Annotated in this window: 50 protein-coding genes and 2 pseudogenes; 25 read left to right on the forward strand and 27 right to left on the reverse strand. The window is 59.5% G+C overall.

The features are described from left to right. Window positions 1–85: 85 nt before the first annotated feature. From JQ845_RS10165 to rpmE, 3 genes are all read right to left on the reverse strand, one after another. Window positions 86–1,354, reverse strand: a complete 1,269-nt coding sequence (locus JQ845_RS10165) for a malic enzyme-like NAD(P)-binding protein (protein ID WP_003438767.1) — start codon at window positions 1,352–1,354, stop codon at window positions 86–88. A 181-nt stretch (window positions 1,355–1,535) separates the two neighbouring features. Then, the gene (locus tag JQ845_RS10170) at window positions 1,536–2,363 is read right to left on the reverse strand and encodes a thermonuclease family protein (protein WP_010656289.1); all 828 of its coding nucleotides are present in this window, start codon (window positions 2,361–2,363) and stop codon (window positions 1,536–1,538) included. 5 nt (window positions 2,364–2,368) lie between these two features. Next, window positions 2,369–2,617 carry a 50S ribosomal protein L31 gene (rpmE, locus tag JQ845_RS10175; RefSeq protein WP_003438761.1) on the reverse strand — a complete coding sequence of 83 codons (249 nt, stop codon included), beginning with the start codon at window positions 2,615–2,617 and terminating at the stop codon, window positions 2,369–2,371. A gap of 219 nt (window positions 2,618–2,836) precedes the next feature. Here rpmE and JQ845_RS10180 point away from each other — a divergent pair, with 219 nt between their 5' ends. The 6 genes from JQ845_RS10180 (at window position 2,837) to JQ845_RS10205 (ending at window position 10,275) form a co-directional block, all read left to right on the forward strand. After that, window positions 2,837–5,056, forward strand: a complete 2,220-nt coding sequence (locus JQ845_RS10180; protein ID WP_203008951.1) for a primosomal protein N' — start codon at window positions 2,837–2,839, stop codon at window positions 5,054–5,056. Between the two features lie 134 nt (window positions 5,057–5,190). Further along, a complete protein-coding gene (gene argS / locus JQ845_RS10185; RefSeq protein WP_203008952.1) occupies window positions 5,191–6,927 on the forward strand; it encodes an arginine--tRNA ligase in 1,737 nt (578 codons plus the stop codon). A gap of 1 nt (window position 6,928) precedes the next feature. Next, the gene (locus JQ845_RS10190; RefSeq protein WP_010656292.1) at window positions 6,929–7,621 is read left to right on the forward strand and encodes an SPOR domain-containing protein; all 693 of its coding nucleotides are present in this window, start codon (window positions 6,929–6,931) and stop codon (window positions 7,619–7,621) included. Window positions 7,622–7,845: 224 nt separating this feature from the next. Next, a complete protein-coding gene (gene hslV, locus JQ845_RS10195) occupies window positions 7,846–8,376 on the forward strand; it encodes an ATP-dependent protease subunit HslV (protein WP_003438754.1) in 531 nt (176 codons plus the stop codon). A gap of 63 nt (window positions 8,377–8,439) precedes the next feature. Further along, on the forward strand, window positions 8,440–9,774 hold the full coding sequence (gene hslU / locus JQ845_RS10200; RefSeq protein WP_003438752.1) for an ATP-dependent protease ATPase subunit HslU: 1,335 nt from the start codon (window positions 8,440–8,442) through the stop codon (window positions 9,772–9,774). A 111-nt stretch (window positions 9,775–9,885) separates the two neighbouring features. Then, window positions 9,886–10,275, forward strand: coding sequence for a gamma-butyrobetaine hydroxylase family protein (locus JQ845_RS10205; protein ID WP_127195703.1), 390 nt, complete (start codon window positions 9,886–9,888; stop codon window positions 10,273–10,275). Window positions 10,276–10,351: 76 nt separating this feature from the next. Here JQ845_RS10205 and JQ845_RS10210 read toward each other — a convergent pair whose 3' ends face one another. Both JQ845_RS10210 and JQ845_RS10215 read right to left on the reverse strand, forming a co-directional pair. After that, entirely contained in the window at window positions 10,352–11,083 is a 732-nt protein-coding gene (locus JQ845_RS10210; protein ID WP_203008953.1) for a phasin family protein, read from the reverse strand. A gap of 149 nt (window positions 11,084–11,232) precedes the next feature. Continuing rightward, window positions 11,233–11,508, reverse strand: a complete 276-nt coding sequence (locus tag JQ845_RS10215) for a polyhydroxyalkanoic acid system family protein (protein ID WP_003438745.1) — start codon at window positions 11,506–11,508, stop codon at window positions 11,233–11,235. Window positions 11,509–11,618: 110 nt separating this feature from the next. Here JQ845_RS10215 and ubiE point away from each other — a divergent pair, with 110 nt between their 5' ends. The 11 genes and pseudogenes from ubiE to JQ845_RS23270 all read left to right on the forward strand — a co-directional run. Further along, on the forward strand, window positions 11,619–12,389 hold the full coding sequence (ubiE, locus tag JQ845_RS10220; RefSeq protein WP_003438744.1) for a bifunctional demethylmenaquinone methyltransferase/2-methoxy-6-polyprenyl-1,4-benzoquinol methylase UbiE: 771 nt from the start codon (window positions 11,619–11,621) through the stop codon (window positions 12,387–12,389). Next, window positions 12,389–13,012, forward strand: a complete 624-nt coding sequence (locus tag JQ845_RS10225) for a ubiquinone biosynthesis accessory factor UbiJ (RefSeq protein WP_202211122.1) — start codon at window positions 12,389–12,391, stop codon at window positions 13,010–13,012. Before ubiE ends, JQ845_RS10225 begins: the two co-directional genes overlap by 1 nt. Continuing rightward, entirely contained in the window at window positions 13,009–14,613 is a 1,605-nt protein-coding gene (gene ubiB, locus JQ845_RS10230; RefSeq protein WP_003438740.1) for a ubiquinone biosynthesis regulatory protein kinase UbiB, read from the forward strand. The genes JQ845_RS10225 and ubiB overlap by 4 nt, the downstream gene beginning before the upstream one ends. A gap of 89 nt (window positions 14,614–14,702) precedes the next feature. After that, on the forward strand, window positions 14,703–15,104 hold the full coding sequence (hisI, locus tag JQ845_RS10235) for a phosphoribosyl-AMP cyclohydrolase (protein WP_003438738.1): 402 nt from the start codon (window positions 14,703–14,705) through the stop codon (window positions 15,102–15,104). Beyond that, window positions 15,097–15,429 (forward strand): phosphoribosyl-ATP diphosphatase, encoded by a 333-nt coding sequence (locus tag JQ845_RS10240; protein WP_003438737.1) that lies wholly within the window; start codon window positions 15,097–15,099, stop codon window positions 15,427–15,429. Before hisI ends, JQ845_RS10240 begins: the two co-directional genes overlap by 8 nt. Window positions 15,430–15,451: 22 nt before the next feature. After that, a complete protein-coding gene (locus tag JQ845_RS10245) occupies window positions 15,452–15,730 on the forward strand; it encodes a twin-arginine translocase TatA/TatE family subunit (protein WP_003438734.1) in 279 nt (92 codons plus the stop codon). 10 nt (window positions 15,731–15,740) lie between these two features. After that, entirely contained in the window at window positions 15,741–16,157 is a 417-nt protein-coding gene (gene tatB, locus JQ845_RS10250; protein WP_203008954.1) for a Sec-independent protein translocase protein TatB, read from the forward strand. 4 nt (window positions 16,158–16,161) lie between these two features. After that, the gene (tatC, locus tag JQ845_RS10255) at window positions 16,162–16,962 is read left to right on the forward strand and encodes a twin-arginine translocase subunit TatC (RefSeq protein ID WP_161719275.1); all 801 of its coding nucleotides are present in this window, start codon (window positions 16,162–16,164) and stop codon (window positions 16,960–16,962) included. Then, complete coding sequence (locus JQ845_RS10260; RefSeq protein ID WP_010656296.1) at window positions 16,959–17,669, forward strand: 16S rRNA (uracil(1498)-N(3))-methyltransferase; 711 nt, start codon at window positions 16,959–16,961, stop codon at window positions 17,667–17,669. The genes tatC and JQ845_RS10260 overlap by 4 nt, the downstream gene beginning before the upstream one ends. Window positions 17,670–17,913: 244 nt before the next feature. Then, window positions 17,914–18,975: pseudogene (locus JQ845_RS23265) on the forward strand (methyl-accepting chemotaxis protein); the annotation flags it as partial. Window positions 18,976–19,116: 141 nt separating this feature from the next. Beyond that, window positions 19,117–19,704, forward strand: a pseudogene (locus tag JQ845_RS23270) (methyl-accepting chemotaxis protein); the annotation flags it as partial. A 170-nt stretch (window positions 19,705–19,874) separates the two neighbouring features. Here JQ845_RS23270 and JQ845_RS10270 read toward each other — a convergent pair. From JQ845_RS10270 to hutC, 15 genes are all read right to left on the reverse strand, one after another. Further along, window positions 19,875–20,609, reverse strand: coding sequence for an amino acid ABC transporter ATP-binding protein (locus JQ845_RS10270; protein ID WP_203008999.1), 735 nt, complete (start codon window positions 20,607–20,609; stop codon window positions 19,875–19,877). Further along, window positions 20,602–21,561, reverse strand: a complete 960-nt coding sequence (locus tag JQ845_RS10275; protein WP_369826398.1) for an amino acid ABC transporter permease — start codon at window positions 21,559–21,561, stop codon at window positions 20,602–20,604. Before JQ845_RS10275 ends, JQ845_RS10270 begins: the two co-directional genes overlap by 8 nt. 103 nt (window positions 21,562–21,664) lie before the next feature. After that, window positions 21,665–22,462: a transporter substrate-binding domain-containing protein gene (locus JQ845_RS10280; protein WP_003438717.1), complete on the reverse strand. Its 798-nt coding sequence runs from the start codon at window positions 22,460–22,462 to the stop codon at window positions 21,665–21,667. A 272-nt stretch (window positions 22,463–22,734) separates the two neighbouring features. Next, on the reverse strand, window positions 22,735–25,287 hold the full coding sequence (gene mdoH, locus JQ845_RS10285; protein WP_003438715.1) for a glucans biosynthesis glucosyltransferase MdoH: 2,553 nt from the start codon (window positions 25,285–25,287) through the stop codon (window positions 22,735–22,737). Further along, window positions 25,280–27,001 carry a glucan biosynthesis protein G gene (locus tag JQ845_RS10290; protein WP_010656299.1) on the reverse strand — a complete coding sequence of 574 codons (1,722 nt, stop codon included), beginning with the start codon at window positions 26,999–27,001 and terminating at the stop codon, window positions 25,280–25,282. Before JQ845_RS10290 ends, mdoH begins: the two co-directional genes overlap by 8 nt. Before the next feature lie 231 nt (window positions 27,002–27,232). Next, entirely contained in the window at window positions 27,233–27,670 is a 438-nt protein-coding gene (gene dtd, locus JQ845_RS10295; protein ID WP_003438709.1) for a D-aminoacyl-tRNA deacylase, read from the reverse strand. Further along, on the reverse strand, window positions 27,667–28,638 hold the full coding sequence (gene pip, locus JQ845_RS10300) for a prolyl aminopeptidase (RefSeq protein ID WP_003438707.1): 972 nt from the start codon (window positions 28,636–28,638) through the stop codon (window positions 27,667–27,669). The genes dtd and pip overlap by 4 nt, the downstream gene beginning before the upstream one ends. Before the next feature lie 148 nt (window positions 28,639–28,786). After that, complete coding sequence (hutG, locus tag JQ845_RS10305) at window positions 28,787–29,587, reverse strand: N-formylglutamate deformylase (protein ID WP_203008955.1); 801 nt, start codon at window positions 29,585–29,587, stop codon at window positions 28,787–28,789. Window positions 29,588–29,598: 11 nt separating this feature from the next. Then, complete coding sequence (gene hutI, locus JQ845_RS10310) at window positions 29,599–30,804, reverse strand: imidazolonepropionase (protein WP_003438703.1); 1,206 nt, start codon at window positions 30,802–30,804, stop codon at window positions 29,599–29,601. Between the two features lie 27 nt (window positions 30,805–30,831). After that, window positions 30,832–32,232 carry an amino acid permease gene (locus tag JQ845_RS10315; protein WP_010656302.1) on the reverse strand — a complete coding sequence of 467 codons (1,401 nt, stop codon included), beginning with the start codon at window positions 32,230–32,232 and terminating at the stop codon, window positions 30,832–30,834. Window positions 32,233–32,306: 74 nt separating this feature from the next. Next, window positions 32,307–33,839, reverse strand: coding sequence for a histidine ammonia-lyase (gene hutH / locus JQ845_RS10320; RefSeq protein WP_003438698.1), 1,533 nt, complete (start codon window positions 33,837–33,839; stop codon window positions 32,307–32,309). 69 nt (window positions 33,840–33,908) lie between these two features. Then, window positions 33,909–35,378, reverse strand: coding sequence for a purine-cytosine permease family protein (locus tag JQ845_RS10325; protein ID WP_160626352.1), 1,470 nt, complete (start codon window positions 35,376–35,378; stop codon window positions 33,909–33,911). 140 nt (window positions 35,379–35,518) lie between these two features. After that, on the reverse strand, window positions 35,519–37,216 hold the full coding sequence (hutU, locus tag JQ845_RS10330; protein WP_060781838.1) for a urocanate hydratase: 1,698 nt from the start codon (window positions 37,214–37,216) through the stop codon (window positions 35,519–35,521). Between the two features lie 358 nt (window positions 37,217–37,574). Next, entirely contained in the window at window positions 37,575–38,153 is a 579-nt protein-coding gene (locus tag JQ845_RS10335) for a HutD/Ves family protein (protein ID WP_203008956.1), read from the reverse strand. After that, window positions 38,150–38,860, reverse strand: coding sequence for a histidine utilization repressor (hutC, locus tag JQ845_RS10340; RefSeq protein ID WP_203009000.1), 711 nt, complete (start codon window positions 38,858–38,860; stop codon window positions 38,150–38,152). The genes JQ845_RS10335 and hutC overlap by 4 nt, the downstream gene beginning before the upstream one ends. 145 nt (window positions 38,861–39,005) lie before the next feature. Here hutC and JQ845_RS10345 point away from each other — a divergent pair, with 145 nt between their 5' ends. Then, window positions 39,006–40,370 (forward strand): formimidoylglutamate deiminase, encoded by a 1,365-nt coding sequence (locus JQ845_RS10345; RefSeq protein ID WP_161719265.1) that lies wholly within the window; start codon window positions 39,006–39,008, stop codon window positions 40,368–40,370. A gap of 65 nt (window positions 40,371–40,435) precedes the next feature. Here the strand turns inward: JQ845_RS10345 and JQ845_RS10350 are convergent, their stop codons facing one another. Further along, the gene (locus JQ845_RS10350; protein ID WP_161719262.1) at window positions 40,436–42,379 is read right to left on the reverse strand and encodes a RecQ family ATP-dependent DNA helicase; all 1,944 of its coding nucleotides are present in this window, start codon (window positions 42,377–42,379) and stop codon (window positions 40,436–40,438) included. Window positions 42,380–42,639: 260 nt separating this feature from the next. On the opposite strand from JQ845_RS10350, the gene JQ845_RS10355 reads away from it, so the two are divergent. After that, window positions 42,640–43,677: a S8 family peptidase gene (locus JQ845_RS10355; protein ID WP_203009001.1), complete on the forward strand. Its 1,038-nt coding sequence runs from the start codon at window positions 42,640–42,642 to the stop codon at window positions 43,675–43,677. A gap of 114 nt (window positions 43,678–43,791) precedes the next feature. Beyond that, window positions 43,792–44,142 (forward strand): DUF1493 family protein, encoded by a 351-nt coding sequence (locus tag JQ845_RS10360; protein WP_203008957.1) that lies wholly within the window; start codon window positions 43,792–43,794, stop codon window positions 44,140–44,142. 66 nt (window positions 44,143–44,208) lie between these two features. On the opposite strand, the gene JQ845_RS10365 is transcribed toward JQ845_RS10360, so the two are convergent. The 3 genes from JQ845_RS10365 to JQ845_RS10375 all read right to left on the reverse strand — a co-directional run bounded on the left by JQ845_RS10365 (window position 44,209) and on the right by JQ845_RS10375 (window position 47,448). Beyond that, window positions 44,209–45,750: a phosphoenolpyruvate carboxykinase gene (locus JQ845_RS10365; protein ID WP_003438681.1), complete on the reverse strand. Its 1,542-nt coding sequence runs from the start codon at window positions 45,748–45,750 to the stop codon at window positions 44,209–44,211. A gap of 179 nt (window positions 45,751–45,929) precedes the next feature. Continuing rightward, the gene (gene hslO / locus JQ845_RS10370; RefSeq protein WP_003438680.1) at window positions 45,930–46,832 is read right to left on the reverse strand and encodes an Hsp33 family molecular chaperone HslO; all 903 of its coding nucleotides are present in this window, start codon (window positions 46,830–46,832) and stop codon (window positions 45,930–45,932) included. A gap of 208 nt (window positions 46,833–47,040) precedes the next feature. Next, complete coding sequence (locus JQ845_RS10375) at window positions 47,041–47,448, reverse strand: RNA-binding S4 domain-containing protein (RefSeq protein WP_003438678.1); 408 nt, start codon at window positions 47,446–47,448, stop codon at window positions 47,041–47,043. A gap of 256 nt (window positions 47,449–47,704) precedes the next feature. Between JQ845_RS10375 and rimB the strand changes: the two genes are divergently transcribed. Together rimB and rimK are read left to right on the forward strand one after the other, a co-directional pair. Beyond that, window positions 47,705–48,187 (forward strand): retropepsin-like aspartic endopeptidase RimB, encoded by a 483-nt coding sequence (rimB, locus tag JQ845_RS10380; protein WP_003438674.1) that lies wholly within the window; start codon window positions 47,705–47,707, stop codon window positions 48,185–48,187. Continuing rightward, window positions 48,184–49,089 (forward strand): 30S ribosomal protein S6--L-glutamate ligase, encoded by a 906-nt coding sequence (gene rimK, locus JQ845_RS10385; RefSeq protein WP_003438671.1) that lies wholly within the window; start codon window positions 48,184–48,186, stop codon window positions 49,087–49,089. The genes rimB and rimK overlap by 4 nt, the downstream gene beginning before the upstream one ends. A gap of 83 nt (window positions 49,090–49,172) precedes the next feature. Here rimK and JQ845_RS10390 read toward each other — a convergent pair whose 3' ends face one another. Together JQ845_RS10390 and ompR are read right to left on the reverse strand one after the other, a co-directional pair. Then, a complete protein-coding gene (locus tag JQ845_RS10390) occupies window positions 49,173–50,486 on the reverse strand; it encodes an ATP-binding protein (RefSeq protein WP_003438670.1) in 1,314 nt (437 codons plus the stop codon). Between the two features lie 111 nt (window positions 50,487–50,597). Then, entirely contained in the window at window positions 50,598–51,338 is a 741-nt protein-coding gene (ompR, locus tag JQ845_RS10395; protein WP_003438667.1) for an osmolarity response regulator transcription factor OmpR, read from the reverse strand. Between the two features lie 357 nt (window positions 51,339–51,695). Between ompR and JQ845_RS10400 the strand changes: the two genes are divergently transcribed. The 3 genes from JQ845_RS10400 (at window position 51,696) to gshA (ending at window position 56,190) form a co-directional block, all read left to right on the forward strand. After that, entirely contained in the window at window positions 51,696–54,020 is a 2,325-nt protein-coding gene (locus JQ845_RS10400; RefSeq protein ID WP_203008958.1) for a Tex family protein, read from the forward strand. Then, entirely contained in the window at window positions 54,017–54,400 is a 384-nt protein-coding gene (locus tag JQ845_RS10405) for a PaaI family thioesterase (RefSeq protein ID WP_003438660.1), read from the forward strand. The genes JQ845_RS10400 and JQ845_RS10405 overlap by 4 nt, the downstream gene beginning before the upstream one ends. A gap of 206 nt (window positions 54,401–54,606) precedes the next feature. Beyond that, entirely contained in the window at window positions 54,607–56,190 is a 1,584-nt protein-coding gene (gene gshA / locus JQ845_RS10410; RefSeq protein ID WP_003438657.1) for a glutamate--cysteine ligase, read from the forward strand. A gap of 54 nt (window positions 56,191–56,244) precedes the next feature. Here the strand turns inward: gshA and argA are convergent, their stop codons facing one another. After that, window positions 56,245–57,543, reverse strand: a complete 1,299-nt coding sequence (gene argA / locus JQ845_RS10415; protein WP_003438654.1) for an amino-acid N-acetyltransferase — start codon at window positions 57,541–57,543, stop codon at window positions 56,245–56,247. Window positions 57,544–57,671: the final 128 nt, after the last annotated feature.

Genomic DNA, 57,671 nt, shown 5'->3' on the forward strand with positions numbered 1-57,671 from the left:
GGACACAACGCCCCCAAGCACCCCGAAAACCAAAAAGCCCCGATGCTTCGCAGCATCGGGGCTTCAGGTTTGACGCTAAACGGAATTAGCCGTTAAACACGTCATCCACGCTTTTGAGCGGGTAGTTTTTCGGGTATGGCAGGGTAGCAACACCGGTCTCGATCGCAGCTTTGGCCACGGCATCGGAGATCAGGGTGATCAGGCGGGCATCCATTGGTTTCGGGATGATGTACTCACGACCGAACTCCAGCTTGATACCGCCGTAGGCGTCGCACACTTCCTGTGGCACTGGCAGTTTGGCCAGTTCACGCAAGGCGTTGGCCGCTGCGATTTTCATCTCTTCGTTGATACGCTTGGCACGGACGTCCAGAGCACCACGGAAGATGAAAGGGAAACCCAGTACGTTGTTGACCTGGTTCGGGTAGTCCGAACGACCTGTGGCCATGATCACGTCGTTACGAGTGGCGTGGGCCAGCTCCGGAGAAATTTCCGGATCCGGGTTGGAGCACGCGAACACGATCGGGTTAGGCGCCATGCGCAGCAGGTTTTCAGCGCTCAGCAGGTTCGGACCCGACAGGCCAACGAACACGTCTGCGCCTTCCATGGCGTCAGCCAGGGTGCGCTTCTCGGTAGCGTGGGCAAATACCGCCTTGTACTGGTTCAGGTCGTCACGGCCGGAGTGAATCACCCCGGTACGGTCGATCATGTAGATGTTCTCGATGGCCGCGCCCATGCTCACCAGCAATTTCATGCAGGAGATGGCTGCAGCGCCGGCGCCCAGGCAAACGATTTTGGCATCGGCCAGGGTTTTACCGGCGATTTCCAGGGCGTTGATCATGCCGGCCGCGGTCACGATGGCGGTACCGTGCTGGTCATCGTGGAATACCGGAATATCGCACTGCTCGATCAGGGCACGTTCGATCTCAAAGCACTCAGGTGCCTTGATGTCTTCGAGGTTGATGCCGCCGAAGGTGATGGAAATGCGTTTAACGGTGTCGATGAAGGCTTGCGGGCTTTCGGAGTCAACTTCGATGTCAAAAACATCGATACCGGCAAAGCGCTTGAACAACACGCCTTTGCCTTCCATAACAGGTTTGGAGGCCAATGGGCCGAGGTTACCCAGGCCCAGAATCGCGGTACCGTCAGAAATTACGGCTACCAGGTTGCCCTTGCCGGTGTACTTGTAGGCAAGTTCAGGGTCGCGGGCGATTTCGCGCACTGGTTCGGCTACACCCGGGCTGTAAGCCAGCGCTAGATCGCGGGCAGTAGCGGTAGGTTTGGTGAGCTCGACACTCAGTTTCCCTGGACGGGGCTGGGCATGGTATTCGAGAGCGGCGGTTTTCAAATCAGACATGTGGGCAATCCGCTTTTATGCTGTTGGACAGACGGATCGCCGAGCATACGCGTGTCGCAAAGTCCCGACAAGACTGACCAGTCAGCAGTGTCAAGGGCTTTACCTTAAGACTTTGGGCCAAGAGCCGCGCCCTGCAAGGGCTAGAGTGTTCACAATCACCATTAAAAATTGTCTACAACTTTTAATGCGCAATGACTTTAAACATCCCCGGATCAGTCAAAGGCAGCATCCAGCGCGCCTGCCCGCCTTGCAAACCACCACGCCTGGCGCGGTCCAGAACCCAGCCACGGGCCTCAATCTGCGCGCCCTGCAGCCTGAGGAGGGCCTTGTGATCAAAGCCGCCCAGCTGATTGGGTGCAATATGCAATACCAGACCGCCCTGCAGATCGATCCAGAGTCCACCGCGATTGCGCTGCACCTTACTGACCGTTGCGCTGACCAGAACGAAACCCGAGCGGGTGATTTGCTGCGGCGTCAGCACCGGCGACTGCCGCCATAGCCCCAGCCCGGATGCCCGGGCGCTTTGCTCGGCCGCTTGCTGGCAATCGAGTAACCGGGTATTCGGGGCGATTGCCACCTGATAGGCCAGGCCATCGGCCAGCAACCGGGCTTCAAGATTACTGCCATCGGCGCCAAACACATGGGCAAGGGTGCGCCCGTAACGGTCCTGAGCCTGCTTGCCCGCGAGCAATCCGACCCGGCCATCGCTTTGCGCCACCAAGTCTTGCAGGCGCTTGCGCGCAGCGTCGGCAAAAGGCTCGGCGGACTGGCCTTGCTTCCCCGTCTCCGGGGCATTGAGGCCGATCATGCGCACGCTGCGGCCATCCTTGAGGCGCAGGGTGTCGCCATCGACCACCCGCTGCACCTGTGCGTATGACAAGGCTGCCGGTGCAGGGCACAGAGGCGCGGCAGAAACGTCAGCCAGCCAAATCCCGGACACAAAAAAGGCGCCCGCAAGGGACGCCTTTTTCAATAACCCGGCCAGACCAGAAAGCCTGCCCAAGGTCATCAGCCTTACTCGGCTGCTTTGTCTGCTTCTGCTGCTGGAGCTGCTTTAGCGCCGAAAGCACCAAAACGAGTCTTGAAGCGATCAACACGACCGCCAATGTCCAGAGTTTTCTGCTTACCGGTGTAGAACGGGTGGCACTCGTTGCATACGTCAGTGCCCAGTGGCTTGCACAGGTTCGAACGGGTTTCGAACTTGTTGCCGCAGCTGCAAGTTACCAGGATTGTTTCGTACGCTGGATGGATATCGGCTTTCATGGGGTATTCCTCAGGCTAGCGTGCCGCCACTCAACACCATTGTTGAATACCGCACGTAAATTTAGGGCGCCGATAATACCAGACCTTTGCATTGACGCAAGTGACCAATCATGCTCTCCCCAAATTCTTTCACCATTCATTGACCTGCCTTTTAGTCCCGGACCGCGTTGTCTGCTAGGCTCCGGGCCATCTTTGCCGTTCATCACTTGAGAGCCCCGCGTGCCCGACGCCATTTTGCGCCTTGCCCTGCCTTCCCCCTTGCGCCGCCTGTTTGATTACCGGGCGCCTGCGGGCGTGCTGCGCAGTCAATTACAGCCCGGGATGCGCCTGCGGGTACCGTTCGGGCGGCGGGAAATGATCGGGATTCTGGTTGAAGTGGTCGACCACAGCGAAGTGCCGGCCGACAAGCTGAAACCGGCAATCGCACTGCTCGATGCCACACCGCCGCTGCCGGCCTCCCTGTTCAAGCTCTGTTTATGGACCTCGCAGTATTACCAGCACAGCCTGGGCGACACCCTGAGCTGGGCGCTGCCGGTGTTGTTGCGTCAGGGCGAGCTGGCCGAAACCCGCCAGGAGCGGTTCTGGCAGATCGCCCCCGGGGCCAAGCTTGACGACCCGCGTGTCGCCCGGGCCCCGCGCCAGCGCGAGGCGCTGGCCACCCTCGCCCAGCACCCCCACGGCGTGGCCCATCAACTGCTCAGTAAATTGATGTTGAGCAAAGACAGTCTCGACCTGCTGCTGGCCAAAGAACTGGTCACCGTGGAAATCCGCCGTCACGCGCCGAGTGAGCGCCACGAACACTGGCTGGCCCAGCCCGAACTGCCACTCAACAGCGAACAACGGGCCGCCTACGAGGCGATCCGGGCAGGATTCGACCACTTTCATGCCTTTTTGCTGGCTGGGGTGACGGGCAGCGGCAAGACCGAAGTGTATTTGCAACTGATCCGCGAGACGCTCCAGGCAGGTAAACAGGCGCTGGTGCTGATCCCCGAGATCAACCTGGGCCCGCAAACCCTGGCCCGTTTCGAGCAGCGCTTCAACGCGCGCATCGCTCTGGTGCACTCGGCGGTCAACGATCGGGAACGCCTCGAAAGCTGGCTGGCAGCCCGGGATGGCGAAGCCGACATTATTATTGGCACCCGCTCGGCACTGTTCACCCCGATGAAAAACCCCGGGCTGATCATCATCGACGAAGAGCACGACGGCTCTTATAAACAGCAGGAAGGTTTGCGCTATCACGCCCGGGATTTGGCACTGGTACGCGCCCGCCAGGAAAACATCCCGATTGTGCTGGGCTCTGCCACCCCGTCCCTCGAAAGCCTGCACAACGCCTATACCGGTCGCTACGGCCTGCTGCGCCTGAATGAGCGCGCCGGCGGGGCCAAACAACCACGCTTCCTGCGCCTGGATGTGAAAAGCCGTCCACTGGACAGCGGCATTTCCGGGCCGATGCAACAGGCCATCGGCCAGACCCTCGCCGCGGGCCAGCAAGTGCTGGTGTTTCTCAACCGCCGGGGCTTCGCGCCGACCCTGTTGTGCCATGACTGCGGCTGGATGTCGGAATGCCAGCGCTGTGATGCGCGCATGACCGTTCATCAGCGATCCGGCGAACTGCGCTGCCATCACTGCGGCTACGTCGAACCTGTACCGCGCAATTGCCCGCAATGCGGCAAAGTCGATTTACGGCCCGTGGGCGCCGGCACCGAGCGCGCCGAAGAGCGGCTGGGGATTCTGTTTCCGGACTACCCGGTGCTCAGGGTCGATCGCGACAGCACCTCGCGCAAAGACGCGATGAACCAGCTGTTTGCCACGATTCAAAAGGGCCAGCCGTGTATTTTGATCGGCACCCAGATGCTTGCCAAAGGCCATCACTTTCCCCGGGTGACGCTGGTCTCGATCCTCGACGCCGATGGCGGTTTGTTCTCCGGTGACTTCCGCGCCAGTGAGCGCATGGCCCAGCTTATCGTTCAGGTCGCGGGTCGGGCCGGGCGCGCCGAAGAGCCGGGCAAGGTGATAATCCAGACTCACCTGGCCGACCATCCGCTGCTGATCCAACTGACCGAGCAGGGTTACTTCGCCTTCGCCGAACAGGCCCTGAGCGAGCGTCGGGCCGCCGGGCTGCCGCCCTTCGCCCACCTGGCCCTGCTGCGTGCCGAGGCCCACAAGCCGGGACAGGCCGAAGGTTTCCTGGATGAGGCGTGCAGCGAGGCCGAACGTTTACTGGCCGAGCTGAACTTGGGCGGCATCGAACTGCTCGGCCCGGTACCGGCACCCATGGAGCGCCGTGCCGGGCGCTATCGTGCTCAGCTATTATTGCAAGCCAATGCCCGCGGCCCCTTGCATCGACTGCTCAGCCAATGGCTGCTGGTGCTGGAGCAAATGCCCAGCGGCCGTCAGGTGCGCTGGTCGCTGGATGTAGATCCGGTGGATTTGTATTGAGCCACCGGCAATTTGCATAAACCCTGAACTACCCGGCCGCCAAGGTTGGCAAGGCTGCTTTCGCAACGGATAATACCCAGTTTTTCCACCTGCGCACTGAGGCGCTACCGCGCTTGCGGTCGACAGAGAAGACCATGAAAGACACCATTCGCAAGCTGATTCAAAAAGCCCTAGCTCAACTCGTCACAGAAGGTGTGTTGCCTGAAGGCCTGACGCCAGCGATTCAGGTGGAAAACGCCCGTGACAAGACCCACGGCGACTTCGCCAGCAACATCGCCATGATGCTGGCCAAACCTGCCGGCATGAAACCCCGGGATCTGGCTGAAAAAATCATCGCGGCCCTGCCTGCCGATGAGCAAATCAGCAAGACCGAGATCGCCGGCCCCGGCTTCCTGAACTTCTTTCAGAACACCCAGGCCCTGGCTTCGCGCCTGGACGCAGCCCTGGCTGACCCGAAAATCGGCGTGCACAAGGCCACCAGGCCAATGCGCACCGTCGTGGACATGTCCGCCCCCAACCTGGCCAAAGAGATGCATGTGGGCCACTTGCGCTCAACCATCATCGGCGACGGCGTGGCACGGGTCCTGGAATTCCTCGGCGACGAGGTGATTCGCCAGAACCACGTGGGCGACTGGGGCACCCAGTTCGGCATGTTGATGGCGTACCTGGAAGAAAACCCGATCACCAGCGACGAGCTGTCCGATCTCGAGAACTTCTACCGCGCCGCTAAAAAACGCTTCGACGAGTCTCCTGAATTTGCCGAACGCGCCCGCGGCCTGGTGGTCAAGCTGCAAGCCGGCGACCCGGATTGCCTGGCGCTGTGGACCAAGTTCAAAGATATCTCGCTGTCCCACTGCCAGAAAATTTACGAGCAGTTGAACGTCAAACTGACCATGGCTGACGTTATGGGCGAAAGCGCCTACAACGACGACCTGATCAACGTGGTCAACGACCTCAAGGCCAAGGGCATGCTGGTGGAGAGCAACGGCGCCCAGTGCGTGTTCCTCGACGAGTTCAAGAACGCTGAAGGCGAACCGCTGCCGGTGATCATCGTCAAAGCCGATGGCGGCTATCTGTATGCCACCACTGACTTGGCAGCCATTCGCTATCGCAGCGGCGTGTTGAAAGCCGATCGGGCCTTGTACTTCGTCGATCAGCGCCAGGCATTGCACTTCCAGCAAGTGTTTGCAGTTGCCCGCAAGGCCGGCTTTGTGACCCATCCGATGGAAATGGAGCACATGGGCTTCGGCACCATGAACGGGGCCGACGGTCGTCCGTTCAAGACCCGCGATGGCGGTACGGTGAAGCTGGTCGACCTGCTGACCGAAGCCAAGGAACGCGCCTACACCCTGGTCAAAGAGAAAAACCCGGAACTGGCGGAAGACGAGCTGCGCGCAATCGCCAAGGTCGTCGGCATTGGCGCGGTGAAATACGCGGATCTCTCCAAACACCGCACCAGCGACTACAGCTTCAACTTCGACCTGATGCTGAACTTTGAAGGCAATACCGCACCTTATCTGCTGTATGCCTACACCCGGGTCGCGGGCGTGTTCCGCAAACTGGGCAAGAACTTCGACGAAGTTGAAGGTCAAATCGTCCTGGAGGCACCGCAAGAACAAGACCTGGCCGCCAAATTGGCGCAGTTCGGTGAAGTGCTGAACAACGTTGCCGAAAAAGGCACCCCGCACACCCTGTGTACCTATCTGTACGAAGTGGCCGGGTTGTTCTCCAGCTTCTACGAAAACTGCCCGATCCTGACGGCCGAAGACGAAGCGCAAAAACACAGCCGTCTGCGCCTGGCAGCTCTGGCGGGTCGTACCCTCAAGCAAGGCCTGGAACTGCTGGGCCTGGAAACTCTGGAGCGCATGTAAGTTGGCCGCCAAGAAAAAACCTGCACCCAAGCGAGGCGCCAGCCGCTATCAGGCGCCTGCAAAGAAGCCGATCCCGGGCTGGCTATGGATGGCCATCGGCCTCACCGTGGGTGCGTTTATCGTGTTTCTGATGAAACTCGAGCCCGGCAAGGGCGACGATGTAAAACGGGTCAAGCAGGAGCAGCAGAAAGCGGCGCAAGTCGCCGAGGCCAACAAAACTGCGCCTAGCCCGACCCAGCCGGTCAAGCCCAAGTACGACTTCTACACCTTGCTGCCGGAGTCGGAAGTGATAGTGCCGCCGGAGGCCGTACCGGAGAAAACTCCGCCTACGCCGCAAACGGCGCCACTGGCACCGGTGACGCCTGCCGAAGCTGCAAAAATCGATACTGCCCGCGCCCAGGCGGCCTTGAGCGGCATTACCCCGCCTCCTGCGCCACCCGTCGCCAAAGCTGCACCTGTTACCAGATTTTTCCTGCAAGCCGGTTCGTTCCGCAAACAGGCCGATGCTGAACGGGTGCGCGCGCAAATCATTTTGCTGGGCCAGACCGCCACGGTTGAAGCCGGCACGGTGAAAGATGAAACCTGGTATCGGGTACTGGTCGGCCCGTTCAGCAACCGCGAACAGCTGACCGTCGCCCAGAAACAACTGGCCGGTAGCGGCTTCAACAACCTGTTGTTGCAACAACGCCGCTGACCAAAGGCGGCTCCCACAGAAACTGCAAACAATCTGTGGGAGCCGGCTTGCCGGCGATGGCAGCACCCCATCATCCAATTCGCTGGCAAGCCGGCGCCCGCCCAATTCCCCCTCGTATCCGCGTTCCATTCATCTGCATTCCCTCTGCGCTGTTGAAAAACCGTCTACAACCCCCATATGTATTTCCATCAGGCATTTTCGCCCCGCTGCGTGGAGACTCTCCCTTGACCACCATCGTTTCAGTACGCCGTCACGGCAAAGTCGTTATGGCTGGCGACGGCCAGGTTTCTCTTGGCAATACCGTGATGAAAGGCAACGCGAAAAAAGTCCGCCGTCTCTATCACGGCCAGGTCATTGCCGGTTTTGCCGGTGCTACCGCTGATGCATTTACCCTGTTTGAACGCTTCGAAGGCCAGCTGGAAAAACACCAGGGCCATCTGGTTCGTGCAGCTGTCGAGTTGGCCAAAGAATGGCGTACCGACCGCTCGCTGAGCCGCCTTGAGGCGATGCTGGCTGTCGCCAACAAAGACGCGTCCCTGATCATCACCGGTAACGGTGACGTGGTTGAGCCGGAAGACGGCTTGATCGCCATGGGCTCCGGTGGTGCATTCGCCCAGGCTGCAGCCCGCGCCTTGCTGATGAAAACCGATCTGTCGGCCCGCGAAATCGCCGAAACCGCCCTCGGTATCGCCGGCGACATCTGCGTATTCACCAACCACAACATCACTATTGAGGAGCAGGACCTCGCTGAATAAGCCAACTGCCGGGCCGGCTCACCGGCCCGTTTGCTTGATTCTGCTAGAGGAACGCCAATTACTATGTCCATGACTCCCCGCGAAATTGTCCACGAACTCAATCGCCACATCATCGGCCAGGACGACGCCAAGCGCGCCGTTGCCATCGCCCTGCGTAACCGCTGGCGCCGGATGCAACTGCCTGAAGAACTGCGAGTTGAAGTCACCCCGAAAAACATTCTGATGATCGGTCCGACCGGCGTCGGTAAAACCGAAATCGCCCGCCGCCTGGCCAAACTGGCCAACGCGCCGTTCATCAAGGTTGAAGCGACCAAGTTCACCGAAGTGGGCTATGTCGGCCGCGACGTTGAATCGATCATTCGTGATCTGGCTGATGCGGCGATCAAGCTGCTGCGCGAGCAGGAAATCGTCAAGGTTCGCCATCGCGCCGAAGATGCAGCCGAAGAGCGCATCCTCGACGCCCTGTTGCCGCCTGCCCGTACGTTTGGCGAAGAAGCCGCCACGCCGCAGGACTCCAACACCCGTCAGCTGTTCCGCAAGCGCCTGCGTGAAGGCCAGCTGGACGACAAGGAAATCGAAATCGAAGTCGCAGACATTGCCGGCGTCGATATTTCCGCGCCGCCAGGCATGGAAGAAATGACCAACCAGCTGCAAAGCCTGTTTGCCAACATGGGCAAAGGCAAGCGCAAGAACCGCAAGCTGAAAGTCAAAGAAGCACTGAAAATGGTGCGTGACGAAGAAGCCGGTCGCCTGGTCAATGACGAAGAACTCAAGGCCAAAGCCCTTGAAGCCGTTGAGCAACACGGCATCGTGTTCATCGACGAAATCGACAAGGTTGCCAAGCGCGGCAATGTCGGCGGTGCCGATGTGTCCCGTGAAGGTGTACAGCGTGACCTGCTGCCGCTGATCGAAGGCTGCACCGTGAACACCAAGCTGGGCATGGTCAAAACAGACCACATCCTGTTTATCGCTTCGGGGGCATTCCACCTGAGCAAGCCAAGCGATCTGGTGCCGGAGCTACAAGGCCGCCTGCCAATCCGGGTCGAGCTCAAGGCACTGACGCCGCAAGACTTCGAGCGCATCCTCAGCGAGCCGCATGCGTCCCTGACCGAGCAATATCGCGAGTTGCTGAAAACCGAAGGCCTGAACATCGAGTTCATGCCCGAAGGCATCAAACGCCTGGCCGAAATTGCCTGGCAGGTGAACGAAAAAACCGAGAACATCGGTGCTCGCCGCCTGCACACACTGCTTGAGCGCTTGCTGGAAGAGGTGTCTTTCAGCGCCGGCGATATCGCCAGCGCACAAAAAGACGAGCCTATCCGGATTGATGCTGAATACGTGAACAGCCACCTGGGCGAACTGGCCGAGAACGAAGACCTCTCGCGCTATATCTTGTAAACCCTCACACAACCTGTAGCCGCTGGCGCAGGCAGCGATCGCCGACTCCGTTGCCGATCGCTGCCCGTGGCAGCGGCTACGGTGTGTGTGATGAGAAAAAGGTTTTGTCCCATGAGCTCTACTCCAGCGCCAATCCCCAGCGCCATCAACCTGCACAAAGCCTCAAAAACCCTCACCCTCAAATATCCCTCTGGCGAGCAATACCACCTGCCTGCGGAATTTCTGCGCGTGCACTCCCCGTCCGCCGAAGTCCAGGGCCATGGCAACCCCATTCTGCAATTCGGGAAAATCAACGTAGGTCTGAGCAAGGTAGAACCGGCTGGGCAATATGCGCTGAAAATAACCTTTGATGATGGCCACGACAGCGGCCTGTTCACCTGGGAATACCTCTATCAGCTCGGGGTTCGCCAGGAAGAGCTGTGGGCTGATTATCTGCAGCAACTGAAGGAAGCCGGCAAGTCCCGCGACCCGTCAGAATCCATCGTCAAGTTGATGCTGTAACGCCAGCCCCGGTGGGAGCCGGCTTGCCAGCGATGGCATTGGCATCGCTGGCAAGCAAGCCCAAAGTTGCTATGGACTAAAGCGCTGCGTCAGATTTTGGCTCTGGAGTAACCACAGAAGACTTGGCGGCGGCCGGCTTTTTGGCTGCGGCCGGTTTTTTAACCGCCGGTTTGGCTGCTGCAGGTTTAGCTGCGGGCTTGCTCGCAGCAGTTGCTGGCTTGGTTGCCGGCTTGGCCGCTGGTTTTGCCTTTGGCTTGGCGGCTGACTTGGCGACTGCTTTAACAGCCGGTTTTGCCACTGGCTTGGCCGCTGCGGGTTTCGCAGCGGGTTTGGCTGCAGCTTTGGCAGCTGCCGGCTTGCTGGCAGACGAAGCCTTGGTGGCAGCAACTTTGGCTGCCGCCGCGGTGAGCTTCTCGATATGTTTGGTCAGGGTCTCGACCTTGGTGTGTAAGGTTTTGACCTCTTCACGGCTCGGAACACCCAAACGTGAAATCGCGCTGTTAAGGCGTTTATCAAACGCCTCTTCGAACTCGCTCCACTTGCCCAGGGCCAGGTCTTTAACATCCTCGACCCGGGTACGGGCAGAAGAGGTGGTCGATTTGGCGCTGTCAGCCAGTTTACCGACTGCAGCCTTGGACAGTTTTTCGGCCTTCTCCCCATCTTTGACTAACGAATCAAATAGCTTGCTGCCGTCTGTATCGATCTTCGAGTACACACCCAAACCTGCCAGCCAGATTTTGCGCGAGTACTCTTCGACCTTGCCTACCCATGAATTGCTGTCTTTGGCAGTCGGTTTTTTAGCAGCCATCGTGTTCCCCTCAATGTTAAGTCGCGACGTCAGTGAGCAAGATCGTCGAATCATCAAGATGAACAGAGTGCTCACCTGCATCAGGTTTAGACGCTAAGTGGCCTTGCTGCCAGTCAGAAGCCCATCGGGGCAGGCACAACAGTGCTACTTCACGACAACGCCTTGTCCAGCGAGCGCTCGATTTCCGATTGAATCATGCCGCTCATCGCAGACATCAGCATGCCCAGCTCAACGTCGACCCGAATGGTTTTCTCGCCGATTGCCAGGGTGCCGTTAACCCCCGAACGCTTGAGCTTTACTGTATCTCCGGACCAGTCAGGGGTCAGCCCATACTGCCCCGCCAGCTTCTCAACCAGGGGTAGAGCTTTTTCACGTGCTGCCTCAAGGCCCAGGGTATGGGTCCGTTCAACGCTGATACGAGCCATTGGTTCACTCCGAGTAAATAAGGCCGACACTATACTTACCTTCAGCCTCGCCAAGACAAAGCCGGCCACCGGGATTAGAATGGCCAGCATTCTCTTTTGGTGACAGCGATATGACTGATCAGCGCAAAGGCAGCGATGCCGAACCCACCACCCACTTCGGCTTCAAAAATGTGCCGGAAAGCCAAAAGGCGGAAAAAGTCGCCGAGGTTTTTCACTCTGTAGCCGCTAAATACGACCTGATGAACGACGTACTGTCGGGCGGCATGCACCGCCTGTGGAAGCGTTTCACCATCGAACTGTCCGGCGTTCGCCCTGGCAACAAGGTGCTGGACATCGCAGGCGGCACCGGTGACCTGGCCCGTAAGTTTTCCCATCTGGTTGGCCCGACCGGCCAGGTAGTGCTGGCAGATATCAACGCCTCCATGCTCAAGGTTGGACGTGACCGCCTGCTGGACAAAGGTGTGGCCGGCAATATCGAGTTCGTTCAGGCCGACGCTGAAAAGCTGCCGTTCCCGGACAACCACTTCGATTGCGTGACCATCGCCTTCGGCCTGCGCAACGTGACCCACAAGGAAGACGCATTGCGCTCCATGCTGCGGGTACTCAAGCCGGGCGGGCGCTTGCTGGTGCTGGAGTTCTCCAAACCGACCAACCCATTGATGTCCAAGGTTTACGATGCTTATTCGTTCGCCTTCATGCCGATGGTGGGCAAGCTGATCCTCAATGACCCGGAGAGCTATCGCTACCTGGCCGAGTCGATCCGCATGCACCCGAACCAGGAAACACTGAAGTCGATGATGGTCGAGGCCGGGTTTGACCGGGTGACCTATCACAACATGACTTCAGGCATCGTTGCGCTGCACCGCGGCATCAAGCCCTGATGTTGCTCCGCGGCCTTCTCGCCAGCGTCGAAAACGGCGTCAATCGCATTTTGCGGCTGGACAGCACGGCCATGGCGCGCTTGCAGCCTTTGACCGGCAAAGTGATTGCTGTCGAATGCGCGGCTCCGGCATTGCAGCTGTTTATCCTGCCCAGCGATGAAGGCCTGCTGCTGGCCACCCAATGGGCTGCAGATGCCGATTGCACCCTGCGTGCACCTGCTGCCAGCTTGATGCGTCTGGTCCTGAGCAAAGACAAGACCGCCGTGCTGCACAGCCCTGAAGTAGACCTTGAGGGCGACAGCCACGTGTTGATGGCGCTTGCCCAGGTGCTGCAAGACCTGGATCTGGACTGGGAGTATGAACTCTCGCGCTGGCTCGGACCGGTTGCCACGGCACTGATCGGCGGTCATTTGCGCAGCCGCGCCAACTGGTATCAGCAAGGGTTCGCCAGCCTTAATCAGAATCTGGCCGAATACCTCAGCGAAGAAGCCCGCACCTTGGTCGGAGAACGTGAAGCGCAAGCGCGTTTTGACGAACTCGACCAACTCAAACTCGACCTGGACCGCCTTGAGGCGCGCTTTGAGCGCCTTGGCCGATCCCTCAATTCCAGCGATAACGCATGAAGCTGCTTGCCATACGCCGTTTGTTCCGCATCCAGCGCGTCGTCATTCGCTACCGCCTTGATGACTTGCTGTTCGCCCTGCCCTTGCCATGGTGGATGCTCTCGCTGCGCTACGCGCTGCCGTGGCGCTGGTTCCCGCGCAAGAAGCTGGAGCTGAGCCGGGGCGCTGCGCTGCGCCTGGCGCTGCAGGATCTGGGACCGATCTTTATCAAGTTCGGGCAAATTCTCTCGACCCGTCGCGACTTGCTGCCCGAAGACATCGCCGACGAACTGATGCTGTTGCAGGATCGCGTACCGCCGTTCGACCCGCAGGTAGCGGTCAAGCTGATCGAAGAGCAACTTGGCGCCACCATCGGCGAAGTGTTCAGCCGTTTCGACATCGAACCCCTGGCCTCGGCCTCGGTGGCCCAGGTGCACTCGGCCAAGCTCAAGACCGGCGAAGAAGTTGTGGTCAAGGTCGTACGCCCGGGCCTCAAGCCAATCATCGGTTCAGACTTGGCCTGGCTGTTCATTCTGGCCAGGGTTGCCGAACGCCTGAGCGCTGACGCCCGCCTGCTGCACCCGGTGGATGTAGTCAGCGATTACGAAAAAACCATTTACGACGAGCTCGACCTGTTACGTGAAGCGGCCAACGCCAGCCAGCTCAAGCGCAACTTCGAAGGCTCGCCGATGCTTTACGTGCCGCAGATCTACTGGGACTGGTGCCGGCCAAAGGTTCTGGTCATGGAGCGCATCTACGGGGTTCAGGTCACTGACCTGAAAACCCTCGCCGATCAGCGCACCGACATGAAGATGCTGGCCGAACGCGGGGTCGAGATTTTCTTCACCCAGGTTTTTCGTGACAGTTTCTTTCACGCCGACATGCACCCCGGCAACATTTTTGTCAGCACAGTCAGCCCGTGGAGCCCGCAATACATCGCCATCGACTGCGGCATTGTCGGCAGCCTGACCCCCGAGGACCAGGACTACCTGGCGCGCAACCTTTTTGCCTTCTTCAAGCGTGATTACCGGCGGGTGGCGCAGTTGCACATTGATTCGGGCTGGGTACCGGCGCACACCAAGCTCAACGAGTTTGAAGCGGCGATCCGTACCGTATGCGAGCCGATTTTTGAAAAACCGCTGAAAGAAATTTCCTTTGGCCAGGTGCTGATGCGCCTGTTCCAGACCGCGCGGCGCTTCAACATGGAAGTCCAGCCACAGCTGGTGCTGCTGCAAAAAACCCTGCTCAACATTGAAGGGCTGGGGCGTCAGCTGTACCCCGACCTCGACCTGTGGAGCACCGCGCAGCCGTTCCTTGAACGCTGGATGCGTGAACGGGTGAGCCCGAAAACCCTGTTGCGCAACCTGCACAGCCAGGTCGAGCAGATCCCGCATCTGGCGGGCATGACCCGCGACCTGCTGGAGCGCATGTCGCAGCCCCATAGCAAAAATCAGCGGCTGGTGGTCAGCGAACCCCGGGACAGCTGGTTCCTGCGTCTGCTGGGTGCCGGGCATCTGGCCGCCGGGGCCCTGCTGGCCAGTGTCGGGCCGCTGCACACCCTCAGCTACTGGCCGGCCGGTATCTTGCTGGCAGTGGGCCTGTATCTGATCGTACGCAGATAACCTGCAGGAGCTAGCTCTGTCCTGCAGGAGTTCTAGCCACTCTCTGGCGAGGCTGGCAAACTGTTAAATCGCTACGCGCGGAGTCGAACATGAACAACTGGCTGGACGAGATCAAATGGGACAGCGACGGCCTGGTGCCGGCGATTGCCCAGGACCATAAAACCGGGCGCGTTTTGATGATGGCCTGGATGAACCGCGAAGCCCTGAGCCTGACCGCCACCGAGAACCGTGCCATTTACTGGTCACGTTCCCGTGGCAAGCTGTGGCGCAAGGGTGAAGAGTCGGGCCACGTACAAAAGCTGCATGAAATGCGCCTGGACTGCGACGCTGACGTCATTATCCTGATGGTCGAACAAATCGGTGACATCGCCTGCCATACAGGTCGTCAGAGCTGCTTCTACCGCGTGTACGAAAACTCCGGATGGAAGACCGTCGATCCGGTGCTTAAAGACCCGCACGCCATTTATCACGCAGGACACTCCAATGACTGACACCTTGAGCCGCGTAGCCCGGGTACTCGAAGAGCGCAAAGGCGCCTCGCCGGACAGTTCGTATGTCGCCAGCCTGTACCACAAGGGTCTGAACAAGATTCTGGAGAAGGTCGGCGAAGAGTCGGTCGAAACCATCATCGCAGCCAAAGATGCGGCCATCAGCGGAGATTGCAGCGATGTCATCTACGAAACCGCCGATCTATGGTTCCACAGCATGATCATGCTCGCCCAGCTGGGTCAGCATCCTCAGGCCGTACTGGATGAACTGGAGCGTCGCATCGGTACCTCCGGCCACGTGGAAAAAGCCTCACGGCCATCCGCTTAAACTTTTTTGCAAGGAACTCATCATGGGCATTTTTGACTGGAAACACTGGGTCGTCATTCTGGTAGTTGTGGTCCTGGTCTTCGGCACCAAAAAACTGAAAAACCTGGGCACTGACGTGGGCGAATCGATCAAGGGCTTTCGCAAAGCCATGAACGACGACGAGAAGCCTGCCGAACCGGTAGTGCCGCCTGCACAGCCAACGGCCGCACCGCAGCCACACACCACTTCGACCCTCAACGAGCCGCACACCATTGACGTGCAGGCCCAGAAAGTCGAAGAGCCGACCCGCAAAGACGTGTGAGCCAAAAATAATGTTCGGTATCAGCTTCAGTGAACTGCTGCTCGTCGGCCTGGTGGCCCTGTTGGTGCTCGGCCCCGAGCGCCTGCCGGGAGCAGCACGCACGGCGGGGCTGTGGATCGGCCGCTTGAAACGCAGCTTCAATGCGATCAAACAGGAAGTTGAGCGTGAAATCGGCGCCGACGAAATTCGTCGGCAACTGCACAACGAGCACATCATGTCGATGGAAGAAGAAGCCAAGAAGATTCTGGCCCCGCTCCAGCCGCCTGTGCCGCCTGTGATGCCGACCGAGCCTTTGGCCGCACCTGCGCAGCCGGAGCCTGCAGAGCCGCCGGCCCCTGCTCCGGTCAGCCTGAGCAAGACCGAGTCCGGGCCTGCGCCTCAACCGGCAGTGCCACACGACCCTACCCTGCCACCGCGAGCCCCCTAAGCGCATGAGCGATAAGCCTGAACACGACCAGCCAATGCCGCTGGTTTCGCATCTGACCGAGCTGCGCACCCGCCTGCTGCGCTGCATCGCCGCGATTTTTCTGATCTTCATCGGGTTGTTCGCCTTCACCCAGCAGATCTACACCCTGGTTTCCACGCCATTGCGTGAATACCTGCCGGTGGGCGCCACGATGATCGCCACCGACGTGGCATCGCCGTTCCTCACACCGCTCAAGCTGACCATGATGGTGTCGCTGTTCATAGCGATCCCGGTGATCCTGCATCAGATCTGGGGCTTTATCGCCCCCGGCCTGTACAAGCACGAAAAGCGCATTGCCGTGCCGCTGCTGATCTCCAGCATCTTCCTGTTCTACGCCGGCATGGCGTTCGCCTATTTCCTGGTGTTCCCGCTGGTGTTCAAGTTCTTCGCCTCCGCGACACCGGAAGGCGTGGCCATGATGACCGACATCAGTAGCTACCTTGATTTCGTCATGACCCTGTTTTTTGCCTTTGGCGTAGCCTTTGAAATCCCGGTGGCAGTGGTGCTGCTGGTATGGATCGGAATTGTCGACGTCAAATACCTGCGCAAAATCCGGCCGTACGTGATTATCGGCTGCTTTGTAGTCGGCATGATCCTGACCCCGCCGGACATCTTCTCCCAGACCCTGCTGGCGATTCCGATGTGGATGCTGTTTGAAATCGGCATTCTGTTCGGCAGCCTGATCAGCAAAAACAAGCGTGACGATCACCCGGACGAACAGCCCGAGAACGACAGCAACGCCCAGCCGCCAGCACCGCAAGCGTGAACCTGCTGCTCCTCGAAGAGGCTGATTTCATTGCCGCCGATCGCGTGATCCTGCGCGATCGGCGCCTGACTCACATGCAGGAAGTGCACCGTGCGGCAGTGGGCGACAACCTGCGGGTCGGACGCATCGGCGGTTTAATGGGCAGCGCCGAACTGGTGCGCCTGGAGGCCAAAGAAGCCGAACTGGTTATCCACAACCTCGACCAGCCGCCGCCCGACAAACTGCCCCTGACCCTGTTACTGGCCCTGCCGCGCCCGAAGATGTTGCGCCGGGTCCTGCAGACAGTTGCCTCGATGGGCGTGCCCAGGGTGGTTCTGGTCAACAGTTACCGGGTCGAAAAAAGCTTTTGGCAGACCCCGTTTCTGGAGCCCGAAGCAATTCGCGAACAGCTGATTCTGGGGCTGGAGCAGTCCCGCGACAGCGTGCTGCCTGAAATCATCATCGAAAAACGTTTCAAGCCGTTTGTCGAAGACCGCCTGCCACAGCTGGTCGAAGGCACACTGGGCCTGGTTGGCCACCCCGGTGATTACCCCGCGTGCCCACGCGGCCTGGATCAAGCCGTGACCCTGGCTATCGGCCCGGAAGGCGGCTGGATTCCGTACGAAATCGACCTGCTGGCCAAAGCCGGCCTGCAACCGGTGCAACTCGGCGCGCGCATCCTGCGGGTCGAAACCGCCGTCACCGCCCTTCTCGCCCGGCTGTTCTGAGCCCTGCCACCTAGTCGCTGACTATGAGCGAGGCTGCGCCCCCCCCGGGGCCAGCTTCGCAGCCATCGCAGCCTCGTTCCTCGGCGACTACTAAGTTGCGCTGCGGGTTTGAGGCCTCGGTCACACATTCAACACCCCCCGCTTCAGTTCCCCTGCGCCACGCCGATGCCCTGATACCCGTGAAGAACGCAAAGCAATGGACGGCTTCCCGTCAGGCTGCTCGCGTCATAAAAGGAGTTTCATCATGTACCGTCAACTGGCCAGACTACTGGGCAATATCGGTGTTAATCGCAAGCTGGGCCTGGGATTTGGTCTGGTGCTGGTTTTAACAGTGCTGATAAGCGCAATCGGTTGGAAGGGTCTGGTTTCAGTGATCGACCGCGGTGACAAGCTGGCCAACATATCAAAGACCATCGAGCTGACCAAAGACCTGCGCATTGCACGTCTGGACTACGAGCGGGACAAGGGTGAAAAAGGCAACGCCGAGGTAAATGGCCAGTTGACCGCCCTGGACCAGACGCTGGACCTGTCGCGCCGCCAGCTCACCGATCCTGCGGAGCTGGCCCTGGTCGAGCAACAGCTCGCCGCGGTGGCCGAATACAAAAGCGCATTCGCCGACTCCGGGCTGGCCACTCAAGCACGTGAAGCCAACCGCGTACTGCTCGGCAGTACCGCCGACAGCGCCGTCGCCAGCGTTGCAGACATTGAGCAGACCTTGCTGCAAAGCGACAGCCTGGCGCAGTACAAGAGCGTCATCGAACTGCAAAAACTGCTTCAGCAAGCCAGGTTCCAGGTGCGTGGCTACACCTATAGCGCCAGCCCCGAGGCCGAGCAGCCCGCCCTGGATGCCATCGACCATGCGCTCAAAGAACTCGACAGCCTGCCCGCCAGGCTCCCCGACGAACATCTGAGCCACTTGCAGCAAGCCACGCTGGCCATGCAAAACTATCGGGCCGCCGTGACCGGCTTTCGCGATGCTCAAGTCGCCAGTGCCCGGGCGCTGACGCGCATGCAGCAGCAAGGCAGCACCCTGATCGATCTGAGCCAGAAGCTTTCGACCCTGCAAACCGAAAAACGCGACCAGGACAGCCAGCAGGCCGAGAACCTGCTCATAGGTTGTACATTACTGGCGCTGGTACTGGGCATCATTGCTGCCTGGGTTATTACCCGGCAGATCGTCATCCCGCTGCAGCGCACGCTCAAGACCGTTGAATGGATCGCCGCAGGCGACCTGAGCCATGACAACCCCACCGCTCGCCGCGACGAGCTGGGGCAATTGCAGCAAGCCGTGCAACGGATGACCGAAGGTCTGCGCGAACTGATCGGGGGCATCAGCGATGGCGTGACCCAGATTGCCAGCGCGGCCGAAGAACTCTCAGCCGTGACCGAACAGACCAGCGCCGGGGTCAACAGTCAGAAAGTCGAAACCGATCAAGTCGCTACCGCCATGCACGAAATGGCGGCAACGGTGCAGGAAGTGGCGCGCAATGCCGAAGAGGCCTCAGAAGCCGCTGTTGTTGCCGACCAGCAGTCCCGTGAAGGCGACAAAGTGGTCGGTGAAGCCATTGCCCAGATCGAGAAACTGGCGATTGAAGTGGGCCACTCCACCGAAGCCATGGATCATCTCAAGCGCGAAAGTGACAAGATCGGCAGCGTGCTCGATGTGATCAAGTCGGTGGCCCAGCAAACCAACCTGCTGGCGCTCAATGCCGCCATCGAGGCCGCCCGGGCCGGTGAGGCAGGCCGTGGCTTTGCGGTGGTAGCCGACGAGGTACGCAGCCTGGCGCAGCGCACGCAAAAATCCACGGAAGAGATCGAAGAGCTCATTGAAGGCCTGCAAAGCGGTACCCGGCAGGCCTCCAGCAGCATGGACAGCAGCCGTATCCTGACCGACAGCAGCGTTGAACTCACCCGTCGTGCAGGCGAAGCGCTGGGCAGCATCACCCGCACGGTGTCGACCATTCAGGGCATGAACCAACAGATTGCGGCGGCCGCCGAACAACAAAGCGCCGTAGCTGAAGAGATCAACCGCAGCGTGCTGAATGTGCGTGACGTGTCAGAGCAGACGGCAGCGGCAAGCGAAGAGACCGCGGCGTCCAGCGTTGAGCTGGCGCGCCTGGGTGCGCACCTGCAGGCGCTGGTGGCACGCTTCAAGGTCTGAAGTCTGATAACCCTGCAGGAGCGAGCCCCTGCAGGGCTGGGGTTTTACAGCACCTGACGCAGGAACGCCTGGGCCCGCAGGTCTTTGGGCGAGTTGAAGAAGTCTTCCGGGGCGGAATCCTCCAGCAGCTTGCCGTGATCAAAGAACAGCACGCGATTGGCCACTTCACGGGCAAAGCCCATCTCGTGGGTCACACAGACCATGGTCATGCCTTCACGGGCCAGGGTCTTCATCACGTCCAGCACTTCGCCGACCATTTCCGGGTCAAGCGCCGAAGTCGGCTCGTCGAACAGCATCACCTTGGGTTCCATCGCCAGGGCACGGGCAATCGCCACCCGTTGCTGCTGGCCGCCCGATAGCCGCGACGGGTACTCGTCAGCCTTCTGCCCGATCCCGACCTTCTCCAGCAGAGCCCGGGCCTTGGCCTCGCGCTCGACCTTGCCGCGCTTGCGCACGACCTTCTGCGCCAGACACAGGTTTTCGAGCACGGTCATGTGCGGGAACAGGTTGAAATGCTGGAACACCATGCCGACTTCACGGCGATAGGCGTTGACGTCAGTTTTCGGGTCGGCCAGGTCCAGGCCGTCGATGCTGACCGAACCGGAGTCGAACTCTTCCAGGCCGTTGAGGCAGCGTAGAAAGGTCGATTTACCTGAGCCCGAAGGCCCAATCACCACCAGCACTTCGCCTTTGGCCACTGTGGTGCTGACATTGTCTACCGCACGGACGACTTGCCCGCGGGTATCGAAGACTTTTACCAGTTCGCGAACTTCAATCACTTTGCGCAAGCCTCCGCTCAAGCCGGCTGGCCAAATGCGACAGCGGCAGGTTGATCAACAGGTACAGGCCCGCCACGCAGAACAGAATCTCGAACGGCGAAAACGAAGTGGTGATGACTTCACGGCCACTTTTAAGCAACTCGGTAATCGCAATCACCGACACCAGAGAGGTGTCTTTTACCAGACTGATAAATTGCCCGGCCAAGGGTGGCAGCACGCGCTTGAAGGCTTGTGGCAGAACCACGTGACGCATCGACTGGCTGGCATTGAGACCCAGCGAGCGCGCCGCTTCGTCTTGCCCGCGGGCTATGGATTGCACGCCCGAGCGGATGATTTCGGCCACATAGGCACCGGTAAACAGCGACAACGCGGCAATACCGGCAAACTCGCGGGACAGGTTGAGCACGGTGCCGATAAAGAAGTAAAAGATAAAAATCTGTACCAGCAGCGGCGTGCCACGAACCAGTTCCACATACAGGGTCGACAGATCGCGCAGGGTCGGGTTTTTCGACAACCGGCAGAGCCCGGTGGCCAGGCCGATCAGCAACCCCAGCACACCGGATACCAGTGACAGCCAGACGGTGGTCCACAAGCCCCAGAGCAGCGGGCCTGCCGCCCAATGACGATTGACCCCCACCACATCGCCTTCGGCAACATCGTCACCTTCGGCCAGTTGCAGGCTGTTGTCGGCCACGGTCAGACGCTGTTCGGCGCCATCGTCACCTTTCAACACCACTTCGGTATTGTCGCCCTTGCGCACCAGCTCAATCACGGTGGAGGTTTCGGCTGCCCGCTGGGCTTCTTCAGCCTGGTAGGCGAAGTACTGCGGGACTCGATTCCAGCGCCATTCGTAGGACATCAGCGAGGTGGCGTAGTACAGACCGCCCGCCAGACCGATGAGCACCAGCACGGTCAATACGTGCCAGGGCCACTGGGGTTTTTTTTGTTTGATCACTTTCAGGTTCCACGTTTTGTGTCGCTAGGGAGGCCGTCAATCGCGGGCAGGCTCGCTCCTGCAGGAGTTAACGCAAATGCTCGCGATTGAAGAGTCGGCCTTATTCCATGTCTTTGAGCCAGGCAGTGTCTTTGAACCACTTGTCATGGATGCGATCGTAGGTGCCGTCTTCGTGGATCTGGTGCAGGAAGTTGTTGATGTAGTTGATGCTGTCGTAGTCGCCTTTCTTCAGACCGAAGGCCAGCGGCTCGTAGGTGAATGGCTTGTCGAGGAACACCAGCTTGCCGTTACCGAACTTGTTGACGGCCACAACGTTGTACGGGGCGTCATAGATAAACGCATCGGCCTTGCCGTTTACCACGTCCAGTACCGCTTCCGGTTCGTTGTCATAGCCGTGGTACTGGGCTTTTGACATCAGTTTGCGGGCGACGATTTCACCCGTGGTGCCGATCTTCGAAGTCAGGCGGTATTGCGGGTCGTTGAGGTCTTTGTAGGACTTGACCTTGTCTTCCAGTTCTTTGCGAATCAGCAGGGTCTGGCCCACAACAATGAAGGGTTCGCTGAAATTGAGGCGCAGGTTGCGCTCCTGGGTCAGGGTCATGCCGCTGCCGATCATGTCGAACTTGTTGGTCATCAGGGCCGGGATGATGCCGTCATAGCCGGTGGACACCAGTTCCAGTTTGACGCCCATGGACTTGGCCATGGCTTTGAGCAGATCGACTTCGAAGCCAATGATCTGACCGCGTTTGTTAGTCATTTCGAACGGCATGTAGGTCGGGTCCATGCCCACTTTCAACGTACCGCGCTTGACCGCGTCCTCGATTGCGCCTGCATGAGCGGCGCTCACCGCCAGCAGTGCAGTGACACCGCACAGCAGTTTTGACAGAAACTTCTTCATCATCAACTCCCCTCGACCTGCTTATAAAGGTGTTGGCCAGCGGCGGGCTCGATTCAAAAAGCCAATAAAGCCGGGCACTCACCCATTCGGAGACGGATGCTAACTCACAGAAGGGTTATGAGACGAGTTTTACGATAGAAAAGCGCGACAGGCGGGGGGGGGCAGGCAGGTGTGATTTATAGCGGGTGATCTGTGTGGCAGCCGGCTTGCCGGCGATGCTATCGCGGGCAAGCCTGCTCCCGCAAAAGCAGGAGCAGGTTGCGCGCGTTAGATCATGCTGCCGGTTGCAGGGGCAGCAACGGCGCGTGAGGATCGGCCGCAACCGATTCACGCCAGGCGTTCAGCCAGTCTTCGTGGCCTTCGCTCCATACCAGCGCATGCAGGCGGCCCAGTGCAACCGGGTCGCTCAACAACGCCATGCGCTCGTTATTGTTCAGACCCTGAGGCCCGACCTTGAGAGCATGACGCACGCGCTCGGCCCGCAGCCATTCAATCGGCTCGGCGGCACGGTGACGCGAGGTCGCCAGGCCACAGGCCAGGGCGTTCTGCTGCGGATCAACCACGGCCCGGACAAAGCCGTCATGCAGCGCGCGGTAGCGGTTCTCGTGGGTGTACTCGGCGGTAGCCGACAACTCACGGGGCGGCGCGTATTCCTCAGGAATCAGGAACAGGCTTTCGTCACGGGACTTGAGGCCCAGCTTGACCCGGCTGGAAATCACCGACACCGGAATCGACAGCATCAGCGAACCGACAATCGGCACCAGCCACCACAGAAAGCTCGGATTCAACCACAGTACCAACCCGGCCCAGGCCGCACCCAGCAGGGTTTGCGGGCCATGCCGGCGAACGGCTTCGCTCCATGGGGTGGAGTCATCGTCGCGTTGTGGCGAGTTCCAGGTCGCAGCCCAGCCAAGGAACGCAGCCAGTACAAAGCGGGTGTGGAAGATCATGCGCACCGGTGCCAGCAGCATCGAGAACAGCATTTCCAGCAACATCGACAACGTGACCTTGAACTTGCCACCGAACTCTTTGGCGCCCTTGGCCCAGATCAGAATGATGCTGAGCAATTTAGGCAGGAACAGCAGCACGATGGTGGTCGAAAACAGCGCCACAGCCTTGTCCGGGTGCCATTGTGGCCACAGCGGATACAACTGGCGCGGTTCCATGAAGTACTGCGGTTCCATCAGCGTGTTGACCGCCAGCAAGGCCGTCGACAGCAACAGGAAGAAGAACCACAACGGTGCTGACAGATACGACATCACACCCGTCAGGAACACCGCGCGATGCACCGGGTGCATACCCTTGACCAGGAACAGGCGGAAGTTCATCAGGTTACCGTGGCACCAGCGACGGTCACGCTTGAGTTCGTCCAGCAGGTTTGGCGGCAGTTCTTCATAGCTGCCCGGCAAGTCGTAGGCAATCCATACGCCCCAACCGGCACGACGCATCAACGCGGCTTCAACGAAGTCGTGGGACAGGATCGCCCCCGCAAAAGCCCCTTTACCCGGCAGCGGCGCCAGGGCGCAGTGCTCGATAAAAGGTTTCATACGGATGATTGCGTTGTGGCCCCAGTAGTGGGATTCACCCAGCTGCCAGAAGTGCAAACCGGCGGTAAACAGCGGCCCGTATACCCGCGTCGCAAATTGCTGCATGCGTGCATACAGGGTATCCATACCCGACGCCCGTGGCGCGGTCTGGATGATGCCGGCGTCTGGCGTGGCTTCCATCAAGCGCACCAGGCTGGTCAGGCATTCGCCGCTCATGACGCTGTCGGCGTCGAGCACCACCATGTACTTGTAATCGCCGCCCCAGCGACGGCAGAAGTCGTCGAGGTTGCCGCTTTTACGTTTCACACGACGGCGCCGACGGCGATAGAAAATCCGCCCGAAGCCTTCTGTTTCGCGGCACACATCCAGCCAGGCCTGTTGTTCGGCAACACAGATATCAGGATCGTTACTGTCGCTGAGCACGAAGAAGTCGAAGCGATCCAGATCACCGGTGGCGGCGACCGACTCGTACGTAGCCCGCAGGCCCGCAAACACGCGGGTCACGTCTTCGTTACAGATCGGCATCACCAGCGCCGTACGCGCCTGCTCCGGGATCGGCTCATTGCCGGCACTTTTACCGGAAATGCGGTATTTGTCATGCCCGGTCAGCAATTCCAGAAAGCCCATCAAGGCCGTCCAGAAACCCGCCGAAACCCAGCAGAACAGAATTCCGAACAAGATCAGGATGCTGGTCTGCAAGGCATACGGCAGCACTTGCTGCGCGGTCTGCATCAATGGCTGGTGCAGCACTTCATCAAGGTCGACGAAGGCCCAGCCCTGATACGGCATGATCCCTTTCATGTACCAGCCGGCGACGATGGTCTGACCCAGCATCAGGACCAGCAGGATGTAACGGCGGATCGAACCCACCGTACGCCAGCGGGCCTTGGGCAGCACCCGCTCGTCGATTACCGGCTTGGGCGGATTGCTGCGCCCGGTCAAACGACGCCAGCCACGCACCAGAATATTGGTCCGCCACGGCTCGGGCACCACTTTGGTACGGCGAATCGGCGGTGTGGCCTTGAGCATCACCCGGCCGCTGGCGTCGAGGGCGAGCATTTCTGCTTCCTCGAGCTCAGCTGCCGAACTCAGGTTAAGCCGCGTGCCCACCGAAGCCTGGGCGGCCTCGGCAGCATCGATGTCCGATTGCGCCGACAAACGCGCGTGCAACTCGGCGAACGAGGTGCAGCTCGCCAGTTCGGCGCGCTGCTCATCGTTCAGTGGCAAGTGCGCCAGATACTCGCCGAGCGAGTCTGGCCGGGCTTGAGCGTTACTCATCGGCGGGCAACTGGTAGCTCCAGGTCTCGGTCAACACTTTCTCAGTCTTGACCGGTTCTGGCGTGGCCGGTGCAGCTTCGGCTTCAGGCGCCTTGGCGTTGTGCTCTTGCTTGTCCTTGACCTTGGCCGCAGCTTTTTCGGCTTTGGTGACAGGCGCTGCAGGTTTGGCCGCCGGGGTTTCTACATCCTGGACCAGTGCCGCACGCATTTCCGTGGCCTTGCTCGGGTCTTTGATTTTCATCCGCAGGGTCAGGCGCCAGCCTTTGGTCTCAGGGTTGTAACGTACGTTGTTTTCAACCAGGTCGGCATTGTCGCCGACACTGACCTGGCTACGCACAGGGGTATTTTCAGGCAGTTTTGCAAGCGACGGGCCTTCGAAATCGACCAGGTACGCCACGCTGCCGTCCGGCTGACGGATCAGGTTGGACTGCTTCACGTCACCAGTGGAACGCAAGGTCTGCTTGACCCACGCGCTGTCCGTCGGGTGCAGGGCAGCCTCATCCAGGGTCCAGTGCATGCGGTAGGCGAAATCAAACGGCTTGAGCGGCTCTGGCTGTGTTTCCGGGCTCCAGAACGCAACGATGTTGTCGTTGGTTTCGTCGGCAGTCGGAATTTCCACCAGGTTTACAGTGCCCTTGCCCCAATCACCCTGTGGCTCGATCCAGGCGCTCGGGCGCTTGTCGTAGCGGTCATCAAGGTCTTCGTAGTGGCTGAAGTCGCGACCACGTTGCAGCAAGCCAAAGCCCAGCGGGTTTTCAACCGAGAAGTTGCTCACCGACAGGTGTTTCGGGTTGTTCAGTGGACGCCAGATCCACTCGCCATTGCCGGCATGGATCGCCAGGCCCGACGAATCGTGCAGTTCGCGACGATAGTTGAGGACCTTGGACGGCTGGTTGGCGCCGAACAGGTACATGCTGGTCAGCGGAGCGATGCCCAGCTTGCCCACTTTGTCACGCAGGAACATTTGCGCCTTGACGTCCACCACTGTGTCCATGCCCGGACGCAGGGTAAAGCGGTAAGCACCGGTCGCACGCGGCGAGTCAAGCAAGGCGAAGATCACCAGATGCTTGTCGTTCGGCTTGGGCTTCTCGATCCAGAATTCGGTGAAACGCGGGAACTCTTCGCCCGATGGCAATGCAGTGTCGATTGCCATGCCACGCGCCGACAGACCATAGATCTGGTCTTTGCCCACTACGCGAAAGTAGCTCGCGCCGAGCATGGTCATGATTTCGTCCTGCTTGTCCGCCTTGTTGATCGGATACAGCACGCGGAAACCGGCCCAGCCGAGATTTTCGGTGGCCTTGGGGTCGAACTTGACGTCACCGAAGGAGAAACGGCTCGGGTCGTACTTGATCTCTTCGACCTTGGTGGCAGTCACTTCATTGATTTTCACCGGCGTGTCGAAATGCATGCCCTGGTGATAGAAGGACAACTTGAACGGGGTTTTATCCCCGGCCCACTGGGCTTTGTCGCGGTTGAACTGAATCTTTTGGTAGTCCGCGAACTTCATGTCACGGAACTCATTAGGCAAATTGCTGCGTGGCGCTTGGTATTTCTGTTCAGCCAGGGTCTTCGCCTCGGCCGCCACGTCATCCAGACTGAATGCCCACAGTTGACCCGCACCGAACAAGCAAAAGAGCGCAGAGCCCGTCACCAGTGCGTTGCGTAACCGCTTGGCAGACATTTTTGGTGCATTAATTGGACTAACAATCACGAGCAAACCTCGCCGAAAACAGATGATGAAACCAACGGCCAGCGATCTAAATGCCAGGTTGGCGAGCACTCTTCCGACAGCCAAAGGGATGAATGATTCCCCAAGACAGTAGGACAAGACTCTATGTAGCGCAGGATTATCTAGTAGGCCGCGTTACAACGCATCTAGTCTCAGCAAGTATTTATCGCTAAAACCCCCTGTTTTCGGACGAAAACGAGGTTTTTCGGGTTTTTATGTATGTAACAAAAATGTAACCGGGCCGTCGTTGACCAAATGCACCTGCATATCGGCTCCAAAGCGGCCCGATTCGACATTTGGATGCAGACGTTTGGCATCGTTTAACAGGTGATTGAACAGCGCCTCGGCCTGCGCAGGGGGCGCTGCCGTGGAGAAGCTCGGGCGCAGGCCGCTTTTGGTATCGGCCGCCAGGGTGAACTGCGAAACCAGCAGCAAACCGCCGCCGATATCGGCCAGCGACAGGTTCATTTTGCCCTCGGCATCACTGAACACCCGATAGTTGAGCAATTTGTGCAGCAACTTGGCGGCATTGGCTTCGGTGTCATCCGGCTCGACGGCGACCAGCACCAGCAAGCCCTGATCGATGGCACCGACAATTTCTCCGCCAACCTCTACCCGTGCGCTGCTGACCCGCTGTAACAGCCCCTTCATGCTTCGTCGGGCTGCAAGCGCAGCAGACGGCGGGCCATTTGCTCGGTGGCACGCACCAGCGCGTCAGTAATACCGGGTTCGGAGGCCACATGCCCGGCCTCCCGAATCACTTGCAGCTCGCTGTCGGGCCAGTTCTTGTGCAGCTCCCAGGCATTGTCCAGCGGGCAGATCATGTCGTAACGACCGTGCACTATTACACCCGGCAGGTGGGCAATCTTGTGCATGTCGCGGATCAGCTGGTTGGACTCCAGAAACGCATTGTTCATGAAGTAATGGCACTCGATCCGGGCAATCGACAGGGCCCGGTGCGGATCGCAGAAGCGGTCGACCACTTGCGGGTTGGGGCGCAAGGTAGCAGCACGCCCCTCCCAGGCCGCCCACGCCTTGGCCGCATGCATCTGGGCAATCTGGTCATTACCGGTCAGGCGCTTATGGAAAGCCGTCAGCAGGTCATGACGCTCTTCTTCGGGGATCGGCGCGACATACTCTTCCCAGTAATCCGGGAAAATCCGGCTGGCACCCGACTGATAGAACCATTCGATTTCTTGTGGGCGGGCCAGAAATATTCCGCGCAGGATCAGGCCCTGTACGCGTTCGGGATGGGTCTGCGCGTACGCCAGCGACAGGGTCGAGCCCCATGAGCCGCCAAACACCACCCACTGCTCGATACCCAGGTACAGACGGATGCGCTCCATATCTGTGACCAGATCCCAGGTGGTGTTGTTTTCGAGGCTGGCGTGAGGGGTCGAACGCCCGCAACCGCGCTGATCGAAGGTAATGATGCGGTACAGGTTGGGATCGAAATAGGAGCGGCTATTGGCATCGCAGCCCGACCCTGGCCCGCCGTGGACAAACAGCACCGGCAAGCCGTCCGGGGAGCCACTTTCATCAATGTAGAGCACATGCGGCTCGTCCACCGCCAGTTCATGCCGGGCGTAGGGTTTGATCTGCGGGAACAAGGTCTGCATTACGCACTCCATGTGGGGCTGAAAAAATGTTGCCGTCTGGCATCATAAACCCGATTGCTGGAATGAGCATGCGCAGATGAATACGCCGAAAAACTCGCAGCAGCGAGCTTTTCCATCCATTGGCAAGCTCGCTCCTGCAGGGTTCAGGTCAAGCGTAGCGCTGCTGGCCCCACTGGATAATCCGCGCCAGCAATTGCTTGAGCACTTCCTGAGTCGGCGCTGCCAGATCCTGGCGATATTTGAACGGCTCGAACTCTTCCAAGTAGGTGCTCTGCGCCAGCTCCAGCTGCACGGCGTGGATGTTATCCACAGGGCTACCGTAATGACGGGTGATGTGGCCGCCCTTGAAGCGCCCGTTCAGCACGTGACTGTAGGCCGGATGCTCGGCGCAGATCGCTTGCAGATCGCTGGCCAGGGCCGGGTCGCAACTGGCGCCATTGAAGGTCCCCAGGTTGAAGTCCGGCAGGCGACCGTCAAACAGGTGCGGCACCTGGGAGCGGATCGAGTGCGCGTCGAACAGCAGCGCATAGCCAAACTCATCCTTGAGGCGCTTGAGCTCCTGCTGCAAGGTCTGGTGGTAAGGCTTCCAGATGTGCTCCAGATAGGTCGCCCGCTCTGCCGCCGACGGCACCTGCCCCTCGCGAAACAAGGGTACTCCGTCGAACAGCGTGGCCGGGAACAGACCGGTGGTTGCCCCCACGTACATCGGCGCATCGTCTTCGGGGCGATTGAGGTCAATCACAAAGCGCGAATACTCGGCCGCCAGGGTGCTGGCCCCCAGATCGGCAGCAAAGTCGTAAAGCTGCGGGATATGCCAGTCGGTATCCGGCAGGCTTTGTGCTTCGGGAATCAGACCGGCTTTAACGGCCGGGGTCAGCTTCAGGCCGGCGTGGGGCATGCTGATCAGCAATGGCACGCGACCCTGTTTGAATGTCAGAACCTTATCCACAAGCGTTTCTCCTAAAGCTCAACGTCGGCGCCATTGCGCACGACGCGTTTATCCAGATCACCACCCAGCCAATAGGCCAGGTCTGCCGGCCGATCGATGTTCCAGGCCACAAAATCGGCCACTTTGCCCGGTTCCAGCGAACCGTGGGTCTGGCCCATGCCCAATGCCGTTGCAGCGTGCTGTGTAACCCCGGCCAGAGCTTCTTCAGGGGTCATGCGGAACAGGGTGCAGGCCATGTTCAGCATCAGGCGCAGCGACAGACCTGGCGACGTGCCGGGGTTGAGGTCGCTGGCGATGGCGATTTTAACCCCGTGTTTGCGCAAGGCATCCATGGGCGGCAGTTGAGTTTCGCGCAGGAAATAGAACGCACCCGGCAACAGCACCGCCACAGTGCCCGATTTGGCCATGGCGATGGCGTCGTCTTCGGTCATGAACTCCAGATGATCCGCCGACAGCGCCTGATAGCGTGCCGCCAGACTGGAACCGTGCAAGGACGACAGTTGCTCGGCATGCAGCTTGACCGGCAACTCCAGCGCCTGCGCCACCTTGAACACCCGCTCCACCTGTTCAGGGGAAAACGCCAGGTATTCGCAGAACGCATCCACCGCATCCACCAGCCCTTCAGCTGCCAGCGCCGGGAGCATTTCGCTGCAGATATGCTCGATGTAGTCATCAGCCCGGTCTTTGTATTCCGGCGGCAAGGCGTGGGCCGCCAGACAGGTGCTGCGCACCGTCACCGGCAACTCCTGGCCGAGGCGACGAATCACCCGCAGGATTTTGCGTTCGCTCTCAAGGCTCAGGCCGTAACCGGACTTGATCTCGACGCTGGTCACACCGTCTCGCAACAGACAGGTCAGACGCTGACGGGCACTGGCAAACAACTCATCTTCACTGGCAGCACGGGTCGCCCGCACGGTACTGGCAATGCCACCACCGGCGGCGGCGATTTCGGCATAGCTCACACCTTGCAGGCGCTGCTCGAACTCGCCGCTGCGGTTACCGCCAAAGACCGTATGCGTGTGGCAATCGATCAGCCCCGGGGTGACCCAGGCGCCTTGCAGTTCTTCGGTCCGGGCGTACTCGCCCACTGGCAATTGCAGACGCGGGCCGATCCACTCAATGAAACCCTCACGGGTCACGATGGCCGCATCCTCGATGATTGAGTACGTGCCATTGGCCATGGTCGCGACATTGCAGTGTTGCCACAGGGTTTTCATTCGCTCACTCCGTCAATGATCAAAAACTCAGGAAAGCTCGGGAGCTTCTTCAACCGCAGCGCCGGCAGCCGGTTTTACCCACAGCAGGTAAGCCACCACCAACAGCACAATCCAGACCGCACCCACCATCAACGCCGCCTGAGTTTCAGGGAAGTAGCCCAGCACGCCGAAGATAAACACCATGAACACGATGGCGGCAATGGGTGCATAGGGCCAGAACGGCACCGGAAACTTGAGCTCGGCCACTTGTTCACGGGTCATGGAGCGGCGCATGGCTACCTGGGTCACCAGAATCATCAACCATACCCACACGGTGGCGAAGGTCGCAATCGAGGCGATAACCAGGAAGATGTTTTCCGGGATCAGGTAGTTAAGCAGCACCCCGGCCAAAAGTGTGACCCCCATGACCAGAACGGTCATCCACGGCACACCGTGACGGGAGATTTTGGCAAAGCCTTTAGGCGCCTGCCCCTGCTGGGCCAGACCGAACATCATGCGGCCTGCGCCGAAGATGTCGCTGTTGATTGCCGACACGGCTGCCGAAATCACCACGATGTTGAGGATGGTAGCCGCCGAGCTGATGCCCAGGCTGTCGAAAATCTGCACAAACGGACTGCCCTGGCTGCCAATCTGGGTCCATGGGTAAATGGCCATCAGCACAAACAGGGTCAGCACGTAGAACAGCAAAATCCGCAACGGGACCGCGTTGATTGCCTTGGGAATGACGCGCTGCGGATCTTTGGCTTCGCCGGCAGTGATGCCGATAATTTCAATGCCGCCAAACGCAAACATCACCACTGCAAACGAAGCGATCAAACCGCCGATGCCGTTGGGCATAAAGCCGCCATAGGCCCAGAGATTGCTGATCCCGGTTGCGGCTGCGTCCGTGCTGGAGGTTCCGATGCCAAACAGCATGATGCCGAAACCGCCCAGAATCATTGCCACAATGGCGGCAACTTTGAGCAGCGACAGCCAGAACTCCATTTCACCGAAGACTTTGACGCTGCACAAATTCAACCCGCCGATCAGCAGCACGATGCCCAGCACCCAGATCCAGCGCGCCACTTCGGGAAACCAGAAGCCCATATAGATACCGAAGGCGGTGATATCGGCCAGACACACGATGATCATCTCGAAGGCATAGGTCCAGCCGAGGATAAAGCCGGACATCGGCCCCAGGTAGGTACTGGCGTAATGACCGAACGAGCCGGACACCGGATCGCGCACGGCCATTTCCCCCAGTGCGCGCATCACCATGAAGACCGCGGCGCCACCAATCAGGTACGCCAGCAGCACAGCAGGTCCAGCCATTTGGATGGCAGCGGCTGAACCATAAAAAAGACCCGTTCCGATCGCTGAACCCAGCGCCATAAAACGGATGTGACGGGCCGATAGCCCGCGCTTCAAACCTTGAGTTTGACTTTGCATTTCGCGTCCCTAGTTATTTTTGTCGGCGAAAACAGATACGCAGAGCGCTCAACGAGCGCTCTGCGTTTTTTGGGTTACAGGCTTGGAAGAACGTTGGCAGGCACCAGCTCATTCAGACAGCGCGAGGCCAGCAACTGCATGGCGGCTTCGATATCCGGGGCGAAGAAGCGGTCTTTTTCGTAGAACGCGACCTTGCTACGCAAAGTGGTACGGGCAATTTCAAGCTTGACCGAGGTTTTCAGGCCATCACGCAGATCAAGCCCCTGGCACGCCGCCAGCCACTCGACCGCCAGCACGCCACGGGTGTTCTCGGCCATTTCCCACAGACGCTTGCCTGCAGCCGGAGCCATCGAGACGTGGTCTTCCTGGTTGGCCGAGGTGGGAATGCTGTCGACGCTATGGGGATGGGCCAGTGCCTTGTTCTCGCTGGCCAGGGCCGCAGCCGTCACCTGAGCGATCATGAAGCCGGAGTTGACGCCGCCATTGGCCACCAGGAACGGCGGCAGTTGCGACATGTGCTTGTCCATCATCAACGAGATACGGCGCTCGCTCAGCGAACCGATTTCTGCAATGGCCAGGGCCATGTTGTCGGCCGCCATGGCAACCGGCTCGGCGTGGAAGTTGCCGCCCGAGATCACGTCACCCTGCTCGGCAAACACCAGCGGGTTGTCCGATACGGCGTTGGCTTCAATGCCCAGCACTTCGGCGGCCTGGCGGAACTGGGTCAGGCAGGCACCCATCACTTGCGGCTGGCAACGCAGGGAGTACGGGTCTTGCACCTTGTCGCAGTTTTTGTGCGACTCGGACACTTCGCTGCTGGTGCCCAGCAGATCACGGTAAATCGCAGCGGCGTCGATTTGCCCGCGCTGGCCACGTGCGGCATGAATGCGCGGGTCGAACGGCGAGCGCGAACCCAGTACTGCTTCCACCGTCAGGCCGCCGCAGGCCATGGCGGCAGCAAACAGGTCTTCACCTTCAAACAGGCCGCGCAGCGCGTAGGCAGTCGACACCTGAGTGCCGTTGAGCAAGGCCAGCCCTTCCTTGGCCGCCAGGGTCAGGGGCTCAAGGCCGGCCTGCTTCAAGGCCGCAACGGCATCCAGCCATTGACCTTTGTAGCGCGCCTTGCCTTCGCCCAGCAGCACCAGGGACATATGGGCCAAAGGCGCCAGATCGCCCGATGCACCCACCGAGCCTTTTAGCGGGATGTGCGGATAAACCTGGGCATTGATCAAGGCGATCAAGGCGTCGATCACTACGCGGCGAATACCGGAGAAACCACGGCTCAGGCTGTTGACCTTGAGCACCATGATCAGGCGCACCATGTCATCGCTCAACGGCTCGCCGATACCGGCCGCATGGGACAGCACCAGCGAACGCTGGAGGTTTTCCAGGTCTTCGCTGGCAATTTTTGTCGAAGCCAACAAACCAAAACCGGTATTGATGCCATAGGTGGTGCGGTTCTCGGCAAGGATTTGCTCGACGCAGGCCACGCTGGCATCAATCTGCGCCGAAGCGCTTTCGTCCAGACTGAGGGTTACCGGCTGCTGATAAATGTCACGCAGTTGGGCAAGGCTCAGTTGACCGGGGATCAGGTTTAAACGGTTCACATTAATGCTCCTTTGAAATTCTTGTTGGCTGCCAGTCACTGCGGGCTTTTTCAAATTGATGTTTGCAGGCTAAATCGTCGCCGGCACTACGGGCAGCACAGCTGCCGTATGGGCGGGCGCATGGGTTTGGGCCGGTAAAATCAGGTGCTCGGGAACCGGCCGCGCCCACTTCCTTGCAGCCCAGTAATACAGGGCTGCAGGCACGACCAGACCGATGATCCAGGAGATATCGGTGCCACCCAGGCTATCCACCAGCGGGCCGGTGTAAAAATGGGTCGACATAAAAGGCATTTGAATCAGCACGCCAAACACATAGACGCTCAAGCCAACCCGGTTCCAGCGGCCATATCGACCCTCGGGGTTGGACAGCGCCGGAATGTCGTAGCGTTCTTTGGTAATGCAGTAGAAATCCACCAGGTTGATCGCGCTCCAGGGCGTAAAAAACGCCAGCAGGAACAGGATAAAAGCGGAGAAATCCTTGAGGAACGAGTCTTTGCCCAACAGAGCCAGGGTGGTGGCCATGGCGACCATCACCAGGATGTAGAGCAGGCGCACGCCACCGGGAATCCGCCGGCTGCCGCGAAAGCCGCTGACGATGGTGGCGATGGACATGAAACTGCCGTAGGCATTGAGCGTGGTGATCGTCACCTTGCCGAAGGCCACGGCGAAATACAGCAACGCCGCCACAATGCCGGTGCCGCCCAGTCCGACAATGAACGACACTTCGTGGTGGGCAAATTGCGAGCCGGCCAGAGCGGCAGCCAGAACGCCGAACACCATGGCAATCTGGGCACCAATGACGGAACCCAGACTGATCGCCCAAAAGGTTTTGACCGGTGAAGTTTTGCTCGGCAGGTAGCGCGAGTAATCCGCCACATAGGGGCCAAACGCAATTTGCCACGAGGCGGACAGCGAGATCGCCAGCAAAAAGCTGCTGATGGAGAAATGCTTGTTGGCCAACAGCGCGCCAATGTCATTGCCGGCCAGCAGTTTGTAGAACAGATAGATGAAGGCAATCACCCCCAGCACACTGGCGATCCGGCCAATGCCGTGAATCACCCGGTAACCGAAGATGGTCAGGATCACGATAAAACCGGCAAAGGCGACAATGCCGATCCAGTCTTCAACATGCAGCAACTGGGCAATCGCTTGACCGGCCAGCAGCGAGCCGCTGGCCGAAAACCCGATATACATCAGGCACACCAGCACCAGCGGCACCACCGCGCCATACACCCCGAACTGCACACGGCTGGAGATCATCTGCGGCAAACCCAGTTGCGGACCCTGGGCACCGTGCAGCGCCATTACCGCGCCACCGAGCAATTGCCCGACAAACAGGCCGATCAGCGACCAGAACACATCGCCGCCCAGCACCACGGCCAGCGCGCCCGTCACAATCGCCGTGATCTGCAGGTTGGCTCCCAGCCACAAAGTGAATTGACTGATGAGCCGACCATGACGCTCGGACTCGGGAATGTAGTCGATCGAGCGTTTTTCGATCAGCGGTGTTGCGCCTGCACGATCATCATTAACAGCCATGTGCCCCACCTCAAATAAAGGAAAACGGGATGTGCTCTGAATTTGGCTCGCCAGCGATGCAAACACCTCACTGCATCAGTCATTGCGAGGTGCTCTGATCGCTGGCAAGCCAGCGCCCACATTTTTTGCTGCCAGCCGGATCAGCCGTTGATCATCGGCAGGTTCAGGCCCTGTTCGTTGGCGCAGTCGATGGCGATGTCGTAGCCGGCATCGGCATGGCGCATCACGCCGGTGGCCGGGTCGTTGTGCAACACGCGGGCAATGCGCTCAGCTGCTTCGTCGGTGCCATCACACACAATCACCATGCCCGAGTGCTGCGAGAAGCCCATGCCTACGCCGCCGCCGTGGTGCAGGGACACCCAGGTCGCGCCACTGGCGGTGTTGAGCAAGGCGTTGAGCAGTGGCCAGTCGGATACGGCATCCGAGCCATCTTTCATCGATTCGGTTTCGCGGTTCGGGCTCGACACTGAACCGGAGTCCAGGTGATCGCGGCCGATCACGATCGGCGCTTTCAGCTCGCCGCTACGCACCATTTCGTTGAACGCCAGGCCCAGCTTGGCGCGCTGGCCCAGGCCAACCCAGCAGATACGCGCCGGCAGACCCTGGAAGCTGATGCGTTCGCGTGCCATGTCCAGCCAGTTATGCAGATGCGCGTCGTCGGCGATCAGCTCTTTGACCTTGGCATCGGTCTTGTAGATGTCTTCTGCATCGCCAGACAGAGCAACCCAACGGAACGGGCCTACACCGCGGCAGAACAGTGGACGTATATAGGCCGGTACGAATCCCGGGAAGTCGAAGGCGTTTTCAACGCCGACTTCTTTGGCCATTTGACGAATGTTGTTGCCGTAGTCGAAGGTTGGAATGCCGGCCTTCTGGAACGCCAGCATGGCTTCCACGTGTTCGCCCATCGAAGCCTTGGCGGCTTTGACCACGGCAGCCGGATCGGTCACGGCGCGGTCGCGGTACTGTTCCCAGGTCCAGCCTTTTGGCAGGTAGCCATTGAGCGGATCGTGGGCGCTGGTCTGGTCGGTGACCATGTCCGGGCGCACACCACGACGGACCATTTCGGGCAGCAGTTCGGCAGCATTCCCGCACAGGGCTATGGAGATGGCCTTGCCTTCAGCGGTGTATTTCGCGATACGGACCAAGGCGTCGTCCAGGTCGACGGCTTGCTCGTCGACATAGCGGGTGGCCAGACGGAAGTCGATGCGGCTCTGCTGGCATTCGATGTTCAACGAGCAGGCACCCGCCAGGGTCGCGGCCAGTGGCTGCGCACCACCCATGCCGCCCAGGCCTGCGGTCAGTACCCACTTGCCTTTAAGGCTGCCGTTGTAATGCTGACGGCCGGCTTCGACGAAGGTTTCGTAGGTGCCTTGCACGATGCCCTGGCTGCCGATGTAGATCCAGCTGCCGGCGGTCATCTGGCCGTACATGGCCAGGCCTTTGGCGTCGAGTTCGTTGAAGTGTTCCCAGGTGGCCCAGTGCGGTACCAGGTTGGAGTTGGCGATCAGTACCCGCGGCGCGTTGCTGTGGGTCTTGAACACGCCGACCGGCTTGCCCGACTGCACCAGCAGGGTTTCGTCGTCGTTGAGGTTGGTCAGGCTTTCGACGATTTTGTCGTAGCACTCCCAGTTACGCGCTGCACGCCCAATACCGCCATATACCACCAGTTCGGTCGGGTTCTCGGCCACTTGCGGGTCGAGGTTGTTCATCAACATCCGCAGCGGAGCTTCGGTCATCCAGCTTTTGGCAGTGAGCTGGGTACCGCGGGCGGCGCGGATTTCACCATCACGATGACGGGTAAACGCAGCTGGCGATTTAGGGGTAGTTGAAGTCACGGGTAACTCCTCAGCGATGGGCAGATGCGTCGGGGACAAGAGGGTCGACGCACACTTATGTACTTGTACATACAAGCATATGCAAGTAAGCGGCCAAGGTGCGATATCAGCCCGTGAAATTTAAGTATTCGAAGCTGCAAGGCACGAAAATCAAGGCGATGAGGGATGAAGGATTTTTTTGCAGGGAGTAAAGGGCAAAGCGCAGGGATGTTACTGAAGCGGGGGTTTTGCGTCTTTTTGGGGCGTTCGGTAACAAGATGGGGCGCAGCAATGACTCAAACCTTGCAGGAGCGAGCTCTTGGTGGCCGCATTCAAGAGCTCGCGAGCAAGCTCGCTCCTACAGAGGCGTATGTGCGGCTTAGATCCCGCTCAACTCAATCACACAGCAGCGGCCGGTTACCGTGATTTCCAGCAGTTCACTGTTGTCGTTCAGCTGCAGGCAGTCATAACGCCCCAGATGTTGCTGCTGAGTGTTACCCGGGCAGACATGGACTTGCTCATCGACAGCGAAAACCAGCAGGGTCCGGGCCGAGCTGAAGAAACGCTGCGGTGTTACCGCGTCCAGCCACTGCAGGCGCGCACTGTAACTATCCGGGGCGTAGATCAGGTTGAAGTCGCGGATTGGTCCGTCAATCAAGGTGCAACTGACCGCGCTGTCACCTTTGAATGCATAGGCATCGAACGGCAACAGGGCCCGGGTGCTGGCGCCATCGACCTGCAGGTTCATGCCCGCGCCTTGCAGCACGCTGATAATTCGCTGATAGCCATCGAAGCGGGAAAATCCGCCCGACTCACCAATATCGGCAATCGACAGGCGCCAGCCGAAACCTTCAAGGCCTTCCCCGGCGTCACGGGTAATTTCTTCGGTGCTGCCGCCGCCGTTCTTCCACGGCATGCGCGGGTAATCAACAGCGCGTAAAACTTTCAATTCATTCATTTACTGAAGCGTCCTTCCAGGCGATGGCGGGAACCGGGGTGGATCAACCGGGCGGCGGTAACAGGCTGACGCCCGGACCAGGTGCGACGGCGGATCAGCAAGCAGGGTTCGCCGGGTTCGATTTGCAGCAGTTTGCACTCTTGGGAGTCAGCCAGAATCGCTTCGACAATGTGCTCACCCTCGGTCAGGGGTGCGACCTGGGACAGGTAGGCGTAGGGCGTTTGCAAAGTGAAGTCTTGCTTCAAGTAGTCCGGCGCCACCTGGGCATTGACGAAACGGTCCTCAATTTGCACGGCAATTTCGTTTTCGTAATGCACGATCAATGAGTGAAACACCTTCTGCCCTTCGCGCATGTCGAGCACGGCCGCGCGCTCTGAACCGGCAAGCTCTTCACCCAGGCTGATCACCTTGCAGGAGTGCCGGTGCCCGCGAGCGGCGATTTCATCGGCAATGTTATTCACTTCAAACAAGGCCGACTGGGTTTTGGGCTCGGCGACAAAGGTGCCGACACCTTGCATGCGCACCAGCAGGCCGTCGGCGGTCATTTCACGCAGCGCACGGTTGATGGTCATGCGGCTGAAGCCCAACTGGCTGACCAGTTCGCTTTCAGAGGGCACGCGGTAATGCGGAGGCCAGTTCCCGCTCTGGATTTGCTGGGTGATCATCTGCTTTACACGGACGTATAGCGGGGCCGGGCTATCGCCCATGTGGGCGGCCAGCGGGGACACGACAGGCGGAGTCGACACAGGCAATCCTTGTTTATGAGTTAGGGGCTTAGATTGCCGGAGTTTACCGAGCAGGCAAACGTCTGTATATGTATATACAAATAACAAACCATGGGATGCCGAACCAATGTCCGTCTTCTTTGCCGAGCGTGCGCTGTTACCTACAGGCTGGGCGACCAATGTCCGAATCGAGGTGGGTGCCGATGGCCGCCTGACCCGCATCCAGGCCAATGCCGACGCCCACGGCGCCGAACGCTTGAGTGGCCCGCTGCTGCCGGGCATGCCGAACCTGCACTCGCACGCGTTCCAGCGCGCCATGGCCGGGCTGGCCGAAGTCGCGGGCAATCCCGATGACAGTTTCTGGACCTGGCGCGACCTGATGTATCGGCTGGTCGGCAAAATCAGCCCCGAACAGCTCGGCGTCATTGCCCGGCAGCTGTATATAGAAATGCTCAAGGCCGGCTACACCTCGGTTGCCGAATTTCATTACGTTCACCATGACCTCACGGGCCAGCCCTATGCCAACCCGGCAGAGCTGGCACTGCGCATCAGCGAAGCGGCCCGTTCGAGCGGGATTGGCCTGACCCTGCTCCCTGTGCTGTACAGCCACGCCGGTTTCGGCGGCCAGGCGCCCAATGAGGGTCAGCGACGCTTTATCAACAGCACCGAGCAATACCTGCAACTTCAGCAACAGTTAAAGCCGCTGCTGGCACAACAACCGGCCCAGAACCTGGGCCTGTGTTTCCACTCGTTGCGCGCCGTGACCCCGCAACAGATCCACGATGTACTGGCTGCCAGCGACACCACCTGCCCGGTGCATATCCATATCGCCGAGCAGCAAAAGGAAGTCGACGACTGCCTGGTCTGGAGCGGCAAGCGCCCTATCCAGTGGCTGTATGACAACGTCGAGGTTGACCAGCGCTGGTGCCTGGTACACGCCACCCATGCCGATGCGGATGAAGTACGTCTGATGGCACAAAGCAAAGCGGTGGCTGGTTTGTGCCTGACCACTGAAGCCAACCTGGGTGACGGGATCTTTCCGGCGGTGGATTACCTGGCCCGGGGCGGTCGCCTGGGGATTGGCTCGGACAGCCACGTGTCATTGAGTGTGGTCGAAGAGTTGCGCTGGCTGGAATACGGCCAGCGCTTGCGTGACCAACGCCGCAACCGGCTGTATCGCAGCGATCAGCCCATGGTCGGGCGCACACTGTACGACGCGGCCCTGGCTGGCGGCGCCCAGGCGATGGGCCAGCCGGTAGCAGGTCTGGCCGTAGGCCAGCGCGCAGACTGGCTGGTACTCGACGGCAAAGACCCGTACCTGGCCACTGCCCAGGACGACGCCATTCTCAATCGCTGGTTGTTTGCCGGTGGCGACCGCCAGGTGCGCGACGTAATGGTGAATGGCCAGTGGGTGGTCCGCGACGGCCATCACGCCGATGAAGAAGCCAGCTGCCGCGACTTCACCCGGGTATTGCGCGAGCTGTTGGGCTGACGGAGCGAGGTTGCCTGTAGGAGCGAGCTTGCTCGCGAGCTCTTTCAACCGCCGACAGCTCGCTCCTACAATGATTCTGGGCCTTGATGTTGTGCGGCCCATTCCCGCACCTCGGCATAGGGGTAGTTTTCCAATGCCGCAAACCCGGCAATCCCCCGGGCTTTCATTTTGGTAAACAACGGCACGCTGATCCCGCATAAAAACCGGGTCAGGCGTTCCGGCGGGGGATAACTTGCGGTGAATTCCTGATGCCTGTGGATAAAAGCAGCGCACAGCGCTTCAAAGTTTTTATCCACAAGCGGCGCCAGCGCGGGGGGTTCAGGCAAGCGCGCGACCTGCCCGGCACACACCGAGCAATGCCCGCATTGTTGCGGTGCCTGCCCGTCACCGAAGTAGTGCGCCAGGCGATAGCTCAGGCAGGTGTCACTGGCGAACAATGCCAACATGGCGTGAATGCGCACAATCTCGCCACGCTCATGGGCTGTGAAGTACTCATGCAGCTCCAGGCTCAGCGCCTCGACGTCAAACTCTGTCAGCAACAGGCTGTAAACCTCGGTCATCTGTTTGCTTTCAAGCTCGATCCAGCCCTTTTCCTGGAAATAATCCAGCGCTTTGACCACCCGGTTACGGTCGGCCTGATGCTGGCTGTACAGGGTGTCGAAATTGACCGTGGCCCAGGTCCGGGCACGGCTGGAGGTCTGGATAATGGCCGAGACAAACTGCTGGCGCTCACCCTCGAATCTGGCCAGCAGTGCATCGGGCTCAATCAGGAACTTGAAACGGTACTCGGCAAAATACGCATAGCGCGGAGCAATCAGGCCACGCAATTCCAGCTGCACCAGCAGGGTCTTGAGCGGAAGCTGGCGAATATTGCTCTGATCGGCCAAAGGCCCCAGCAAGAATTCCCACTGCCCTTCGGGGATGGCTGCACGCAGTTCTTCAAGCACACAGCGGATGCCCTGCAATTCGGGGGTGTCGCCGTACACAAAATTTTCCAGCACGTTGAGACTGTCACGATTGGCCAGAACCAGGCAGTCCGATGGCTGGCCATCACGCCCGGCGCGACCGATTTCCTGACTGTAGTTTTCGATCGACTTGGGCAAGTCGAAATGCACTACGTTGCGGATGTCGCTTTTATCGATGCCCATGCCAAAGGCGATGGTGGCCACGATGCAATTCAATTGCCCGCCCATGAACTGACGTTGAATGCCCTCGCGCTGATCGTGGGGCAAACCGGCGTGATAAGCGTTGGCGCTGATGCCGTTCTGGTTCAGATGCGCGGCGATCTGCTCCGCAGTCTTTTGCAGGGTGACGTAGACAATGCTCGGCTGGCCGCTGCGCTCGCCCATCCATTGCACCAGGCGCTGGCGCTTGGCGGCCCCGGTGACCGGCTCGACCCACAGGTTGAGGTTGGCGCGATAGAAACCGGTGGTGATCACATCCGCCTCGGCGATCGCGAATTTGCTCTGCATGTCGGCAATCACGTTGGGCGTGGCCGTTGCCGTGAGCAGCAAGGCTTGCGGGATGTTGAACTGACGCTGGTAGTCCGGCAGCTTCAAGTAGTCCGGGCGAAAGTTATGCCCCCACTCGGAGATACAGTGGGCCTCGTCCACAACCAGTAACGAAATCGGCACCTGCTGCAAAAAATTGCGAAAACGCTCGTTCTTCAGGCGCTCAACCGAAATCATCAGGATCTTCAATTCGCCCGCTTTGGCCCGGGCCATGACCGCACTGGCGTCATCACGGCTTTGCGCCGAATCAATGCTGGCGGCGGCAATGCCATGGCGCTGTAAAAACGCCAACTGGTCCTGCATCAGCGCCAGCAGCGGCGACACCACCAGCGTCAGGTGCGGCAGCAGCAAGGCCGGCAGCTGGTAGCACAGCGACTTGCCCGAGCCCGTCGGAAAAATCGCGGCCGCCGAACGCCCGGCCAGCACGGCACTGATCGCCGCCTCTTGCCCGTCACGAAACTGTGGATAACCGAAAACCTGTTCCAGGGTGTTGTGCATAACTGTCACTCCATTGACCGCTGCAAAGCGCAAAACTCTAACCCGAGCCGTGCAGTCGATCGAGAAAAGGCAGCAGGCTTGACGCCACAAATTGATACAGAGAAAACCTGCACGCCTGGACAAAACCACAGACATTAACACGCCTGACCCGACCTGCCGCACGCAGCGACACCACGGGTATTAACCATGGAATTTATCTACAAAAGGACCCACCCATGCCTGAGGCGTTACCCCATCACCGGAATAAAGCATCGATTTCCATGCTGCAGCGCACCACTCTGCTCGTCCTGCCCGTGCTCCTTCTGAGCTGCGTCACACCAGCGCCCGCGCCGCCGGAACTGGACACAAGTGTCTTTGAAACAACTGAATACCTCGCACAGAAAGCCCTGCCGGTGGTCAAGGCCTCGACGCTCTATGCCCGGGGCGGCACCGGCCAGAACGTCAAGGTTGCCTTGATTGACTCGGGCATGAACGACACCCTTTCCGAGTTCCGGGGGCGTATTGCCGACCCCGGCCATGACTTTGTGCGCAAGCAACCGGGCACCGTCGACATCAAGGGCCACGGGACACAAATGGCCGGCATTATCGCCGCCAACAAAGACGACAAAGGCATGCATGGCATTGCCTTCAACGCCCAACTGATCCCCATGCGCTTTGGCGACGACAAGGAGCCGTTCTATTTCGACACTGAAATTGCCCGGGCGTGGCAACTCAGCCATGACAAGGGCGCACAAATCATCAGCAACTCATGGGCCAACCCGATTGAAGCCAACACCAATGAAGCCATTGTTTATGAACGCCTGATGGGCGACTCCCTGGCGGCTGCCAAAAAGCTGGTGGCGGACGGCGCCGTCTTGGTGTTTTCCACCGGTAATGAAGTCAAGCGCGAACCCCTCGCCGAACCGGGCCTGCCCGCGCTGTACCCCGAACTGGAACCCGGCTGGATTGCGGTCATGGCCCTCAAGAGCGACGGCACTGCCATCAACCAGAAATCCAACTACTGCGGTCTGGCAGCACGCTGGTGTATTGCAGTACCCGGGGGCGACAGCGGGGATGGCTTGCTCACCACACGCGAGGACGGCAGCTATGGACCGACTATCGGAACCTCTCCTGCCGCGGCGCTGGTCAGCGGCGCCCTGGCAGCCCTGCAAAGCCGTTACCCGCAGATGACCCCGCAACAGTTGCGCGAGCGCTTGCTCAGCACGGCCAATCGCAGCGGCATCTATGCCAACAGCGAAGCTTACGGGCAAGGCTTGATGGATCTGGAGGCCGCTTCGCGCCCCGCCCCCGGCCAGTAAAGTGAGGACGCCGGCCCACTGGCTAAAGACCCATGGGCCTGCGTACCGTCTTGAGGTATTTTGCTGCTCACCCAAAGCCGATCTCGCCCAAACTGCCATACGGAGACTGCCGCCATGAAACTCGCCGCCGACCTGCCTGATAACCCGACCTTGCGCGAGCTGGTGCAACTGCTGCATGAAGAAATCGGCCTGCCGGAACACAAGACTGTCAGCCTGAAGACATCGATCAACCTTGACCTGGGCTGTAACGGCAGCGACGCCCTGCATTTGATGGAAGTCCTCGAGGAGCACTTCGGTCTGGACCTGGCGGACTACGATGCCTACAGCTATTTCCAGCCGGCAGGCAACGATCCGCATTTCAAGCGCGATGCCAAGGGCCGGGGCAATAAAGTGCCCCTGACCATAGGCATGCTGTACGCGGCGATAAACAGCGGGCAGTGGGACACGCACACCCTGGAAGGCTAAATTCCAGGCAGAAAAAAGCCGCCCTTGCAGGCGGCTTTTTCGTGGATCAAACAGCTGACCGCAAGCTTACAGCTTAGGGCCGGCAGCCTTGATCGCGTCGCTGACGTCGAACTTCTTGAAGTTCTCTACGAACAGGCCGGCCAGGGCTTTGGCAGCTTCGTCGTAGGCAGCTTTGTCAGCCCAGGTGTTACGCGGGTTGAGCAGCTCGGTGTCAACGCCCGGTACGGTCAATGGCACGTCGAGGTTGATGGTGTCCAGGTGCTCGGTTTCTGCACCGATCAGAGCGCCGCTCTGGATCGCTGCAATCACGCCGCGGGTAGTCGGGATGTTGAAACGCTTGCCAACGCCGTAGCCGCCGCCGGTCCAGCCGGTGTTAACCAGGTAAACCTTGGAGCCGAAGCCACGGATGCGCTTGATCAGCAGCTCTGCGTATTCGCCAGCCGGACGCGGGAAGAACGGTGCGCCGAAGCAGGTGGAGAAAGTCGACTTGATGCCGCTGCCCGAACCCATTTCAGTCGAGCCCACCAGCGCGGTGTAGCCGGACAGGAAGTGGTAAGCCGCCTGCTCTTCGCTGAGGATCGAAACCGGAGGCAGTACGCCAGTCAGGTCGCAGGTCAGGAAGATCACAGCGTTTGGCTCGCCGCCCAGGTTCTTCTCGGAACGCTTGGCAACGTGCTCCAGCGGGTAGGCTGCGCGGCTGTTCTGGGTCAGGCTGACGTCGGCATAGTCAGGGTGCTTGGCGTCGTCGATGACAACGTTTTCCAGCACCGCACCGTGCTTGATGGCTTTCCAGATAACCGGCTCGTTCTTCTCGGACAGGTCGATGCACTTGGCATAGCAACCGCCTTCGATGTTGAACACCACGCCTTCGCCCCAGCCGTGTTCGTCGTCACCGATCAGGTAACGGCTTTCATCGGCGGACAGGGTGGTTTTACCGGTGCCGGACAGGCCGAAGAACAGAGTCACGTCGCCTGCTTCACCGATGTTGGCGGCGCAGTGCATCGGCAGCACGTCGGCAGCCGGCAACAGGAAGTTCTGTACCGAGAACATGGCTTTCTTCATTTCACCGGCGTAACGCATACCGGCGATCAGCACTTTTTTCTGGGCGAAGTTGAGGATCACGCAACCGTCGGAGTTGGTGCCGTCACGCTCTGGCACGCATTCGAAGTTGGCCACATTGAGCACTTGCCATTCTTCACGACCGGCCGGGTTGTACTGAGCCGGGTTGATGAACAGGCAACGACCGAACAGGTTCTGCCAGGCAGTCTGGGTGGTCATCTTCACGGCCAGGTAGTGGTCTTCGGAAGCACCTACATGAACGTGGGAAACGAAGTGTTCCTGCGCATTGTTGAACGCCTCGACGCGGTCCCACAGAGCATCGAACTTGTCAGCCGGGAACTTGCGGTTGATCGCGCCCCAGGCAATGGCAGCCTGAGTAGTAGGCTCTTCAACAATGAAGCGGTCAGCTGGCGAACGGCCTGTACGGTGGCCTGTTTTAACTACCAGTGCGCCATTGTCGGCAAGCTCGCCTTCACCACGGCTCAGGGCTTCTTTGACCAGATCGTCGATGCTCAGATCGGTGTACACGGCGTTATTAGCTTGCGTCATGAGGTTCCCCGTCGGCCATTGGCCGAGTGCGCCAAACGTTTTGTAGTAGAAAAGTTTGCACTACTACCGCGAAAAAAGTGGGGCGGATTATGCCAGAAATGCCCAAAAAAAGTAGGGCCCACCTGTCAGAACCGCGCAAGAACGGGGTTTGACAGGTGTTTCACCTGGGCTGAAACGTTTTAGTGATGAGTGTCGGAAGGCGACTTTACACCGGCACCGGAGAACAATTGGTCCACATCGGCAGCATCGAACAGGTAGCGCTCATTGCAGAACTGGCAGTCGATTTCGATATGGCCGCCATGTTCGGTGACCAGATTCTGCGCATCTTCAAGACCCAGGCTGGTCAATGCAGTGCCCGAGCGCTCACGGGAGCAGCTGCATTTGAAAACAACGGTTTCGTCGTCAAACAGGCGCACGGTTTCTTCGTGGTACAGGCGATGCAGGATGGTTTCGTTGTCCAGACTCAACAATTCTTCAGCCTTGAGGGTATCGCCCAGCGCCAGCAATGTGTTCCAGCTGTCTACGCGCTCATCTTCATCTTTGGTTTTGTCGGCCGGCAGTTGCTGCAGGAACATGCCGCGGGCACGTTTGCCATCCGCGACCAGCCAGAAGCGGGTCGGCACTTGCTCGGACATGACAAAGTAGTTGGTGAAACAATCCGCCAGGGTTTCGCCGTTCAGATCCACAATGCCCTGGTAACGCTTGCCAACGGTCGGATCGATAGTAATGGCCAGTACGCCGTTGGGCAGCAGGTCTGCAAGGGTCGCATCCGGGGCAATCCGCTCGGCGTCGAAACGGGCAATACCGCGAATTTCACGGTCGCTGGTGCACTCGATCATCAGCAGCGGTACCGGACCTTCAGAGCGCGCCTGCAGGCTCAGAAGACCATCGATTTTCTGGTTGCCCACCAGCAACGCAGCCGCTGCCATCAGCTCACCCAGCAACTGCTGGACCGGCAGCGGATAATTATGTTTGGCCAGCACTTCAGCGTAACTGTGCTCCAGCGAAGCCAGCTCGCCGCGGGCATCACAGGTGTCGAACATGAAGCGTTGGGTGGCATCGGTTTTGTTTAAGTCGGACATAGGAATAAGATTCTAAAAGTGGTTACTAAATGTGTTCGAGCCTGTAAACAGACTGCAGATATTAAGGCTAATAGCCCTATATGGCGTCACACATGAATGGTTACAAGCCCCCGGCTAGCCAGACACGACGCACGGTCGGTGAGCCATTGACGGCCAGGCAGCCCTTGGGGGAGCCAGGCTCCCACAAGGATTGATATAGGGCACAGAGCTAATCCGCGGCGCCAGAATCATGAAACTGATGCAACTGGCGGCGTTGTTTCTTGGTTGGTTTACCATCGCTGATAATGCCCATCGCCCCCGATTTTCGCATCGCTGCCAGGCTTTCGCGCTTGGCAATGCTCTGCCCGGTTTCGGCGTACAGCAGTTGCGCTTCAGGAGCGCCGCGGCGCACCACCGACAAGGCTTTGACCTCTACAGTACGCTCTTCGAGCCCTACACGGATTTGCAGCTCGTCGCCAATCCGTGGCTCTTTGCTCGGTTTGCAGCGCTCACCACGGCAGTGCACCTTGCCGCTCTCAATGGCGGTCTTGGCCAATGCACGGGTCTTGTAAAAACGTGCAGCCCATAGCCACTTGTCCAGACGGACCTTGTCGTCCTCTTCCTGTTTCTGCGCCATTGGAACCCCCTTCACCAGATATTCGGAACTGTACTACGTCTTTTGATGATCCAAAGAAGGAACCCGCTCGATAGAATTCCGTCTGCTGCAATACCTGTGCTGAAAACACAGCACAGCGTACGCGCAGATAACTGTCGCCATTTACCGGATATTCTGCGTGAATACCGACTTTATGCTTTCGAATCGGCGTTCGCCGATTGTTTTACCTGCAGGGTCTGCCCTGCGGCCTGGATACGTTAATCGCCGGTTACTTATATTGAAGACTTTTGACCATTTGACCGTTGTCGGTCTGCGCGAGTGGGTGGCGCTTCCCGATCTGGGAGTCGCGGGCCTGCGGGCGAAAATCGACACCGGTGCCAGTACCTCCAGCCTGCACGCCACTGAAATCGAGCCGTTTGTGCGTGATGGTGTCGAGTGGGTACGTTTCAATGCCCATTTGGGAACGCTGGTACAACTACGCCACCGCCGGTGCGAAGCGCCGCTGGTGGCGATAAAAACCATTAAAAGCTCCAACGGCCATACCCAGGTGCGTTATGTGATCCGCACCGGTCTGGCACTGGGTGATCGGGTGTGGTCGGTGGAGTTCACCCTCGCCTGCCGCAAATCCATGCGTTACCGCTTGCTGCTGGGCTCAAAAGCGCTGATCGACGGCCAGTTGGTGGTCAATCCAGAGCTTAAATACGTACAAGACAAGCCGGTGTTTCCGGTCACTACTACCTCTGCCACAGGTGTTGCATGAAGATCGCTGTGCTGTCGCGTAACCCGCGTCTGTATTCCACTCGTCGTCTGGTTGAAGCCGGTATCGCACGAGGCCATGAAATGGTAGTGATCGATACCCTGCGCGCCTATATGAACATTGCCAGTCATAAGCCGCAGATCCATTACCGCGGCAAGCCGCTGGAAGGCTTTGATGCGGTGATCCCGCGCATTGGTGCGTCAGTCACGTTTTATGGCTGCGCGGTATTGCGCCAGTTCGAAATGATGGGGGTTTTCCCGCTCAACGAATCGGTGGCAATCGCCCGCTCGCGAGACAAGTTGCGCTCGCTGCAACTGTTGTCGCGCCGCGGCCTGGGCTTGCCCGTGACAGGCTTTGCCCACTCGCCGGATGATATTCCGGACCTGATCGAGATGGTCAATGGTGCACCGCTGGTGATCAAGGTACTGGAAGGCACCCAGGGTATCGGCGTGGTGTTGTGTGAAACCGCCACCGCGGCCGAGTCTGTGATCGAGGCTTTCATGGGCCTCAAACAGAACATCATGGTGCAGGAGTACATCAAGGAAGCCGGCGGTGCGGATATCCGCTGCTTCGTGGTGGGTGACAAGGTGATTGCGGCCATGAAGCGCCAGGCCAAGCCCGGTGAATTCCGCTCCAACCTGCACCGCGGAGGCAGTGCCAGCCTGATCAAGATCACCCCGCAAGAACGCATGACCGCCATTCGTGCGGCCAAGGTCATGGGGTTGAGTGTGGCCGGGGTCGATATCCTGCGCTCCAACCACGGCCCGCTGGTGCTGGAGGTGAATTCCTCGCCCGGGCTGGAGGGGATCGAAACCACCACCGGCAAGGATGTGGCCGGGCTTATCATTGAGCATCTGGAAAAAAACAGCACGCCGCACATGACCCGGACCAAAGGGAAAGGTTGAAAGCAGCCACCCCTGACAACTCTGCAGGAGCGAGCTTGCTCGCGAGCGGTTAGAAGCTCGCTCCTGCAGACAGGTCGAAGGCTTTAAACCGCCCCTCTGGGCAACATCAGGCCCAGCGGCAATCGCACCCGGGCCTCAAGGCCTCCGCCGGCACGGTTACGCAGTTCAACATTGCCGCCGTGCATGGAGGCGATGCGCTTGACGATGGCAAGGCCCAAACCTGTCCCCTTGCCGCCACGCGCACGGTCACCGCGGATAAACGGATTGAAGATGTCTTCAAGCTCTGAAGGGTCGATGCCCGCCCCCCGGTCCATCACACTCAGCACCACATACGGCGCACTGGTGTCGCCGGAGACGTAGGCGGCCACTTCCACGTTATCCCCCGCATGGTGCAAGGCATTGCCGATCAGGTTATTGAGCAAGCGCTTCATCGAGACCCGACGCAGCGCAAACGGCTGAATCGGCTGCAGGCGCAAACTCACTTGATGTTCGTTCTGGTTGTAAGGCGCCACGACTTCGCGAATCAGTTCACACAAATCGACCTCTTCGACCGGCTCATCGCGCCCGTCACGGATAAAGGCCAGGAACTGATCAAGAATCGCGTCCATATCTTCAATGTCGCGCACCATGTCGTCGGACAGGTCGCTGTGGTTGCCCATCAGCTCCAGAGACAGGCGCAAGCGGGTCAAAGGCGTTCGCAGGTCGTGGGACACCCCGGCGAGCATCAGCTCGCGTTCACGGCCAGCCTGTTCCACATCTTCTGCCATTTGATTGAAGGCGCTGTACACCTCGGTCATTTCGCTCGGTGTATCACTGATCGGCAGCCGTACACTGCGCCCCTGCCCCAGTTGCCGGGCGGCATAAACCAGACGCTTGAGCGGCTGGTTGAGCTGACTGACGAATATCCATGCCGACGCCGTCGATAGCAGGCCGATGGCCAGGAACCAGCCCAGCACACTCCAGATTTTCTGTCCGCGTAACGGATGCGGGTACAGCGGCACTTTCAGCCAGCCATCGCCAAGGCTCGGGGCACGTACCCACAGCGCGGGCGGCGCATGCATGCGCAAGCGAACTTCGGTATCGGCACCCAGCTCTGCCTGCATCTGGCGCTCATAAATCTCACTGTACGGCCAGTGCTGCTCGCCTTCAGGTACGCCACCGCCGACCACCCGGATCAAACCGGCCGCATCGGCAATTTTTTCGCGATTTTCTTCATCGGCAGCCCAATAAGCGCGCAGGGTCAAAGCCACGCCATGGCTGTACTGGCGGTCGACCAGCATGTCTTCGTTCATCAGCAGATAAACCAGGGTCAGGGCCTTGGAGAACAGTACGACAATGAGGACCAGCCACAGGGTGCGGGAGAAAAAACTTTGGGGGAACCACAGAGGGGTTTTCATAGACAGCCGTCTTAACACTTTGCAGGAGCGAGTTGTGAGGCTCGCAAAATTTGGAATCGCGAGCCTTCGGGCATCCGGGTACCGGAAAGGCTCGCTCCTACAAATGATCCGTCACTTGGTCGCGTTGCCGTCCGGCACGAACACATAGCCTACGCCCCAGACAGTCTGGATATAGCGCGGTTTGGACGGGTCAGGTTCGATCATGCGGCGCAAGCGGGAAATCTGAACGTCGATGGAACGCTCCAGGGCATCCCATTCACGGCCACGGGCCAGGTTCATCAGCTTGTCGCGGGTCAACGGCTCGCGGGCATGCATGACCAGCGCTTTAAGCACGGCGAACTCGCCGGTGGTGAGCATGTGAACTTCATCGCCACGCTTGAGTTCGCGGGTTGCCAGCGACAACTCGTAATCACCGAAGGTAACGCTTTCGTCTTCGCTGCCCGGTGCACCCGGTACCGGCGCTGCCTGACGACGCAATACCGCACGCACCCGCGCCATCAGCTCGTCAGGGTTGAACGGCTTGGCCAGATAATCGTCCGCGCCCAGTTCCAGGCCCTTGATGCGGCTCAGTTCGTCACCTTTGGCGGTCAGCATGATGATCGGCACACGGTTGCCCGCAGCACGCAGGCGGCGGCAAGCGGACAGCCCGTCTTCACCGGGCAGCATCAGGTCCAGCACCACCAGGTTGAATACCTCGCGGGCCAGCAAACGGTCCATTTGTTCCACGTTCGGCACAGCGCGGGCGCGATAGCCCTTGCTGACGAAGAAACGTTCCAGCAGGCTGCTCAGCCCCGGATCGTCGTCAACGATGAGAATTTTTTCGCCTTCTGCCGCTTGTGCAATGCTGCTCATTAGATGCTCCTGTGATCTCGGCGCGCATTATGGCTTAGCTGCTGTCATGCGCATGGAGTGCATTGTTAGCAGATTTTTCCTCCGCGAACAGCACGCAGACCAATGTGCGCCGTAGCGTAGCCCCCTGAATTCGGGAACGCTGGTTATAATGCGCCGCCTTTTGTGTCGGGCAACCTTGGATTTTCAAAGATCGCGCCAGAATTTATTTTTTCAAGTCCTGGCGTAATGTGCTGATTTCGCGGGTCAACAGGCCGCCCTTTTGGCCCAGGCAGCGGCCCCGTTAAGGTCGCTCAACCAGCCTCGCAAGCCAAGAAACCCGGGCATGCGAGCCTGCTTCACAATTTGTCAGGTGGTTTTATGGACAGCATCAACAGCCGCATCGCCGAAGAACTTGGCGTGCGCCCGCAGCAGGTCGAAGCGGCCGTCGCGCTTCTGGATGAAGGCTCCACCGTACCCTTCATTTCCCGCTACCGTAAGGAAGTGACCGGCAGCCTGGATGACACCCAGTTACGTCATCTGGAAGAACGCCTGCGCTACCTGCGTGAACTCGACGAACGGCGTATCAGCATCCTCGCCAGCATCGAAGAACAAGGCAAATTAACCCCGGAACTGGCCCGCGACATCAAACTCGCCGAGACCAAGACCCGCCTTGAAGACCTGTACCTGCCGTACAAACAGAAGCGCCGCACCAAGGGTCAGATCGCCCTGGAAGCGGGCCTGGGTGAACTGGCAGACGGCCTGTTCAACGACCCGACGCAAACCCCTGAAATCGAAGCAGCACGTTTTGTCGATGCTGAAAAAGGCGTGGCAGACGTCAAGGTCGCACTCGACGGCGCCAAGTACATCCTCATGGAGCGCTTCGCCGAAGACGCCAGCCTGCTGGATAAACTGCGCAGTTTCCTGAAACAGGAAGCGATCCTCAGCGCCCGGGTGATTCCCGGCAAAGAAGAGGAAGGCGCCAAGTTCCGCGATTACTTCGAACACGACGAGCCGCTCAAAAGCATGCCGTCGCACCGCGCGCTGGCGATTTTCCGTGGCCGCAACGAAGGCATTCTCAGCTCATCGCTTAAAGTCGGCGAAGAGCTGCCGGGCACCATGCACCCCGGCGAAATGATGATCAGCGAGCGTTTCGGCCTGCAAAACCAGAACCGCCCGGCTGACAAATGGCTGGGCGAAGTGGTGCGCTGGACCTGGAAGGTCAAGCTTTACACCCACCTTGAAACAGACTTGCTGGGTGAGTTGCGCGACGGGGCAGAAACCGAAGCCATCAACGTGTTCGCCCACAACCTGCATGACTTGCTGCTGGCCGCACCTGCCGGCCCGCGCGCAACCCTGGGCCTGGACCCGGGCCTGCGTACCGGCTGCAAGATTGCCGTGGTCGATGCCACCGGCAAAATGCTCGAATACGCCACCGTGTACCCGCACGTGCCGCACAACAAGTGGGATCAAACCATCGCCGTCATGGCCGCCCTGTGCGCCAAGCACTCGGTCGAACTGATCGCCATCGGTAACGGTACCGCCAGCCGCGAAAGCGACAAGCTGGTGATTGACCTGATCAAAAAATACCCGGCCCTGAAAGTCACCAAAGTGATGGTGTCTGAAGCCGGTGCTTCGGTGTACTCGGCGTCAGAACTGGCCGCCAAGGAATTCCCCGACCTCGACGTATCGATCCGTGGCGCGGTGTCGATTGCCCGCCGCCTGCAGGATCCGCTGGCAGAGCTGGTGAAAATCGATCCTAAATCCATCGGTGTCGGCCAGTACCAGCACGACGTATCCCAGCTCAAGCTGGCACGCGGCCTGGACGCCGTGGTTGAAGACTGCGTAAACGCCGTGGGCGTTGACGTGAACACCGCATCGGTGGCGCTGCTGGCCCGCATCTCGGGGCTCAATGCCACACTGGCGCAAAACATCGTCAGCCATCGCGATGAAAACGGCGCGTTCAAAACCCGCGCGGCACTGAAAAAAGTCAGCCGTCTGGGCGAAAAAACCTTCGAACAGGCTGCCGGTTTCCTGCGGGTAATGAATGGCGACAACCCGCTGGACGCTTCTGCGGTTCACCCCGAGGCCTACCCGCTGGTCAAGCGCATTGCCTCGGACACCGAGCGCGACATTCGCTCGCTGATCGGCGACGCGAGCTTTCTCAAGCGTCTTGATCCGAAGAAATTCACTGACGAAACCTTCGGCCTGCCGACCGTCACCGACATTCTCCAGGAGCTGGAGAAACCTGGCCGCGATCCGCGTCCCGAGTTCAAGACTGCCGAGTTCCAGGAAGGCGTCGAAGACCTCAAGGACCTGCAACTGGGGATGATTCTGGAAGGCGTGGTGACCAACGTGACCAACTTCGGTGCCTTCGTCGATATCGGCGTCCATCAGGACGGCCTGGTGCATATTTCGGCCCTGTCCGAGAAATTCATCAAGGACCCGCGTGAAGCCGTAAAAGCCGGTGACGTGGTCAAGGTCAAGGTCATGGAAATCGACATTCCACGTAAACGCGTGGGTCTGTCGATGCGCATGAGCGACACCCCCGGCGAGAAGATCGACGGGGCTCGTGGCGCGCGTCCGGGTTCGGCACCGCGCCAGCAAAACACTGCGCCGCGTAAGGAAACCGTGGCTGCGGCCCCGGCCAATAACGCGATGGCATCGCTGTTTGCCAACGCCAAACAGCTGAAAAAACGCCCATGACGCTCCCCGACGGCCTGACCCAAAGCGCCTTCAGCGAGCTGATCGGTTGCCGCGTGCAGTCGGTGCAAGACGGTATTGCGCAGGTTGCACTAAGCCTGGAACCGCAACTGCGCAACCGGGGCGGCAAACTGCACGGCGGGGTTTTGTTCAGCCTGGTGGATATCAGCATGGGGCTGGCGTGTTCCAGCGTCCATGGCTTTGACCAGCAGAGCGTGACCATCGAGTGCAAAATCAACTACATCCGGGCAGTGTCCGAAGGCGAAGTACTGTGCATCGCCAAAGTCATTCACCCCGGAAGGCGCACCCTGGTCGTCGAGGCAGACGTGCTGCAAGGCGACAAACTGGTGGCGAAAGCCCAAGGCACCTTCGCCGTCCTGTAGCCGCCGGCAGGTGAATTGAGTTAATTTCGGCGCTGCAAGGGGCAACAGGCCCCGATGCAGTGCCGGAATTCGCTTGAAGCGCCGGGACCGAAACAAAGACGGGCGACACATTACAAGCCAGGCGACAACGCCAGTTTCAACTTCACCCTTGTAGACCGTCCTGACCACCCCCATATTGGGGCGACTGACGCGTGAAGGAATCCAACTTGAGCCAACTTCTCAACCGCCGCCTGGCTCTGCTCAGCGAGCGCGCTAACCTCTCACTGCTGGAGCAGTGCCTGCACGGTATCGAGCGCGAATGCCTGCGCGTTACGGCCAATGCCCGCCTGGCGCAGACCCCGCACCCCGAAGAACTGGGCTCGGCACTGACCAACGATCAAATCACCACCGACTATTCCGAGTCGCTGCTGGAGTTCATCACCCCGGCCCTGCCTGATCCGGCAGAGACGCTGGCCAGCCTCGACAAGATTCACCGTTTTGCCTACAGCAAACTCGGCAACGAGTACCTGTGGAGTCCTTCGATGCCGTGCCCGTTGCCGGCCGAAGAAGATATTCCGATTGCCTACTACGGCACCTCCAACATCGGACAGCTCAAGTACGTGTACCGCAAGGGCCTGGCCCTGCGTTACGGCAAGACCATGCAGTGCATCGCCGGCATTCATTACAACTTCTCCCTGCCTGAAACACTGTGGCCGGTGCTGATGAAGGATGAAGGCTTTGTTGGCACCGATCGCGACTACCAGTCCAACGCCTACATCGCGTTGATTCGTAATTTCCGTCGTTACAACTGGCTGCTGATGTACCTGTTTGGCGCTTCCCCTGCGCTGGATGCGGGTTTCCTGCGCGGCCGTTCCCATCAGCTGGAACAGCTGGATGCCGATACGCTGTACCTGCCCTACGCCACCAGCCTGCGCATGAGCGACCTGGGCTACCAGAGCAACGCCCAGGCCGGTCTGACGCCCTGCTACAACGACCTCAACAGCTACACCGACAGCCTGCGCAAAGCTGTGGCCACGCCTTACGCGCCCTATGTCGAGATCGGCACCCACAAAGATGGCGAATGGGTGCAGCTCAATACCAACATCCTGCAAATCGAAAACGAGTACTACTCCAACATCCGCCCCAAGCGCGTGACCTACACCGGCGAACGGCCGATTCAGGCCCTGGTGTCCCGTGGCGTGCAGTATGTTGAAGTGCGCTTGCTCGACATCAACCCGTTCCTGCCCGTGGGCATCGATTTGCCTGAAGCACGTTTTCTGGATGCGTTCCTGCTGTATTGCGCGTTCCAGGAAAGCCCGCAATTCGACACTACGACCTGCAGTGATTGCTCATCGAACTTCCTCAGCGTGGTCAAGGAAGGTCGCCGTCCGGGCCTGCAATTGCAGCGCAATGGCCAGCCGGTCGACATGAAGGAATGGGCGGCAGAACTGCTGGAACAGATTGCGCCACTGGCCGCACTGCTCGATGCAAGCCATGGCGGCGACGCCCACAGCAAGGCGCTGGACGAACAGCTGGCGAAGGTCAATGACGTGTCACTGACGCCTTCAGCCAAAGTCCTGGCCAGCATGATCGAGCACAAGGAAAGCTTCTCCCAGTTCTCGATGCGCCAAAGCCTGGCCCATGCCGAGTTCTTCCGTAACGAACCGCTGAGTGCTGAAGATCAGGCTGCATTCGAAGAAAAGGCCCGCAGTTCGCTGGTACAGCAAACCGAACTGGAACAGAACGAAGTCGGGGATTTTGATTTGTTCGTCGCCTCGTATCAGGCGAGCATTCTGGCAATCAGTAACTAAAAACCCTTACCCGACCCTGTCCTTTGAGACGGGGCCGGGGTGAGGGAGCGCGGGTTACAGCGCCTTCTCGAATATCTTGGAATTACGCTGAAAGTTGTACAGCGACGCACGCGCTGCCGGCAGTCGCTCGACGCTGCTCGGCTCAAAGCCACGTTCGCGGAACCAGTGGGCCGTGCGGGTGGTCAGCACGAACAGGGTTTTTAGCCCCTGGGCGCGGGCACGGTTTTCGATGCGTTCCAGCAGCTCGTCGCCACGACGGCCATGGCGATACTCAGGATTCACCGCCAGACACGCCAGCTCCCCCGCATCCGAATCGGCAATCTGATACAGCGCCGCACAGGCGATGATCATGCCTTCACGCTCAACCACACTGAACTGCTCGATCTCGCGCTCCAGCACTTCGCGCGAGCGGCGTACCAGAATGCCCTGCTCTTCCAGCGGGCTGATCAGGTCGAGCAAACCACCCACGTCTTCAATCGCCGCTTCGCGGGTCACTTCGAATTGTTCCTGGGCCACCAGCGTACCGCCGCCGTGGCGGGTAAACAGTTCGGTCAGCAACGCGCCATCTTCGGCGTAGCTGACGATATGGCTACGGGCCACGCCGCCACTGCAGGCCTCGGCAGCCGCCTCCAGCAGTTCGGCCTGGTAATCGCTACCCAGACGCTTCATGTGCGCCGGTACCTGTTGCGGACGCAACTCACGGACCAGATGCCCGGTCTCGTCGAGCAGGCCCGATTCGGCACCGAACAACAGCAGCTTGTCAGCCCCCAGGTCGATAGCGGCGCGGGTAGCGACGTCTTCGCAAGCCAGGTTGAAAATCTCCCCTGTCGGCGAGTAGCCCAACGGTGACAACAGCACGATCGAGCGCTCGTCCAGCAGGCGGTTGATGCCCTTGCGGTCGACCCGGCGCACTTCGCCGGTGTGATGATAATCCACACCCTCGAGCACACCGATCGGGCGCGCCGTGACCAGGTTGCCGCTCGCCACCCGCAGGCGTGAACCCTGCATCGGCGAAGAGGCCATGTCCATCGACAGGCGCGCTTCAATGGCAATTCGCAGCTGGCCGACGGCGTCGATTACACACTCCAGGGTCGGCGCATCGGTAATGCGCATGCCTTGGTGGTAACGCGGCACAAGGCCACGGGCTTCAAGCCGGCTTTCGATTTGCGGGCGCGAGCCATGGACCAGCACCAGCCGCACGCCCAGGCTGTGCAACAGCACCAGGTCGTGAACTATGTTGCCAAAATTGGAATGCGCCACACCGTCGCCGGGGAGCATGACGACGAATGTGCAGTCGCGGTGAGCATTGATGTAAGGGGAAGCATGACGCAGCCAGTTAACGTAATCGTGCATAACCAGAGCCTGTAAAAAAATGAGCAGCCTGAAAAGGGCAAAAACAGCGAACGCACAACGGGCTGGTGGTTATCGTCGAAACATACTTGGCAACACGCGTGTTCTCCTTGTGTATGGAAATGGCGAGA

The organism is Pseudomonas paraversuta, from assembly GCF_904063065.1.
Lineage (GTDB): Bacteria > Pseudomonadota > Gammaproteobacteria > Pseudomonadales > Pseudomonadaceae > Aquipseudomonas > Aquipseudomonas paraversuta.

What these genes read in the sequence shown, in the direction of transcription:
- JQ845_RS10165 (WP_003438767.1), bottom strand. Translation starts at nt 1,354, where the DNA reads ATGTCTGATTTGAAAACCGCCGCTCTCGAATACCATGCCCAGCCCCGT.
- JQ845_RS10170 (WP_010656289.1), bottom strand. Translation starts at nt 2,363, where the DNA reads ATGACCTTGGGCAGGCTTTCTGGTCTGGCCGGGTTATTGAAAAAGGCG.
- rpmE (WP_003438761.1), bottom strand. Translation starts at nt 2,617, where the DNA reads ATGAAAGCCGATATCCATCCAGCGTACGAAACAATCCTGGTAACTTGC.
- argS (WP_203008952.1), top strand. Translation starts at nt 5,191, where the DNA reads ATGAAAGACACCATTCGCAAGCTGATTCAAAAAGCCCTAGCTCAACTC.
- hslU (WP_003438752.1), top strand. Translation starts at nt 8,440, where the DNA reads ATGTCCATGACTCCCCGCGAAATTGTCCACGAACTCAATCGCCACATC.
- JQ845_RS10205 (WP_127195703.1), top strand. Translation starts at nt 9,886, where the DNA reads ATGAGCTCTACTCCAGCGCCAATCCCCAGCGCCATCAACCTGCACAAA.
- JQ845_RS10210 (WP_203008953.1), bottom strand. Translation starts at nt 11,083, where the DNA reads ATGGCTGCTAAAAAACCGACTGCCAAAGACAGCAATTCATGGGTAGGC.
- JQ845_RS10215 (WP_003438745.1), bottom strand. Translation starts at nt 11,508, where the DNA reads ATGGCTCGTATCAGCGTTGAACGGACCCATACCCTGGGCCTTGAGGCA.
- ubiE (WP_003438744.1), top strand. Translation starts at nt 11,619, where the DNA reads ATGACTGATCAGCGCAAAGGCAGCGATGCCGAACCCACCACCCACTTC.
- JQ845_RS10225 (WP_202211122.1), top strand. Translation starts at nt 12,389, where the DNA reads ATGTTGCTCCGCGGCCTTCTCGCCAGCGTCGAAAACGGCGTCAATCGC.
- ubiB (WP_003438740.1), top strand. Translation starts at nt 13,009, where the DNA reads ATGAAGCTGCTTGCCATACGCCGTTTGTTCCGCATCCAGCGCGTCGTC.
- hisI (WP_003438738.1), top strand. Translation starts at nt 14,703, where the DNA reads ATGAACAACTGGCTGGACGAGATCAAATGGGACAGCGACGGCCTGGTG.
- JQ845_RS10240 (WP_003438737.1), top strand. Translation starts at nt 15,097, where the DNA reads ATGACTGACACCTTGAGCCGCGTAGCCCGGGTACTCGAAGAGCGCAAA.
- JQ845_RS10245 (WP_003438734.1), top strand. Translation starts at nt 15,452, where the DNA reads ATGGGCATTTTTGACTGGAAACACTGGGTCGTCATTCTGGTAGTTGTG.
- tatB (WP_203008954.1), top strand. Translation starts at nt 15,741, where the DNA reads ATGTTCGGTATCAGCTTCAGTGAACTGCTGCTCGTCGGCCTGGTGGCC.
- tatC (WP_161719275.1), top strand. Translation starts at nt 16,162, where the DNA reads ATGAGCGATAAGCCTGAACACGACCAGCCAATGCCGCTGGTTTCGCAT.
- JQ845_RS10280 (WP_003438717.1), bottom strand. Translation starts at nt 22,462, where the DNA reads ATGAAGAAGTTTCTGTCAAAACTGCTGTGCGGTGTCACTGCACTGCTG.
- mdoH (WP_003438715.1), bottom strand. Translation starts at nt 25,287, where the DNA reads ATGAGTAACGCTCAAGCCCGGCCAGACTCGCTCGGCGAGTATCTGGCG.
- dtd (WP_003438709.1), bottom strand. Translation starts at nt 27,670, where the DNA reads ATGAAGGGGCTGTTACAGCGGGTCAGCAGCGCACGGGTAGAGGTTGGC.
- pip (WP_003438707.1), bottom strand. Translation starts at nt 28,638, where the DNA reads ATGCAGACCTTGTTCCCGCAGATCAAACCCTACGCCCGGCATGAACTG.
- hutI (WP_003438703.1), bottom strand. Translation starts at nt 30,804, where the DNA reads ATGAAAACCCTGTGGCAACACTGCAATGTCGCGACCATGGCCAATGGC.
- JQ845_RS10315 (WP_010656302.1), bottom strand. Translation starts at nt 32,232, where the DNA reads ATGCAAAGTCAAACTCAAGGTTTGAAGCGCGGGCTATCGGCCCGTCAC.
- JQ845_RS10325 (WP_160626352.1), bottom strand. Translation starts at nt 35,378, where the DNA reads ATGGCTGTTAATGATGATCGTGCAGGCGCAACACCGCTGATCGAAAAA.
- JQ845_RS10335 (WP_203008956.1), bottom strand. Translation starts at nt 38,153, where the DNA reads ATGAATGAATTGAAAGTTTTACGCGCTGTTGATTACCCGCGCATGCCG.
- hutC (WP_203009000.1), bottom strand. Translation starts at nt 38,860, where the DNA reads ATGGGCGATAGCCCGGCCCCGCTATACGTCCGTGTAAAGCAGATGATC.
- JQ845_RS10345 (WP_161719265.1), top strand. Translation starts at nt 39,006, where the DNA reads ATGTCCGTCTTCTTTGCCGAGCGTGCGCTGTTACCTACAGGCTGGGCG.
- JQ845_RS10350 (WP_161719262.1), bottom strand. Translation starts at nt 42,379, where the DNA reads ATGCACAACACCCTGGAACAGGTTTTCGGTTATCCACAGTTTCGTGAC.
- JQ845_RS10355 (WP_203009001.1), top strand. Translation starts at nt 42,640, where the DNA reads ATGCTGCAGCGCACCACTCTGCTCGTCCTGCCCGTGCTCCTTCTGAGC.
- JQ845_RS10360 (WP_203008957.1), top strand. Translation starts at nt 43,792, where the DNA reads ATGAAACTCGCCGCCGACCTGCCTGATAACCCGACCTTGCGCGAGCTG.
- JQ845_RS10365 (WP_003438681.1), bottom strand. Translation starts at nt 45,750, where the DNA reads ATGACGCAAGCTAATAACGCCGTGTACACCGATCTGAGCATCGACGAT.
- hslO (WP_003438680.1), bottom strand. Translation starts at nt 46,832, where the DNA reads ATGTCCGACTTAAACAAAACCGATGCCACCCAACGCTTCATGTTCGAC.
- JQ845_RS10375 (WP_003438678.1), bottom strand. Translation starts at nt 47,448, where the DNA reads ATGGCGCAGAAACAGGAAGAGGACGACAAGGTCCGTCTGGACAAGTGG.
- rimK (WP_003438671.1), top strand. Translation starts at nt 48,184, where the DNA reads ATGAAGATCGCTGTGCTGTCGCGTAACCCGCGTCTGTATTCCACTCGT.
- JQ845_RS10390 (WP_003438670.1), bottom strand. Translation starts at nt 50,486, where the DNA reads ATGAAAACCCCTCTGTGGTTCCCCCAAAGTTTTTTCTCCCGCACCCTG.
- ompR (WP_003438667.1), bottom strand. Translation starts at nt 51,338, where the DNA reads ATGAGCAGCATTGCACAAGCGGCAGAAGGCGAAAAAATTCTCATCGTT.
- JQ845_RS10400 (WP_203008958.1), top strand. Translation starts at nt 51,696, where the DNA reads ATGGACAGCATCAACAGCCGCATCGCCGAAGAACTTGGCGTGCGCCCG.
- JQ845_RS10405 (WP_003438660.1), top strand. Translation starts at nt 54,017, where the DNA reads ATGACGCTCCCCGACGGCCTGACCCAAAGCGCCTTCAGCGAGCTGATC.
- argA (WP_003438654.1), bottom strand. Translation starts at nt 57,543, where the DNA reads ATGCACGATTACGTTAACTGGCTGCGTCATGCTTCCCCTTACATCAAT.